Here is a 52345-nt window from a genome sequence, read left to right as displayed (position 1 = left end):
CCCTCCCTCTTCTTTTCTCGCCCTCCTTCCTTTTCTCTTTTCCCTCGTTTCCCTCCTCTCGGCTCTGGATTCTGCGCGGGGGGGGGGTTCCTCCTCCGCCCCGGGGCCGGTGGCCGCACGATGTCGGCACCGGGCGGCCGACCCGCGTCAGTTGCAGGTGGTAACGCTCAGGCTGCTGTCACCGCAGAGCAGCAGGCTCGCGCGGCTGCCCGTGGCGACGTCGCCCGTGGCCTCTTCCTTGGGGGTCTCCATCGACTGCAGGTCGAGAAGCGTCATGATCGTTTCCCTTCTGTGGGGACGGTGTGCTTCTTCACGGTCCCGGGTGGGACCGGTCCTTGGGGCCGCCGCAGCGGCGGGAGGAACGGCAGCTGCGCCACGCCGTCGGTGGCGGCGCTGCCGAGGGCGAGCAGGCAGCCGGCGGTCCCCGTGGAGAGGTCCATCGACAGCCGCATCATCTGCTCGCCGGGGAAGGCCAGATGCCCCTGGTACGGCACAGCGTGCCGGGTGAGGGCGTCGATCTGGCGGCGTACGTCGGCGGGCCGGACCCCGGGCGCGGTGGTGCGGCTGAGGTACAGCACCATGCCGGCCGCGCCGCGGAACAGCCCGGGCTGGGCGTAGAAGGTGGCCTGCGCGGCCCGTGCGATCTCGGTCCGGGCCTGTGCGAAGCGCTCGTCGTCGCGGTGGGCGGCGAAGTCGTCGAGCACCATGCCGATGCCGACACTCCCGGCACCGAGGTAGGGCATGGTCCGCCAGCCCTCGTCGACCTGGAGGGTGCCGCCCGCGCCGTGCACGCAGCGGTCGAGGTCGCGGCGGAGGGCGTCGGCGGCGAGGTCGAGGAGGCCGGTGTCGCCGGTGCGTTCGTACAGGCGCAGGTAGAGCAGGGCGGGCCCGGAGGAGCCGTGGAGGAGTCCGGCCCGGGTGGGCAGGGCGCGGGTGGTGAGGTCCGCGCAGCGCAGGGCGGCGTCGTGGAGGCCGAGCGCGTCGAGGGCGAGGCCGAGGCCCGCGAGACCGCTGTGCAGGTCGGGGGCGATGTCGTCCCAGGGGCGGGCGAGGGTGAGTTCGGCGAGTTCCAGGGCGCGTTCGGGGTGCCCGAGCCGGTGCAGGGCCCAGGCGATGCCGGAGAGGCCGTCGTAGAGGCCGAGCGGGCTGCCGGAGGGGGGCTGCTTGGTGTGTTCGAGGAGCCATTCCTCGGCGGCGGTGTGGCGGGGGGCGCCGGTCTCGGCGAGGGCGTACAGGACTCCGGCCGTGCCGTAGCCGAGGCTCATCCCGCCCGCCGCGGTGGCGAACTGGGCGATGTCGCCGGGGAAGAACCGGTCGTCCCGTTGGGGCGTCGCAGAGGCGGTGATGGCGCGGACCAGGGAGTCGCGGCTGCGGGGCCAGTCGGCCGGCTCGACGGGTAAGTACGGCGTGGGGCCCGGGCCCGGGGCGATCTCCGCGACCGCCTCGTCCAGGAAGGCACGCGGTACGGGGAAGTGGGCGGCGGCGATGTCGGCCAGGTGCCGTGCCTTGTGCGGGTCGAGCGGGAGGAGGCTGGTGAGCGGGACGAAGAGCGCCAGGCGCAGGCAGGCGAGGGCGTAGCGGTCGACGTCGAAGCCGCGCCGGTCGGCGGGGGCGACGAAGGCGGGGTTGGCGACGGTCTGCCGGCGGCCCTCGTCGATGTGCGCGGCGGCCTCGAAGTCGAGCAGGACGACGGACTGCTCGTCCTCGGCGACCATGATGTTGAACAGGTGCAGGTCGTTGAAGACGACACCGCGCGCGTGGACCGCCTCGACGGCCTCCTCCACGAGCCGGTGGATGCGCAGGGCCCACTCGGTGTAGTCGGCGAGGCTCTCAGGGGTGGGGTCGGCCTCGATGAGCGGGTGGCGGCGGGCGAAGAAGGTGTTGAGCGGCTTGCCCTCGACGTACTGCAGGGCGAGGAAGTGGTGGTCGCCGAGGGTGAAGTGGTCCCGCACCTCGGGGGTGCAGTCCAGGCCGGCCAGCCGCTGGAGCGCCTCGCGTTCGCGGTGCAGGCGGGTGACGGCGTCGGCGCCGTCGGCGGCGAGCCCGGCGTGCGGGCGGGCCTCCTTGAGGACGACCTTCTCGCCGGTGCGGGTGTCCTGGGCGACGTACACGCCCCCGCCGTTGGAGAAGTGCAGGGCGCGTTCGACGGTGTACGGCATGGAGGCGACGGTGACGTTCTGCCGCGCGTCCAGGTGCGGCCGGAGGAAGTCGGGCAGTGTGACCCAGGCGGGCGTCTGGAAGGCGGGGCCGCGCAGGTCGGGGACGAGCCGTCCGTCGGGGTCCTCGACGGCGGGACACAGCTCGCCCTTGTCGTCGTAGCAGTGGCGCTGGGTGAAGCTGCCGTAGCGCAGGTACACCGGGCCCTGGCCCCAGCGCAGGTCGCTGAGGATGTACGGGCCGGCCTCGCCGGCGAGCAGGGCGTCGAGGTCGCCGGCGATGCGGTGGCACTGCTCGTCGTCGGCGGGGTAGACGGTGAGGAACTTCCCGCTTGCGGCGCGGTCGGCGTACTTGGCGTTGCGGTTGTGGAGCAGGTAGCGGCTCGGGATGAACTTGAAGGCGATGCCGTGGGTGAGGCAGTAGTCGGCGGTGCGGGAGAGAATCGTTTCCGCGTTGTCGAGGCACGCCGACACGTGGATCTTCCACCCTTGCGCGGGCAGCGTGTGCCGGACGGGCCGCAGGGCCAGCCAGTCACCGCTGCGGTGCCGCTGCCAGCCCTCCGGTACGGGCGAGAGCGCCAGTGCGTACGGACCCTGGCCGTCCAGCGACAGCCGGTGCGGCGCGTCGTAGAAGTGGCGGTCCGCGTCGCAGAAGGTGGCGTACCCCTTGTTCACACCTGCTCCCTCGGTCGGCGACGAGGAAGACAGTGCCATCGGATCGGGGGCGGCCAACAGTCACAACTGTCAGCAAAGAGCCGTGCGGAACGCACGAGTAACGTGCGTCACGTGACGGACGAGCGGCCCTCCCGGGCGGCGAGGACGAAGGAGTGCCCGGCCGGGTCGGAGTACGTCCGCACGTCGCGCGGCCCGGAGTTGTCCCTGGTCTCGACGGGACGCGCGCCCAGGCTGACGGCCTCGCGCTCGGCCTCGTCCATGTCCTCCTGGGCGACCAGGATGTGCAGGTGCGCCTGCTGGGCGTCGTCGGGGCGCGGCCAGCTCGGGGGCGCGTACCCGTGGTCGCGGCGTACGGCCAGGCGTACGCCGTCGTGGTCGAGGACCTCGATGAAGTCGGGGTCGGTCCCCCGCTGGGCGTGGCCGCCCAGTAAGGACGCGTAGAACTCCGCCAGGGCCTCGGGTTCGGCACTGTCCAGGACCAGGACACTTGTCTTCGAAACGGTCATGGAGCCCTTGTGCCCCGCTCCCCCGGACCGACACCCAGGACCGACACCCCTGGCCGACACCCCGGGAGGCCCCCCGGACGGCCCAGTGAGCGGCGCGGGGACGGCCGCGTGCCGCACATCATGGAGGACCGGAGGACGGCGAGAGGAGCACCCGGTGGGCGAGGGCACGGAGCGCGCGGACGGGAGCGGTGGACCGCGGGCGTACATCGGCTCGTACACCTCGGGCGGCGGGCGCGGCATCACGGTCGCGGCCGTGGACCCGGCGACGGGGGCGCTGACCCCGGTCACGGCCGTCGACACCGTCGTGAACCCCTCGTGGCTGGCGCTCGCGCCGGACACCGGGGTGCTGTACGCCGTGAGCGAGACGGAACCGGGCCGGGCAGCGGCCTTCCGGCCGGCCACCGGGGGCCTCACCCCGCTCGGGGCCGCGGTCGAGGTGGGGGGCGCGGGCCCCACCCATCTCAGTGTGGCCGGGCGGCGGCTGCTGACCGCCAACTACGTCTCCGGGAGCGTGAGCAGCCTGCCGCTGTCGGCCGACGGCGGCCTGGGCGGGCCTCCGGCCGTGCTCGCGCACCGGGGCTCGGGTCCGGACCCCGACCGGCAGGAAGGGCCGCACGCCCACCAGGTGCTGCCCGACCCGAGCGGCCGGTGGGTGCTCACCGTGGACCTGGGGACGGACGCGGTACGCGTCTGCGCGCTCGACGCGGACACCGGGAAGCCACGCGTGCGGGCCGAGACGGTGCTGCGCGCCGGGTCGGGGCCGCGGCACCTCGCCTTCCACCCGGACGGCGAGGTCGTCTACGTACTGCACGAGCTGGAGCCGCTGCTCACCGTCTGCCAGTGGGACCCGGCGTCCGGGCGCCTGGAGCCGCTCACGGAGGTCGACGTCGACCCCGATCCCGGTCCGGACGGCGTAAGGGCCCACCCCTCGGTCGTCGCGGCCTCCTCCGACGGCCGGTTCGTACGGGCGGCGGTGCGCGGGCGGAACACGATCGTCACCTTCTCGCTCGCCGACGGGGCGGAGAAACCGCGGTTCACGGAGGCCGTGGAGTGCGGTGGCGTCTGGCCGCGCGACCTCGTGCCCGACCCGTCCGGGCGCAGGCTGTACGTGGCCAACGAGTGGTCCGGCGACGTCACCTGGTTCGACGTCGACCCGAAGAGCGGACGGCTGTCCCGCGCGGGCGCCCTGGAGGTACCGGCCGCCGCGTGCGTGGTCTTCGCCTGACGGGCGGTGACGGTCGCGGGTCAGGCAAGAGCGGGAGACGGGCCGTACCAGTCGAGGCACACCACGAGGGCGTCGTCGTCCAGCGGGCTTTCCCCGTGGTGCGCCACGAGGTCACGCAGGACGGCGGCCGGCACCTGGCTCGGGGGCAGCAGCCGGGTGGCGCCGAGCGAACGGGCCAGGGCCCGCTCTCCGTAGGGCTCGCTCGTGGAGGACGGGGCGGTGTAGACCCCGTCGCTGGCGAAGAGCAGTCTGTCGCCGGGCTCCACGGTGAAGGACTGCGTGTGGTAGGGGGTGTCCTCGAACATGCCCAGCGGCAGCTGGGCCTCGAACCTCAGCGGCTCCACGACGCCCGCGCGCATCCGCCAGGCCCGCGGTGACCCCGCGTCGACCACTTCGACCTCCCCGGTGGCCAGCGTGAAGCGCAGCAGGAGCACGGACACGTAGGTACGTCCGCTGTACTGCGCGTACACCGCTTGATCGGCCAGGGCCGCCTGTCCGGCCAGATCCAGGCCGGCCCGCCGGGCGTTGCGCAGGGCGTTGACCGCCAGATTGGTCAGGAGGGCGGCGTCGATACCCTGCCCCATGCCGTTGGTGACGGTGAGGATCAGATCGTCCGCGGAGATGGACCAGTCGTAGTTGTCGCCGAGGATGGCGTACGCGGGCTCCAGGTGCGCCCCCAGCGAGAACTCCGTGCGGGAGCAGGCCCGCCCGGGCAGGAGCTGCCACTGCATCTCCGCCGCCAGGGTGAGGCGCGCCGCGCGGCGGGCGAGGACGTAGAGGTCGGTGTCCCGTTCGGCGACGAGGATCTCGTGGCCGAGCGCCTCGCAGATGTGCCGCATCTCCGGGAGGACGGTGTCGAGGGGGGAGTCGCCGGGAAGCCGGACGGAGAGCACCCCCATCCGGTCGCCACGGATGGTGACGGGCAGGTGCACGTCGGACGCGCCGGTGGCGGTGTCCGCGATCACCACCGGTTCCTGGGATCCGAAGGCCCGCCCCTGGGGGCTGTCGTGGATGCCCACCGGTTCGGTCGTCCGGGGGCCGCGCTCGACCGCCTGGAGCGAGCGGACCGCGTAGTCGGCGAGCCGGAGCTCCACCCGCTCCGCGCCGTATTCCGTCATGAGGGCGGTCGTCACGATCTCCAGGAGCGTGTGGGGCGCGCCGGCCCTCAGGGCCCTGTCGACGGCAATGAGTCTGTCCACGTCGCGCCGTTTTTTCCCTCAGCTCGAAAGGATCCGGTGTTCATTCAGTGTAGATCGCCGGGGTGCGGGTGCCCATGGGAGTGAGTAGATCACCACCATCCGGGCATGCGGACAATTCGCATCAGACGGACAGACGGGAGGCCAAGAATGGTATCGGGGCCACTCAAGGACGACTGGGACGGAACGCGCGACGAAGTCGGCGAGGGTATGCGCACGCGATTCGAAGGAAACCTCGGAGACGTCACGGGCGCGCGGGTCGCGGCCGGCCTGTTCCTGGACACGCTCGCATACGCCGATCCCCCGGCGGAGCCCGACAGCCGGGACGACATCCTGCTGGTGGTCACGGAACTGGCCGCCAACGCCGTTCAGTACGCCCCCGGGCCGTTCACGCTGCGGGTCCGGCGCACCTTCGACGGGGTCCACGTCATGGTGGGCGACACCAATCCGCACCCGCCGAAGCCCGTGCCCCGTCGGTCCGCCCGGGTCCCCGGGGGCCTGGGCTGGCACATCGTGCGGGCGCTCGGGGAGGTCGAGGTCGTACGGGACGGGCCGGGGAAGGAGATCCACGTCTTCCTGCCGTGGTAGACCGGAGGCCCGGCCCCGGCGGTTACGGGCGGCCGTGCCAGTCCAGGCAGACGACCATGGCGTCGTCCTCCGCGTCGATGGGGCCGCGGTGACCGGCGAGTTCCTGCAGCACCGCGCGGGGCACCTGGGAGGGCGGAAGCAGGCGGGTCGCGGCCATCGCACGGGCGAGCGCCTTGTCGCTGTAGCGCTCCCCGGCCGGTGAGGCGACGTCGTAGACGCCGTCGCTGACGAAGAAGAGACGGTCGCCGCGGAGGACCCGGAACGGCTGGGCCGTGTAGAGCGTGTCCTCGAACATGCCGAGCGGCAGCTGCGCCTCCAGTTCGATCGGTTCCGGTTTGCCGTTCCTCAGCCGCCACATCTTCGGCGATCCGGCGTCCACGATCTCGGCCTCCCCGGTCGCGAGGTCGAAGCGCAGGAGAAGGACGGAGAGGTGCGCGGCTCCGTGGTAGTGGCCGTAGATGGCCTGGTCGGCGAGGCAGGCCTGGTCGGAGAGGGAGAGTCCGGCCCGGCGGGCGTTGCGGAGCGCGTTGATGGCCAGGTTCGTCAGGAGCGCGGCCTCGATGCCCTCCCCCATGCCGTTGGTGACGGTGAGGGTGAGGTGGTCGGCGGAGGCGGACCAGTCGAAGTTGTCGCCGTGGATGGCGTAGGCGGGCTCGAGCTGCGCCCCGATCTCGTACTCCGGGCGCGAACAGGCCCGGCCGGGCAGCAGCTGCCACTGCATCTCGGCCGCGAGGGTGAGGCGACTGGCCCGGCGGGCCTGGAGGTACAGGTCGGTGTCGCGTTCGGCCACGACGATCTCGTGCCCGAGGACCTCGGCGATGTTCTGCAGTTCCCGCTCGGTCTCGCGGGTGTAGCCGTCGCCGGGGAAGCGGACGGTGAGGACGCCGATGCGGTCTCCGCGCACGCTGACGGGAAAATGAGCGACCACATCGGTGCCCTGCGGCTGCCTTTCCGCATACGGTTGCTGGGACCCGAAAGCGCGTCCCGGCGCGCTGGTGTGCACCGGGACGGGCTCGGCGGTGTACGGGAGGGCGTTGACCGGTTGCAGTATGGTCATCGCGTAGTCGGCCATGAGCAGGTCGACGGAGACGGCCGCGTAGTGGGCAGTGAGCGCGTCCCGCACTGCTTCGAGAAGAGCGTGGGGCGGTGCCCCGCGCAGCGCGCGTTCCACAGCCGAGAATCTGTCCACCGTTCGAGTACCACCTGTTCGAGAGAATTGCGTAAAAGGAGTGGATGGCCTCTTATGTCGCGGAGACTGACAAGGCCGTTGCGAAGTGTCACAGTTGAGGGCATGCATTCCGAGACTTCTCCAGGCGCCGACCGGGATGCTGCCGCACACGCCGCCCGCGAGGTCATCGAGCTGCTCGAGGTGCTGTGGAACAAGGGCCGGGACATGACCTCACCCGCCCCCGTCTCCTCCTCGCAGCTGCGGGTGCTGTACATCCTCGACCGCGACCAGCCCATCAACCTGCGCACCCTCGGAGAGGTCCTGGGCTCCGCACCCTCCTCGGTCAGCAGGATGTGCGACCGCCTCGACGCCCTCGGCTTCATCGAACGCACCCCCAGCGCCGCCAGCCGCCGCGAGCTGGAACTCCGCCTCTCCAGCCGCGGCGAGAACTACCTCAAAGACCTCCGCGCCCGTCGCGAAGCGGCACTGGTGGAGGTCATCGCCGCCATGCCGGCCGCCCAGCGCGCGGCCCTCGCCTCCGGCCTGAGCGGCTTCCGCCTCGCCCTCGAGGACACCCAGGACACCGAGGAGCCCGACAAGGCCGGTGGCGCAGAGGTGACCGCATGACTTGCCGAGGGTGCCCGGCACGCCGTCCGCTTCACAGTGACCTGCCTTGTTCTTGAGCGTGCGCGCCAGGGTCGCGGCACGCGGAGGGACTTGCACAAGGCAAGAGTGTTTCCTCGGCCATACAGTTGTCAAACGGCAACTGTTTCTTCGGGGTAACCACTGGAGTACGCCCCTTCCTCTAGCTCTCCTCCCCCTTCGACATGGCGCCCCGCAGCCGGTCCCGGGCGAGGTCACAGGCCGCCTTGACCGCGAGGAGCCGGGCAGCGGAGCGTGGGAGCGCCGTCGCGAGGGCGTCCGCCCGGCGCGCCCGCCACTCCTCCACCACCTCGGCGCCGGCCGGCGTCAGCGCCAGCACCGTCTTGCGCCGGTCGTCGGCGTGGGGCCGGCGGGCCAGCAGACCCGCACCCTCCAGCCGCACGCACAGTCGACTGGCCGATGCCGTCGTGATGTCCAGCACCTTCCCCAGGTCGCTCAGCCCCAGGGGGGCGGACTCCTCGACCGCCGCCAGGGCCCGCGAGGCGAGGGAGGACAGCGGACTGGGGGCATGCAGATCCGCGAATTCCGAGAGAGCCACCAGGGCGGCGGCCGCCTCTCGGGCGTGGACCTCGCCCCGGCCCGCACCTGCGGGCGTCCGTGCTTGCGCCCCGCTCGCCCGTGTGTCGCTGTCGTTCATAGCCGCTCATGTGGAATGTGTGCCGGTTTGCCTTTCTCCTGATGCCCGGCATCGGCCGACGCATACCTCTCGAAAGCGCCTTCCGACACCCTCGCGAGGGGGCTACCTTTGCCATACGACAACTGTTGTGGAGGTGGGAAGCTCATGGATCACCCCCCTCGGCGTCCAGGGCGTGCACGCCCTGGACCGGTACCGGGCTGAAGTGCCCCAGGAAGGGGCTGCGCATGCTCCCCCACGATGACGACCTCAGCGACGCACCGCGCCTGACGGCTGCCGCTGCCGCCGCGGCGGAGGGCGAGCTGAGCATCGCCGCCGCCACCCATCCCCTGCGGAGCGAGGAGGACCTCCTCGCCCTGCGGCACGCGGTACGCACCGCGACCGTGCGGGCCGGCTTCAAGCTGGTGGACCAGACCCGCATCGTCACCGCGGCCAGCGAACTCGCCCGTAACGCCTACGTCCACGGCGGGGGCGGCGCCTGCGAGGTGAGAGTCGTCCAGCAGTCGGGCCGGCGCGGGCTGCGGGTGTCGGTGACCGACAAGGGGCCGGGCATCGCCGACCTCGACAGCTCCTTCGTCGACGGGTACTCGACCGACGCCCGCCCGGGCCACGGCCTGGGCGGCGCACGCCGGCTGATGGACGAGTTCCACGTGCAGACCGCACCGGGACAGGGCACGACCGTCGTCGCCGTACGCTGGACGTCACACCCGTGACGCGGCGGCGACGCCGACCAGCTCGGCCCCGTCCGTTACACCCGTTGCGTCCATTACGCCCGTGCGTACATCCGTGCGCCTGTCACACGCGTCACCCGTTGCCCCCTCAGTCGCTCAGATCGCGGCCGAAGTCGTCGGCGCACTCCTGCCGGGCCGACTCGGTCTGCGCCTTGTCCACGCACGCCTGGAAGTCCCGCCCGCTGTCGGAGTTGAGGATGGACACCCCCACCGCGATCAGGATCGCCGTCCCCACGACCGCGAGCGACCCGAGCACGAGACCCGTGATCGCCATACCCTTGCCGGTGGCGCGCCCCTGCCGGGCACGACGCATCGCGATGACGCCGAGCACGATGGCCGCGATGGCCAGCGGGACGCCCACGAACCAGAGCCAGAACAGCAGGAGGGACAGGACACCGGTGACGAGCGCGGCGATCGCCATCCCCCGCCCGGGTCGCTCACCACTGACCCCGGCGGAGCCGTGGGCCGGCCCGTACTCCGTGTGGGGGTACTCCGCCTGGGGTCGGGATGCGTCGGACATGACAAGCTCCTTTGCTGCCGAAGTTCTGTTCGTGACACCGGAGTTGCCGACTCGTGGAGTCACCGGGCACTGCCGCACTCCGCGTGTGCCCCGCATCCCGCCGCGCAAGCGCCGGGTCGCGCACGTGCGCCCTTAGGGCTGGATTGCCCTCACTGCGCCACTCGGGTTAGGCTGCTACGTATTTGCCGTACGGCAATGGTTAGACAGCCAAAACAATTGAGGCCCGCCCTGCCAGTGGGGCGTGCGTCTGTTCGGTCTTTTCGTCGTGGCATCTGAGGAACGAGGTTGGTCATGGCTGAGACGGTGGTCGAAGGGGCGCGTGCCGTACCGCGCACGCGGCCCGCTCGTGGAGGCGGCAAAGTGGGCGAGCCGGAGCTTCGGCAGTTGCTGGCCGGCCTGACGGCGGTCCGCGACGGAGACTTCGGCACCCGCCTGCCCGATGAGGCGGAAGGGCTGATCGGGGAGATCGCCACCGTCTTCAACGGCATGGTCGATCAGCTGTCGCTGTTCACCTCCGAGGTGACCCGGGTGGCCCGCGAGGTCGGCACCGAGGGCACCCTGGGCGGGCAGGCCGTGGTGCCCGGCGTATCGGGTACCTGGGCCGACCTGACCGACTCGGTGAACGCCATGGCGGGCAATCTGACGACCCAGGTGAGGGACATCGCCCAGGTGGCCACGGCGGTGGCCAAGGGCGACCTGTCCCAGAAGATCGACGTGGACGCGCGCGGCGAGATCCTGGAGCTGAAGGAGACCGTCAACACGATGGTCGACCAGCTCTCGGCCTTCGCCGACGAGGTCACCCGCGTCGCCCGCGAGGTCGGCAGCGAAGGCCAGCTGGGCGGACAGGCCGAGGTGCCGGGTGTCGGTGGCGTGTGGCGCGACCTGACCGACTCGGTGAACTTCATGGCCGGCAACCTGACCGACCAGGTCCGCAACATCGCGCAGGTCACCACCGCGGTGGCCAAGGGCGACCTGTCCCAGAAGATCACCGTCAACGCCCGCGGCGAGATCCTGGAGCTGAAGAACACCATCAACACGATGGTCGACCAGCTCTCCTCGTTCGCGGACGAGGTCACCCGCATGGCGCGCGAGGTCGGCACCGAAGGGATCCTCGGCGGTCAGGCCGACGTCAAGGGCGTCTCGGGTACCTGGCGGGACCTGACGGACTCGGTGAACTTCATGGCCGGGAACCTGACGGCCCAGGTGCGTTCGATCGCCCAGGTGGCCACCGCGGTGGCCAAGGGCGACCTGTCCCAGAAGATCACGGTCACCGCTCGGGGCGAGATCCTGGAGCTGAAGAACACCATCAACACGATGGTCGACCAGCTCTCCGCCTTCGCCGACGAGGTCACCCGCGTCGCCCGGGAAGTCGGCACCGAGGGCCGCCTCGGCGGCCAGGCCGACGTCAAGGGCGTCTCCGGCACGTGGAAGGACCTGACCGAGTCCGTCAACGTGATGGCCGACAACCTGACCGCCCAGGTGCGTTCCATCGCCGAGGTCACCACCGCGGTCGCCCAGGGGGACCTGTCCCAGAAGATCCGGGTCGACGCCCGCGGCGAGATCCTGGAGCTGAAGGAGACCATCAACACGATGGTCGACCAGCTCTCCGCCTTCGCCGACGAGGTCACCCGCGTCGCCCGCGAGGTCGGCACCGAGGGCAACCTCGGTGGTCAGGCGACCGTCCGGGGGGTCTCCGGCACGTGGAAGGACCTGACCGACAACGTCAACGTGATGGCCTCCAACCTGACGGGCCAGGTGCGTTCCATCGCCCAGGTGGCCACCGCGGTGGCCAAGGGCGATCTCTCACAGAAGATCACCGTCGAGGCGAAGGGCGAGGTGGCCGCGCTCGCCGGCGTGATCAACACGATGGTCGACACGCTCTCCGCGTTCGCCGACGAGGTCACCCGCGTCGCCCGCGAGGTGGGCACCGAGGGCATGCTCGGCGGTCAGGCCAGGGTCCCCAATGTGGCCGGCACCTGGAAGGACCTGACCGACAACGTCAACTCCATGGCGAACAACCTGACCAACCAGGTCCGCAACATCGCCCTCGTCACCACCGCCGTCGCCAACGGAGACCTCTCGAAGAAGATCGACGTCGACGCCCGCGGCGAGATCCTGGAACTCAAGACGACCATCAACACCATGGTCGACCAGCTGTCCGCGTTCGCCGCCGAGGTGACGCGCGTGGCGCGTGAGGTCGGCAGTGAGGGAAGGCTGGGTGGCCAGGCCGAGGTCGAGGGCGTGTCCGGCACGTGGAAGCGGCTGACCGAGAACGTCAACGAGCTCGCCGGCAACCTCACCCGCCAGGTACGGGCCATCGCCGAGGTCGCGAGCGCGGTGGCCGAGGGTGACCTGACCCGTTCCATCACGGTCGACGCCTCCGGCGAGGTCGCCGAGCTCAAGGACAACATCAACACCATGGTGGAGTCACTGCGCGAGACGACCCTGGCCAACCAGGAGCAGGACTGGCTCAAGTCCAACCTCGCCCGGATCTCCAGCCTCATGCAGGGCCACCGGGACCTGGCCGTGGTCGCGGAGCTGGTGATGGACGAGCTGACACCGCTGGTGTCGGCGCAGTACGGCGCCTTCTACCTGGCCGAGGAGACCCAGGAGGGCACGGAGCTGAGGCTCGTCGGCTCCTACGGGCGCCCGGTCGGCTTCGGTGGGCACTCCCGCTTCAAGCTCGGCGAGTCGCTGGTGGGGCAGGCCGCGCGCAGCCGGCGGACGATCGCCGTCGACAAGTTGCCCGGCGACTACCTCAGCATCTCCTCCGGACTGGGGCAGTCCACTCCGGTCAGCCTGATCGTGTTGCCGATCGTGGTCGAGGACCAGGTACTGGGTGTCATCGAGCTGGCGTCGTTCGGGCCTTTCACCCCGGTCCACCGGGACTTCCTCGAGCAGTTGATGGAGACGCTGGGCGTCAACGTCAACACCATCGTCGCCAACGCCCGCACCGACGAGCTGCTGGATGAGTCGCAGCGGCTGACCGCCGAACTGCGCGCGCGCTCCGCCGAACTGCAGGTGCAGCAGGAGGAGCTCCAGCGGTCCAACGCCGAGCTGGAGGAGAAGGCGGCGCTGCTGGTCGCCCAGAACCGCGACATCGAGACCAAGAACCTGGAGATCGAACAGGCCCGGCAGGAACTGGAAACGCGGGCCCAGCAGCTGTCCCTCGCCTCCAAGTACAAGTCGGAGTTCCTGGCCAACATGAGCCATGAGCTGCGCACCCCGCTGAACAGCCTGCTCATCCTCGCCCAGCTGCTGGCCCAGAACCCCACCCGCAATCTGACCCCCAAGCAGGTCGAGTACGCGGGCATCATCCACTCGGCCGGATCGGACCTGCTCCAGCTCATCAACGACATCCTGGACCTGTCCAAGGTCGAGGCCGGCAAGATGGACATCAACCCGGAAGTGGTGGCGCTGCGGCAGCTCCTCGACTACGTCGAGGCCACCTTCCGCCCCATGACCACGCAGAAGAACCTCGAGTTCACCATCAGCACCGCTCCGGGCGCCGCGACCGACCTGCTGACCGACGACTCGCGACTGCGCCAGGTGCTGCGCAACCTGCTCTCCAACGCGGTGAAGTTCACCGAGCGCGGCAGTGTCGAACTGCGCATCGAGATGGCCGCGGAGAGCGAGCTGCCGGGCTCGGTGCAGCGTGGTGTGCCGGTGGTGGCCTTCCGGGTCAAGGACACCGGAATCGGCATCCCCGAGCAGCACCTGGAGACGATCTTCGGTGCCTTCCAGCAGGCGGACGGCACCACCAGTCGCAAGTACGGCGGCACCGGCCTGGGGCTGTCCATCAGCCGGGAGATCGCGCACCTGCTGGGTGGCGCGCTGACCGCCGACAGTGTTCTGGGCAAGGGCAGTACGTTCACCCTGTACCTGCCGATCGCGCGGGCCGGCTGGGAGTCCAGCGCCCTCCCGGGATCCGCGCCGGCCACCGAGCAGGCGACCGCCGACCGCGCGGTCGGCGGCGTGACGGCCCGCCCCGCGTCGGTGCCGCGCCAGAAGCGGCGGCTGCTGGTGGTCGAGGAGCGCAGCCGGGGTCTGCTCTCCCTGGTCGCCGAGAGCGCGGTGGCCGACCTGTCCGGCAGCGGGGACCTTCCCAAGCACACGGCGGAGATCGAGGTCATCACCGCGGTGGGTGCCCAGGAAGCGGCCGAGAGCCTGGCCGCCGGGCCCTTCCACTGCGTCGTCCTGGAGCTCGACATGCCCAAGGGCGCGGCCATGCAGTTCCTGGACGCCATGGACGGTGACGCGGCCGCGATGACCGTGCCCGTCCTGGCGCACAACAGCCGTCGCCTGGAGCGGGCTCAGGAGGACGAGCTGCAGGCCCGTGCCGACGCACGGCCGCTGGAGCTGATCTCCAGCCTCGACGAGCTGCGTGAGCGGATCGCGCTGCACCTGTCGGCGGAGGAGCCGGGGGACGTGCTGCCGCTGGTCCGTACGGAGGAGGCACTCCCCCAGGCGTCCCAGTCCGTCGACGGCGCTCTCGCGGGCCGCAAGGTGCTGGTCGTGGACGACGACGCCCGCAACCTGTACGCCATCAGCGGCATCCTGGAGATGCACGGCATCGAGGTGCTGCACGCCGAGAACGGCCGCAAGGGGATCGAGGCGCTGCGCGAGCATCCGGAGATCGATCTCATCCTGATGGACGTGATGATGCCCGAGATGGACGGCTATGCCGCGACGTCCGCCATCAGACGGGATCCGGCCCACGCCCATCTGCCCATCATCGCGGTGACGGCGAAGGCCATGCCCGGTGACCGGGAGAAGAGCCTGGCTTCGGGAGCGAGCGACTACGTCACCAAGCCGGTGGACGCCAACGATCTCATCGCCTGCATCGGGCGCTGGATCCCCGCCTGAGCACCGGCACGGGCTCCCGGGCCCGCAGCCGCCGGTCCTCGCCCCCATACCCCCCACCGTCCGTACCGATCGAGGAGTCATCAGCGCAGTGAGCACTCCTGAGCATCCCGGACTTCAGGCCGAGGCCGAAGTGCCACAGGATCCCTCCGACGGTGAGCGGGCCACGGGGGTGGGCAGACTGGCCGCGACGGTGGAACGCCTGCGCGGCGAGATCCGCGCCGCTCAGGCGGCCGCCGACGGCCGGGCCCTGCTCGAACTGGCCAAGGGCGTGCTGATCGAGCGGCTCGGGTGCGGCCCCGCGGTGGCCGCCCAGCAGCTGGCCGCGCTGGCCGAAGAGGCGGGTGTCTCCCAGCTGGAGCTGGCGGCGGAGATCATCAACCAGGCGGCCCGGGACCACGTCACCGACATCGCCACCGAGTTCGCCAGGCGAGCGACCAGTGAGGCGATGACCGCCACCGAGGAGCGCGCCTCCATCGGTGTCCGGCTGCGCACGGCCGAAAGCGCCGCGCTGGCGGCGGGAGACACCCAGGCGGTCGCGGAGTCGCTGCTGGACCACGCGTTGACGCCGCTGGGCGCCAGCGCCGTCGCGGTGTGGACGGCGGGCTCCGACGCGTCGCTGACGCTGGCCGGTCACGCCGGGTTCCCGGCGGACGAGGCCGGCCGCTGGCGCTACGTACCTCCGGGCGTGTCCACGCTGGCACGCCAGGCGCTGAGCCGGCGGCAGGCGATCCGGGCCGCCTCCCTGCGCGCCGCTGGTCTGCCGTCCATCGGGTGGGCCCACAACCCGGGCGGCGGGCGCGTCGCCGTCCCCGCGGGAACCGGTGGCCGCATCCACGGGATTCTGGAGATCTGCTGGCCAGGTCCCCTGGAGCCCCACCCGCCGCAGATCGAGCGGCAGATCGAGGCACTGGCGGAGCTGTGCGCCCACACGCTCGAGGGCCGCCCGGGCACCACGGTCGCACCCCCGGCGGACACCTGGATCACCACGCCCGCCCTGTCCGAGCTCGCGCACCTGGCGGAAGGCCTCTACGACCCGGCGCTGGTCCTGACTCCCTTCCTCGGGCCCGACGGTGAGCTCGTCGACTTCCGTATCCACCACGTCAACAGCCACTTCGTCGACCCCGCCGGGCGCCCCCGCAACGCCGTGGACGGAGCGCTGCTGCTGGAGGCGTACCCCATGGCGGTCGGCGGCAGCGAGCTGTTCGAGAGCATCGAGCGCGTCTATGCCACCGGTGAGCCGTTCCGAGCCCGGCGCATGACCCTGACCGCCCTGGTCGATCAGGTGCCTCTCGCCTCCGTGGCCGACATCAGCGTCAGCCGCCATGGCAGCAGCGTGCTGCTGATCTGGCGCGTGGAGGACGAGGCGGCGCGTCTGGCGAATCTTCTGCAGCACGCCCAGCGCCTGGGCAGGATCGGCGGGTTCGAGGAGAACGTCGCCACCGGCGAGATCACGTGGAACGACCAGCTGTTCGACCTCTACGGCCGTCCCCACAAGACCCGGCCCGTGCCCCTGGAGGAGCTGGCCGCCCACGCCCACCCGGATGACGCCGAGGCCATCGACCATTTCCTGCGCGCCGTGCTGCACCACCGGCGGCCCGCGTCTGCGGACTTCCGCCTGCTCCGCCCCGACCGGGTCACCCGGCACATCCGGGTCATCGCCGAGCCGGTCCTCGACGCCGACCACAGGCTGCTGGCGGTACGCGGCGCCTACCAGGACATCTCCGCACAGCACTGGACCGAGGTCGCTCTGGCGGCCACCCGCGACCAACTCGCCCACACCGAGCAGCAGGCCGCCGAGCGCAACCGCCTGACGCTGCAGTTGCAGCACGCCATCATGCCGCCCACGCAGGCGCCGCTGGACAGCCCGGGACTGCAGATCGCCGTCCGCTACCGGCCGGCGGAGTCGGAGTCCATGGTGGGAGGGGACTGGTACGACGCCGTCGTGCTGCCCTCCAAGCAGGTCATGCTGTGTGTGGGCGACGTGGCCGGGCACGGCATAGAGGCCGCCACCAGCATGGTGGTGCTGCGCAACGCCATGCGCGGTCTGGCGGTCACCGGCGCCGGCCCGGGGCAGCTCCTGTCGTGGCTGAACATCGTGGCCCACCACCTGACCGAGCACGTCACCGCCACAGCGGTGTGCGGACTGTACGACCCGCACAAGGGCACGCTGCGCTGGGCCCGTGCGGGCCACCTCCCGCCCGTGCTGATCCGCGGGGAGAAGGCGACCACCCTGCGAACGGTCAGCGGGGTCCTCCTCGGCGCACTGTCGGAGGCCTCCTACGAGGAGGAGGAGCTGCCGATGTCCCCCGGCGACACCCTGCTGATGTACACCGACGGGTTGGTCGAGCGCCGGGACGAGTCCGTCCAGGACTCCCTGGCCAAGCTGCTGAGCAACGCCCGTATACCGAGCACCTCCCTTGAGCACCGTCTTGACGGTCTGCTCAAGCACAGCAAGTCGGATACCGACGACGACACCTGCCTCATCGGTATCCAGGTGGTGTGACGCGTACCTGATGTACTGAACCGCCGGCCGGGCCTGTGGTGAGGTTGTGGCTCAGGAGTACTGAGGAGGGGTCATGTCGCGGAGACTGACAAGGCCGATGCGCGATGCCGCAGTTGAGGGCATGCATTCCGAGACTCCCCCGGGCGGCGACCGGGATGCTGCCGCGCTCGCCGCCCGCGAGGTCATCGAGCTGCTCGAGGTGCTGTGGAACAAGGGCCGGGACATGGCCTCACCCGCCCCCGTCTCCTCCTCGCAGCTGCGGGTGCTGTACATCCTCGACCGCGATCAGCCCATCAACCTGCGCACCCTCGGAGAGGTCCTGGGTTCCGCGCCGTCTTCGGTGAGCAGGATGTGCGACCGCCTCGGCGCCCTCGGCTTCATCGAACGCACCCCCAGCGCCGCCAGCCGCCGCGAGCTGGAACTCCGCCTCTCCAGCCGCGGCGAGAGCTACCTCAAGAACCTCCGCGCCCGCCGCCAAGCAGCCCTGGCCGCAGTCCTCTCGGCCATGCCGGCCTCCCAGCGTGCAGCCCTCGCCACCGGCCTGAGCGGCTTCCGCCTCGCCCTCGAGTACGACGGGGCGCTGGAAGGTGAAACCGGCGGGGGCCATGAGGCCCCCGCCGAAACCGCCTGAGTCGGCGTGGGGCCCATGGCCCCGTGAAGCACCCCGTGCTCAGTGCGAGGTGAGCATCCCCGTACGCAGACGCACGAGGATACGTGTGAGCAGTCGGGAGACCTGCATCTGGGAGACGCCCAGCTGTTCACCGATCTGGGCCTGGGTGAGTTCCTCGACGAACCGCAGGTGGATGATGCGGCGTTCGCGTTCGTCGAGCTGGTGGATCAGGGGTGCCAGGGACTGGAAGTTCTCCACCAGTTCCATGCCCGGGTCTTCCGCGCCGATGAAGTCGGCGAGGGCCGTGTCGTCGTCGTCGCCGCTGTTGATCGCCCCGTCGAGGGACGTCGAGTTGTACCCGTTCGAGGCCAGCTGGGCCTCGATGACCTCGTCTTCGGAGAGGTCCATCAGGGCGGCCAGTTCGCTGACCTTGGGGGAACGGCCGAGCCGGGTGCCGAGTTCTTCGGTGGCCTTGGCCAGTTCGACGCGTGCTTCCTGCAAGCGGCGCGGCACGTGGACGGCCCACGAGGTGTCGCGGAAGAACCGCTTGATCTCGCCGACGATGTACGGCACGGCGAAGGTGGCGAACTCGACCTCCCTGGAGAGTTCGAAGCGGTCGATCGCCTTGATCAGGCCGATCATGCCGACCTGAACGATGTCTTCCATCTGGTCGCCGCGGCTGCGGAATCTGCCGGCGGCGTATCGGACGAGCGACATGTTCATCTCGATGAGGGTGTTGCGGGCGTACTGGTACTCCGGCGTGCCCTCTTCGAGAACCGTCAGCTTGTCGAAGAACATCTTCGACAGGGCTCGGGCGTCCTTCGGGGCGAGGCTGCCGGGGTCGGTGATCTCGGGCAGCGCCTCGACCCCGGCCGGCGTTTCCGTTCCCCTCGCCACAACAGTCGTCATCGCCCTGTCCCCTCCCACATCACATCAGCACACGTTGTTCGAGCTCTGGCAAGCCAGTAAGCCGCGCCTACCCCCTCCTCGGCTTCCCATGCCACCCGGAGTGGGCCGCGTTCTCGGCTCAGCTTTCCAGCGCTTCCTCCACGGTGCCGTACAGCGGGATCGCCTGGCCGAGACCGACGAGCTCGATGACTCTGAGCACGGACGGCTGGGCGCTGGCGAGCCGGAGCCAGCCGCCGGTGGAGGTGGTGGCGCGCTGTGCCCGGAGGAAGGCGTTGACCCCCGAGGAGTCCATGAACGTCAGAGGGGACAAGTCCAGGAGCAGATTGCGCAGACCTTGCGCCTGGGCGGACGTGACCGCTTGCTCCAGGACGGCGACTCCGTCGTAGTCGAGCTGGCCGCTGATGGTGACGACACCGACGCCGGCCGGCCGGGGCTCCACTCGTACCTGCACCCCAGAGGGCTCCATTCCCGCTTTCCTCCTCCGAACCGCGCTCTCGGTCACGTCACTCTCAGGCGCGCCCGCACGCGCTTCCCCGAAGGGATCGGCTCCACGTCCACGCTCTCACACAGCGCGAGGACGATCTCCAGTCCATGCTGTCCCACCCTTCCCGGGTCGGGCGCGTGGGCGATCGGGGCCACCGCGTAGGCGTCCGATACGGCGATCTCCAGCATGCCGCGGGCGAGGGCCAGCTCCACGCGGCAGGGCCCCGCCGCGTGGCGTACGACATTGGTGACCAGCTCGCTCACCACCAGCCGGGCGTCCTCCACGGTGCGCTGCCCCATCGGCACCCCCGCGTCCGCCTGCGCCACAAGGAACGACGCGGTGAAGTCCCTCGCCGCCGCGATGGCGCCGCGCGCATCGGGGAAGGTCCGTGAGGCGGAGGCGGTTTTCACCCGGACCGGTCTCGTGGCCTCGAGGGAGGCCGTGCTGTCCCTACGCATAAGCGCTGCCCCCCATGTGCTCCTGGTCCCCTCGCCGGCCTTCTTCCTCCGGCGTCTTCCCGCAGATGCGCATCCCTAACCAAGTCGTTGCCATCACCTCCTGGGCACGGCGTGCGACGCCGTCTAAGCGTGCCGGGCGTGCCGCGCCGAGTGGGCGGCCGTGGTGGCGCCACGCAGCCGCCGGGCCGCGGCCAGCACCAGTGCGCCGGAGATCAGCGCGTAGACCCCGGTGACCTGGGCGAGGGTGATCGCCCCCGCGCCGGGCCAGGCCCAGAGGAGAACCCCGGCGATCACGGAGGCCACACCGGCGACGTACAGGACCCACTCGTGGTGCAGTTCACGACGGAAGCGCGCGGCTGCCCAGATCTCCGCGACGCCGGTGACCACCGCCCACGCGCCGACCAGGACGACCAGTGCCAGCGCGGTGACGCCCGGCCAGATGATGGTGATCACACCCGCGGTGACGCCGAGCGCTCCGCCCACCGCGTGCGCCACGCGGTGTCCCCGGTCGCCCTCCCGGCGGAAGGCACCGACCAGCAGGACGACGCCGTCGACGAGCGCGTAGACGCCGAACAGCAGAGCGAGCGCCAGCACCGTCACCCCCGGCCACATCAGCGCCACCAGCCCGAACAGCAGGGCCGCCACCCCTCGCATGACCAGCGTCCACAGCAGCTGCCTTCGCACGTCCTCACCCTTCGTCGCCCGGACAGGTCCGTCCCCATGTACCCCGCTTGGCGGGTCCCACCGCCCGGACGGGCGCGGGCGCGGCCCGAACACGTCGGCGTCGACACGGGTACACGGCAGCACGGGCGAGGATCGGGTATAGGACAAGATGACTTTCCGATCCGTCATCAGGCACAGCTCCGAAGCCGTCCGGCAGAGTAGGGAGCCAACCCACGATGTTCTACTACGTGCTCAAGTACGTGTTGCTCGGGCCGGTGCTCCGGTTGCTGTTCAGGCCGAGGACCGAGGGGCTGGAGCACATTCCGCAGCACGGCCCGGCGATCGTCGCGGGGAACCACCTGTCGTTCTCGGACCACTTCCTCATGCCGGCCGTGCTGAAGCGGCGCATCACCTTCCTGGCGAAGCGGGAGTACTTCACCGGTCCCGGGCTCAAGGGCCGGCTGACCGCGGCCTTCTTCCGCAGCGCGGGGCAGATCCCGGTGGACCGCTCCGGCAAGGAGGCCGGGCGGGCGGCGATCCGCGAGGGGCTGGGCGTGCTGGCCAAGGGCGAGCTGCTCGGGATCTACCCGGAGGGCACGCGCTCGCACGACGGCCGGCTCTACAAGGGCAAGGTCGGGGTCGCGGTGATGGCCCTCAAGGCCGGGGTGCCGGTGATCCCCTGCGCGATGGTCGGGACGTTCGAGATCCAGCCGCCGGGACAGGTCGTCCCCAGGATCAAGCGCGTCACGATCCGTTTCGGCGAGCCGCTGGACTTCTCGCGGTTCGCGGGGATGGAGGACGAGAAGGCGGTGCTCCGCGCCGTCACCGACGAGATCATGTACAGCATCCTCGCCCTGTCGGGACAGGAGTACGTGGACGAGTACGCGGCCACGGTGAAGGCGCGTGAGACCGGCCAACAGGGCCGCAGGCTCCCGAGGTTGCGGCGGTGAGGAACAGCTAGGCCGGCTCCTCCGTGAGCCGGTACAGCTCGGGTACGGAGACCTTGATCGGTTCCTGTGTGGTCCGGGCGATCACGACGACCGCGGGCTCGTGCGGGTCGGGGTTCTCCTCACGGTGCGGGACGAACGGCGGGACGAGGAAGAAGTCGCCCGGGCCTCCGGCGATCCGCACCTCCCGGGTGCCGTCGTGGTAGACGAAGACCGGGTGGCCGCTGACGACGTAGATCCCGGCCTCCGAGTCCCCGTGGTGGTGGTTGTCCGTGGCGCTCAGCGGCGGGTTCACCACCATGCCCATCCAGAGCTTCTTCGACCCGACCGTGGAACCGCTGATGGCGGCGTGGCCGTCCAGCTCGCCGGCGCGGACGTGGTGGACGCGGTTGTTGGGCGTGGGCATGGTGCGGCCTCCTGGTTCTCGACGGCTTCGATGGCCCGGGCGGGCCTCGACGAGGACGAGGCTGCCGCTCAGGCCCCGGACGCGCCAACTGTTGTTGCCGTTACGGCAACACGCCCGGGCCCGCCAGGTGGGCCTGCGCCTCGTCCAGGACGCGCCGCAGGCGCAGCGCGTCCGCGGCGACGGCCGTCACCAGGGCCGCGGGCCCGGCGAGCGGGGTGAGAACGGCGGTCCCGCCCAGCGGGCACGGCTCGACCGGCCGGTCGGCGAAGGCGGGGTCCACGACGAGGAGCTGCCCGACGGCGCGGTGCCCGGCGAGGACGGCCGGCCCGTCCCAGCCGCCGGGCGCGCCGGGGCCGTACGCCAGCTCCTGGTCCAGCAGGGCGCGCCCGGCGCGGCGCACGGTGAGGCGGGTGGCGAGGGTGCCGGGGGCCTCGCCGTGGCGGCCGAGGACCTGTTCCTCGCGCAGCACCAGCCGTGCGGTGTCGGCGAGTTCGACGGTCGTGCGCATGCGGAGGACCGAGCCGTGCGCGGAGATCAGCTGCTCCGGCAGCCAGCGCAGCTCCGCGTCCCGGCCGACCGCCAGGCGGACGTCGTAGTGCGCCTCGTCGGCGACCCGGCCGGGCAGGGCCACCGTCGCGGCCGCCGAGTCCACGGTGAGCCGCGCCCCGTCCCGTACGTCCGCCTCGAGGGCGAGCCGGTCGCCGCCCAGCGGGGCGGTCATCGCGCCGACGACGGTCACCCGGTGGTACGGGCCGGCGGCCCGGGTGCGGCGCAGGGCGAGCGGCCCGTCGCTCTGGAGGACCGGCAGCCCGGCGGGGGTGGCGACGATCCGGGCGGTGGCGACGACGCGAGGGGTGGCGACGGCCCGAGGGGTGGCGTGGAGGCTCATGCGGTCCAGGCCGCGAGCCGCTCGCGCACCCAGGCGGCGACGGGCGCGACGCCCTGCTCGCCGGTGAGCGAGGTGAAGGCGACGGGGAGGTCGCCGCGTTGCTCCTTGGCGTCGCGGGCCATCCGCTCCAGGTCGGAGCCGACGTACGGGGCGAGGTCGGTCTTGTTGATGACGAGCAGGTCGGCGGTGGAGACGCCGGGGCCGCCCTTGCGGGGGATGTCGTCGCCGCCGGCGACGTCGATGACGAAGATCTGGGCGTCGACGAGGCCTTTGGAGAAGGTGGCGGTGAGGTTGTCGCCGCCGGACTCGACGAGGATCAGGTCGAGCGGGCCGACCGTGTCTTCGAGGTCCTCGACGGCTTCGAGGTTGGCGGAGATGTCGTCGCGGATCGCGGTGTGCGGGCAGGCGCCGGTCTCCACGGCCTGGATGCGCTCGGGCGGCAGGACGGCGTTGCGCAGCAGGAACTCGGCGTCCTCGCGGGTGTAGATGTCGTTGGTGACGACCGCGATGGACAGCTGGTCGCGCAGTTCGCGGCAGAGTGCGGCGACGGTGGCGGTCTTGCCGGAGCCGACGGGGCCGCCGAGGCCGATGCGCAGGGCGCGGCGGGTGCCGTCGGGGCGGTGGGCGTCGGCGCTGACGGCGGCGGGGCCGTCGTGGGTGTGGTCGAGGTGCACGGGGAGCTCCTTGTGTTTACGAGGCGAAGAGGCGTACGGGCCAGGCGGCGTGCTGTTCGGCGGTGATGTCGAGCAGCGGTGCGGAGGCGGCGGGCAGCGCGTCGATGCCCTGCCGGGCGGCGTCCGCGGCCCGGGCGGCCACCTCGTCCATGGCGGGGGCGAGGCGGGCCAGCACGGCGGTGGCGTGGAAGGGGTCGAGGCTCAGCAGGCGGACGGCGGCCGTGGCGGGGCCGCTGACCGTCTCGTACGCGACGCAGTGCGCCGCGTCCTCGGGCCCGAGCCCGGCCGCCCGCGCGGCGAGCCCCAGCACGACCGGCTGGTGCACGCCGCGCGGGAACGCACGGGCGAGCGCGTCGAGTTCGGGTCCCGGCCAGGTGGCGCGGGCGGCCCGCAGCATCTGGCGGCCGAGCTTGCGGGCGGTGGCGCGCAGCGCGGGCGAGGGGGTGCGGGCGTCGGCGGCCTCGTCCAGGGCGGCGGGGTCGAGGCCGAGGGCGGCCGCGGCGGCCACACCGGCGGAGGTGAGGCCCGTGGTGTGCAGGCGGCCGCGGCAGAAGGCCTCCAGGTCGCGGGCGTCGCGGAGGCGCCCCGCCTTGACGGCCGGTTCGGCGCCGCCGGAGTGGGCGTGGCCACCGGCGGGGAACCGGCCGTCGGCGAGGACGAGCAGAGCAGCGCGGGACATCGGCGGCGACCTCAGAAGAGGAAGTAACGCTGGGCCATGGGCAGTTCGGCGGCGGGCGCCGGGTCGACCGGGTCGCCGTCGATCGTCACCGTGAAGGTGTCGGCGTCGACCTCGACGCGCGGCAGGGCGTCGTTCTCCCGCATGTCGGCCTTGGTGACGCCCCGGGTGCTCTCGATCGCCGTGAACCCCTTGTGCAGTCCGAGCCGTTCGGGCAGGCCGTCGTCGAGGGCGCTCTGCGTGACGAAGTTGTACGAGCCCGCCGCCGCGGCCCGGCCCAGTGCGCCGAACATGGGGCGGGGCATGACCGGCTGGGGCGTGGGGATGGACGCGTTGGCGTCGCCCATCTGCGCGTACGCGATCTGCCCGCCCTTGATGACGGTCTGCGGCTTCACGCCGAAGAACGCCGGGTCCCAGAGCACCAGGTCGGCCAGCTTGCCGGTCTCGACGGAGCCGATCTGGTGGTCGAGGCCCTGCGCGACGGCCGGGTTGATCGTGTACTTGGCGACGTAGCGGCGTACGCGGTGGTTGTCGGCGCGGCCGTCGCCGGGCAGGGCGCCGCGGCGGCGCTTCATCACGTGCGCGGTCTGCCAGGTCCGCAGGATCACCTCGCCGACGCGGCCCATCGCCTGGGAGTCGGAGGAGATGATCGAGATGGCGCCCATGTCGTGCAGGATGTCCTCGGCCGCGATGGTCGAGGGCCGGATGCGGGACTCGGCGAACGCCAGGTCCTCGGGGACGGCCGGGTTGAGGTGGTGGCAGACCATCAGCATGTCGAGGTGTTCGTCGAGCGTGTTGACGGTGTGGGGGCGGGTCGGGTTGGTGGAGCTGGGCAGGACGTACGGCTCGGAGACCACGGTGATGATGTCGGGGGCGTGACCGCCGCCCGCGCCCTCGGTGTGGTACGCGTGGATGGTGCGGCCCGCGATGGCGGCGAGGGTGTCGCCGACGAATCCGGCTTCGTTGAGCGTGTCGGTGTGGATGGCCAGTTGGGCGCCGGTCTCGTCGCAGACGCGGAGGCAGGCGTCGATGACGGCCGGGGTCGCCCCCCAGTCCTCGTGGATCTTGAACCCGAGGGCGCCGCCGCGCAGCTGGGAGTGCATCGCCTCGCGCGACATCGTGTTGCCCTTGCCGAGCAGGCCGATGTTGACGGGGTACGTCTCCAGCGCCTCGAACATCCGGGCGAGGTGCCAGGGACCGGGGGTGACGGTGGTGGCCTTGCTGCCCTCGGCGGGGCCGGTGCCGCCGCCGACGAGGGTGGTGATGCCGGAGGTGAGCGCCTGTTCGACGACGGTCGGCGAGATGAAGTGGATGTGCGCGTCGACGGCGCCCGCGGTGAGGATCTTGCCGTTGCCGGCGATGATCTCGGTCTCGGGGCCGATGACGAGGTCCGGGTGGACGCCGTCCATGGTGTCGGGGTTGCCGGCCTTGCCGATGCCGGTGATGCGGCCGTCGCGGATGCCGACGTCCGCCTTGACGACGCCCCAGTGGTCGAGGACGACGGCGCCGGTGATGACGGTGTCCGGGGCGCCTTCGGCGCGGGTGGTGCGGGCCTGGCCCATGGACTCGCGGATGACCTTGCCGCCGCCGAAGACCGCCTCGTCGCCGGAGCGGCCGGGGCCGCCGGAGCGGTCCTCCTCGATCTCGACGAGCAGGTCGGTGTCGGCGAGTCGGATCCGGTCGCCGGTCGTGGGGCCGAAGAGGTCGGCGTACTGGGGGCGGGCGAGCTCAGCCATCGAGGGCACCTCCGGTCTGTCCGCGCAGGCCGGGGACGACGCGCAGGCCGGCGAGCGGGACGAGTTCCACGTCGACGGGGATGCCGGGCTCGAAGCGCACGGCGGTGCCGGCGGCGATGTTGAGCCGCAGGCCGCGGGCGGCGGGGCGGTCGAACGCGAGGCCCGGGTTGACCTCGGCGAAGTGGTAGTGGGAGCCGACCTGCACGGGGCGGTCGGCGGCGTTGAGCACGGTGAGGCGGGTGACGGGGCGGCCTTCGTTGAGGGGCACGGGCTCGTCGGCGTAGAGGATCTCTCCGGGGATCATCGGTGGCGGGCCCCGTCAGACGATCGGCTCGTGGACGGTGACGAGCTTGGTGCCGTCGGGGAAGGTCGCCTCGACCTGGACGTCGTGGATCATCTCGGGGATGCCCTCCATGACGTCGTCCCGGCTGAGCACCTTGCGCCCGGACGCCATGAGCTCGGCGACGGTCCGGCCGTCCCTGGCCCCCTCCAGGATGTGCGCGGTGATGAGGGCGACGGCCTCGGGGTGGTTGAGCCTCACCCCGCGTGCCCTGCGCTTCTCCGCCACGTCGGCAGCGACATGGATGAGCAGGCGCTCCTGCTCGTGCGGGCTCAGTTGCACGTTTCACCTCACATGTTCCCGCCCGGCACGACCCCGGGCGGCAGCGGGACCCTATCCGGCTTCAACACTCTGTTGACCTGCGGAAACATTGTGAGGGAGAGATATTTCAATCTCGGGCAGAAGTTTTTCCGGCACGTTAACTACGGCTTTGCCTGGCCATGGGACATGAGCGGCCGCCCACCGGGCCCGCAGCACGGGTCGTATACGAGGCGCGGCCGCTCGCCGGGCGGTACGGGTGCGCCCGTGCCGCCCGGCAAGCCGCGGTGCCCGCCTCAGACGGCCAGGCAGCTCGCGCCCGGGACCTCCGAGGGCAGGGCGAGCGAGGCGGGGTCGACGACGGTGGTCAGGTCGGTCGCGCTGGTGGTGACGCAGTCGACGACGGCGGTGGGGTCCGGCACCGCCACCGCCGAGGCGGTGGTGACGGTGGATCCGAGGAGTGCGATGGTTCCGAGGACGACGGCCGCGATGCGACGCATACGGATTCCCTCCCTGTGGCGGGGTGACGGGGTCTGACTCGCCGGTTGGCTCGAGTCGGCCCCTGGCTACCCACCCCCACACCCCGGGTACGCGCCCGGTCACCCGCACGAGGACGACGAAACGATCCGGCACGCTTCCCCACCCCCGGAGCGGATCAACCGGGCGCTCGCCGGGCGCACGGCCGCACCGCGGGAGGCACCGATCCCGACGCATGAGCACGAGAGGGCGAGGTGCACACCCGGACGCTGGCGCGTGCGCCGCGTGTTCTCGATGGCGAATGTCGGGCTGCGCGGGTGACGACCCCTCAGGAGCCCGCCTGATGAGGGATTTCCGCGTAGCACGGATGGGCGCAGAAGGGCCGACGAGCCACCCTCGTTCGGCGTACGCAAACGAGGGAATTACGCACTGTACGAGTTGCGCCCATGGTGTACGCATCTGGCGGAACATCACCTTCCGCCGCTGGTCCACGGATCATCAATCGGCCGTCGCGTCGCGCCAAAACGCCTCTGTCCACTCGAATGGATCAGTCGTGAGGAGCCTCACATAACTCCGTTTCGGCTCGGAATTTCGCCCTGTCATGGGTCAAGATCCCTTCGACGACAAGCCCCCGCCACCGCGGCGGGGCGGTCCGGGCGGACGCCGAGTCCTGCCGCCGTCCGGACGACTGGTCGACAGGAGTGGATCGGCAGGAGTGGAGGACCCAAGCAGTCCGGGGCGAGCGCACCATGGCCGCCCCTTGGGGTGAAGCCGCGTCAGCGGCCGGGCAACTTCGCCAGCCCGAACCCGACAGGTCATCCTTCACAGGCGGCTGACGAAGGGTTGCGCTATGACCGCGCAGATTCATGTCCCGTCTCTGCTGTCCCGAGCCGGTGCCGTCTCGGCACTGACGCTCGCCGCCGTCGGCGGCACCATGCTGGCGCCGGGCGCCGTCCCCCAGGCCGAGGCCGCCGCCGCGACGCACGCCTCGAAGGCGCTGAACGTCGCCGCGTCGAAGAAGGGCTCCCCGTACGCATACGGGGCAGCGGGCCCGTCCCGGTTCGACTGCTCCGGCCTCACGCTCTACTCGTACAAGAAGGCCGGCAAGACACTGCCGCGCACCGCGCAGCAGCAGTACAACAAGACCCGCCACATCTCCACGTCGCAGCGGCAGAAGGGTGACCTGGTCTTCTTCCACTCCGGTGGACGCGTCTACCACGTGGGCCTGTACGCCGGTGACAACAAGATCTGGCACTCACCGAAGTCGGGTTCGGTGGTCAAGCTCGACCGCATCTGGTCGAAGTCGGTCTACTACGGGCGCGTGCGCTGACACGAGGGCTCGTACGCCCCGTACCGCACGACCGGGCGGTACGGGGCCGCCGCCGTACCGGGCGTGCGCTCAGCCCCGGACGGGGACGGGCCAGGGCAGGACGATCCACACCGTCTTGCCGCCCTCGCCGGTCGGAGTGACCGTCAGGCGGCCACCGCGTTCGGCGGTGAGCCAGCGGATGATGACCATGCCGCGGCCGTTGTCCTGCTGGACGGCCGCGGGCAGGCGCTGCGGCCAGCGCGGGTGGCTGTCGGTGACACCGATGCGCAGCTGCTCGTCCCGTTCCAGCCGGATGTCCACCGTGAAGGTCGGCGACTGCCCGAAGGTGTGCTGAACGGCGTTGGTGGTGAGCTCGGAGACGATCAGCCGTACCGCGTCCGCCGTGTCGGACTCGGCCGGCAGGCCCCATTCGGTAAGAACGTCCGCCACGTATCTGCGGGCTGCGGAGACCGAGGCTGGATCGCTCGGCAGAGTGACGGATGCTTCCTGGTGGTCTGCCATGGCGACGCTGTCCCTTTCCCACCGGGGCCGGACTCCGACAGGGAGCGGATGTTGTGCGAGGACGGCCTCGGATTGCGCTTCGCGCCAGAGTGCCACTTATGTCGCCCCGGGTGGGGCCGATCCCCCAAGATATGCATATATCTGTCGCTCGAAGCGGTGAACCCTGCTACGCGAGAGCGGTTCCCGCGGGCAGACTGGCGGGTTGGTCCAGCGTTCCGGAGGGCGGGAGGTGGGGCTGTCGTGCGGGGCACGCGGCACGGTCCGGCGGTGCGGCGCCGCAAGCTCGGCGAGGAGTTGCGGCGGCTGCGCCTGAGAGCCGGGCTCACCAGCCGGGACGCGGCCCGGCTCGTCGGCTGGCACCAGTCGAAGGTGAGCCGGATCGAGACGGGTGCCAGCGGGGTGACCGGCGAGGACGTGTCACGGCTGCTCGACGCCTACGGCGTACGCGAACCGCGCCAGCGCGCGCTGCTGGAGGCCCTCTCCGGCGCGGCCGCGGACGGCGGCGGCACGGGGTGGTGGCACGCGTACCGGGGCGTGCTGCCGCCGCAGTACCAGGACTTCATCAGCCTGGAGTCGCAGGCGTGCGCGGCGCGCACACTCGAGACCTCGGTGGTGCCAGGCCTGCTGCAGACGGCCGACTACGCGCGGGCGGTGACGCGCGCGGCGCTGGACGGGCTGCCGGTGACGGCGGTCGACTCGCTGGTGGAGGTGCGGCTCGCCCGCCAGGAGGTGCTGTTCGGCGATCCGCCGCTGCGCCTGGAGGCGGTACTGGACGAGGCGGTGCTGCGGCGGGAGGTGGGCGGCCCGGGGGTGATGCGGGCGCAGCTGCGGCGTTTGCGGGAGCTGGCGGACCTTCCCCATGTGCGGCTCCAGGTGCTGCCGTTCGCGGTCGGCGGTTACGTCGGCCTCTCCGGACCTTTCATTATTTTCTCCTTCGCGAACATGTCTGATCTGGATGTGGTGGTTCTCGACCACTTGACGAGTAGCCTCTATCTCGAACGCACGGAAGACCTCGAGGCGTACAGCGCCGCGTTCCGCACCATGCAGGCGCACGCCCTGACGCCCGAGGAGTCGGAGGAACTCATCGCCGGGATCGGTGACGGCGCGTAGGGGTTCTCGCTGATCCCGCCTGATCGGCGAGAGACCCCCCAGGGAGAGGCACCCCACATGTCTGCTTACCTCGCACACCACGATGGCCCGCAGTGGCGGCGCAGCAGCCGCAGCGTGGGCATGAACAACTGCGTCGAGGCGGCCCGCCTCGACGCCGCGCGGCTGGCCGTGCGCGATTCGAAGGACACCGCCAGGCCGCCGCTGCGGTTCTCCCCGACGGCCTGGACGTCCTTCGTCAGCTCCCTGAAGCAGGCGGGCTGACCGGGGCCGGGGCCGGGGCCGTACGGAGGATCGTGGCCACGGCCGTCTCGATCTGAGCATCCGTCAGATCGGCGCGGGCGGTGAGCCGCAGGCGCGAGATCCCGTCGGGCACCGACGGCGGCCGGAAGCAGCCCACCGCCAGCCCCTCGGCGCGGCAGTCCGCGGCCCACCGCACGGCCTGCTCCGGCGACGGGGCGCGTACGGAGACGACGGCGGCGTCCGGCCGCACGGCGGTCAGGCCCGCTGCCGTCAGCCGCCCGTGCAAGGTGGCCGCGACCGTACGCGCCCGCCCGGCCAGGCCCGGCTCGGTGCGCAGCAGACGCAGGCTGGCGAGCGCGGCGCCCGCCGCGGCCGGGGCCAGGCCCGTGTCGAAGATGAAGGTCCGCGCGGCGTTGACCAGGTGGTCGATCACGCGCGCCGGGCCGAGGACCGCTCCGCCCTGGCTGCCCAGGGACTTGGAGAGCGTGAGCGTGGCGACGACGTCCGCGTCGCCCGCGAGCCCCGCCGCGTGCAGCGCCCCGCGCCCGCCGTCGCCCAGCACGCCGAGGCCGTGCGCGTCGTCGACGACCAGTGCGGCGCCGTGCGCGCGGCAGGCGGCGGCGAGTTCCGCCAGCGGCGCCGCGTCGCCGTCGACCGAGAAGACCGAGTCGGTCACGGCGAGGGCGCGGCGGCCGGGGTGGGCGCCGAGGGTCTTGTCGACGGCGTCGGGGTCGGCGTGCGGGACGACGGCGGTCTCGGCGCGCGAGAGGCGGCAGCCGTCGACGATCGAGGCGTGGTTGCCCGCGTCCGAGACGATGAGGGAGCCACGGGCGCTGAGCGCGGTGAGGGCGGCCAGGTTGGCCGCGTACCCGGAGGAGAAGACCAGGGCCGCCTCGAAGCCGCAGAAGTGCGCCAGTTCGCGCTCCAGCTCGGTGTGGAGCTCGGTGGTGCCGGTGACCAGGCGCGAGCCGGTGGCGCCGGCGCCCCAGCGGCGGGCGGCCTCGGCGGCCGCCGCCGTGATGGCGGGGTGACGGGTGAGGCCGAGGTAGTCGTTGCTCGCCAGGTCGAGCAGCTCCGGCTCGGCGGGCCGGGGGCGGAGCACGCGCACCAGACCGGCGTCCGTGCGGCGGCGCGCCTCGGCGTCGGTCCAGTCGAAGGGGTCTTCCTGCGGCATGGGTCGGGTCCCTTTTGTAGGCAGCGCACAGACCCTAGCCCGGGACAGCGGGGGGCACAGTGTGGTCATACACACACCGCTCAGCCGCTCTCTTGTCCGGTTCCTCCTTGGCCAGGGGGTGTGCCGTAGGACAGGATCGGCGCCATGGACCTGTTGAACACGCTGGTGGACAAGGGGCTTCGGCGCGAGCTGCCGACCCGCGAAGAAGCGCTCGCCGTGCTGGCGACCTCCGACGACGAGCTGCTCGATGTGGTGGCGGCGGCCGGCAAGGTGCGGCGCGCGTGGTTCGGGCGCCGGGTGAAGCTCAACTACCTGGTCAATCTGAAGTCCGGCCTGTGCCCGGAGGACTGCTCGTACTGTTCCCAGCGGCTCGGGTCCAAGGCCGAGATCCTCAAGTACACCTGGCTGAAGCCGGAGGAGGCCTCGAAGGCGGCCGCCGCGGGTGTCGCGGGCGGGGCCAAGCGGGTGTGCCTGGTCGCCAGCGGCCGCGGCCCGACGGACCGGGACGTGGACCGCGTCTCGCAGACCATCGCGGCGATCAAGGAGGAGAACGAGGGCGTCGAGGTCTGCGCCTGCCTGGGCCTGCTCTCGGACGGCCAGGCGGAGCGGCTGCGCTCGGCGGGTGCCGACGCGTACAACCACAACCTGAACACGTCCGAGGGGACGTACGGGGACATCACGACCACCCACACCTACGCGGACCGCGTCGACACGGTGCAAAAGGCGCACGCCGCGGGCCTGTCCGCCTGCTCCGGGCTCATCGCGGGCATGGGCGAGAGCGACGAGGACCTGGTGGACGTGGTCTTCGCGCTGCGCGAACTGGACCCGGACTCGGTGCCGGTGAACTTCCTCATCCCCTTCGAGGGCACGCCGCTCGCCAAGGAGTGGAACCTCACCCCGCAGCGGGCGCTGCGCATCCTGGCGATGGTCCGGTTCGTCTGCCCGGACGTCGAGGTCCGCCTCGCGGGCGGGCGCGAGGTGCACCTGCGCACGCTCCAGCCGCTGGCGCTGCACCTCGCGAACTCGATCTTCCTGGGCGACTACCTCACCAGTGAGGGCCAGGCCGGCAAGGCGGACCTGGAGATGATCGCGGACGCCGGTTTCGAGGTGGAGGGCACGGACACGACGACGCTGCCGGAGCACCGCTCGGACGCCGCGTCCTGTGGCTCCTCGGGCGGCGGCTGCGGCTCCGGCTCGGTCTGCGGCTCGGACGCGGAGGCTCCGGCGGCGGTTCCGGCGACGGCACCGGCCGCGGCACCCGCGGCGGCCGAGCCCCAGACGGCCCGCCCCGACCTGGTCGCGGTGCGCCGCCGTGGCGCCGGTACGGATCTCGCGCCCAATGCCTGAGCCGCTCCCCCACCGCGAACTGGTCGCGCTGGACCGGGCGCACGTGTGGCACCCGTACGGCCCGATGCCGGGCCGTACCGACCCGCTGGTCGTCGAGTCCGCCTCCGGGGTACGGCTGCGGCTCGCGGAGCCGGCGCACGGGCACCGCGAGTTGGTCGACGGCATGTCGTCCTGGTGGTCGGCGATCCACGGCTACAACCACCCGGTGCTCAACGAGGCCGCGAGCGGGCAGCTCGGCCGGATGAGCCACGTCATGTTCGGCGGGCTCACCCACGAGCCCGCCGTGCGGCTGGCCACCCGGCTGGTCGAGATCACGCCCGAGCCTCTGCGCCACGTGTTCCTGTGCGACTCGGGCTCGGTGGCGGTCGAGGTCGCCGTCAAGATGTGCCTGCAGTACTGGCGCTCCATCGGCCGCCCGGCCAAGCAGCGGCTGCTGACCTGGCGCGGCGGCTACCACGGCGACACCTGGCAGCCGATGTCGGTGTGCGACCCCGAGGGCGGCATGCACGAGCTGTGGTCCGGGGTGCTCCCCCGCCAGCTCTTCGCGGGGCCGCCGCCGTCCGCGTACGACGAGACGTACGCGGACGGGCTCAGGGAGCTGATCGCGCGCCACGCCGACGAGCTGGCCGCGGTGATCGTGGAGCCGGTGGTGCAGGGCGCGGGCGGGATGCGCTTCCACGACCCGGCGTATCTGCGGGTGCTGCGGGAGGCGTGCGACGCGCACGACGTGCTGCTCGTCTTCGACGAGATCGCGACCGGCTTCGGGCGGACGGGCACCCTGTTCGCGGCCGAGCAGGCGGGCGTGGCGCCGGACGTCATGTGTCTGGGCAAGGCGCTGACCGGCGGCTATCTGTCGCTCGCGGCGACGCTGTGCACCCCGCGCGTGGCAGACGGCATCTCGCAGGGCGAGGTGCCGGTGCTGGCGCACGGGCCGACGTTCATGGGCAACCCCCTCGCCACCGCCGTCGCCTCCGCCTCGATCGACCTGCTCCTGGAGCAGGACTGGGCACGGGAGGTCAAGCGCATCGAGGCGGGCCTGCTGGACGGGCTGGCGGAGGCGCGCGAACTGCCGGGCGTGCACGAGGTGCGGGTGCTCGGCGCCATCGGCGTCGTACAGCTGGACCATCCGGTGGACATGGCGGCCGCGACGGCGGCGGCGGTGCGCGAGGGCGTGTGGCTGCGTCCGTTCCGGGACCTGGTGTACGTGATGCCGCCGTACGTCACCGGGGCGGAGGACCTGGCACGGATCTGCCGCGGGGTGTGCGCGGCGGCACGGGAGGGCTGAGATGACGGTACTGGTGGTCAGCGGGACGGGCACGGAGATCGGCAAGACCGTCGTCACGGCGGCCGTCGCCGCGGTGGCGCGGGCGGCGGGCCGGTCGGTGGCCGTGCTGAAGCCCGCGCAGACGGGCGTCGGCCCCGGCGAGCTCGGCGACGCGGACGAGGTCGTACGCCTCGCCGGCGACGGCGTCACGCCCGTCGAACTGGTCCGCTTCCCCGAGCCCCTGGCCCCGGCGACGGCCGCGCGGCGCGCCGGGATGGCGCCGGTGGCGCCGGAGGAAGTGGCGCGGGCCGCGCGGAAGCTGGATGAGGAGTACGACCTGGTCCTGGTCGAGGGCGCCGGCGGGCTGCTCGTACGGTACGACGCCGAGGGCGGCACCCTCGCGGACGCGGCGCGCCTGCTGGACGCGCCGGTCCTGGTCGTGGCACCCGCCGGGCTCGGCACGCTCAACATGGCGACGCTGACGGGCGAGGCGCTGCGGGCGCGCGGCCTGGCCCAGCTGGGCGTGGTCGTCGGCAGCTGGCCGGACGAGCCCGGCCTGGCCGAGCGCTGCAACGTCACGGACCTGCCGGAATGCGCCGGGGCGCCGCTGCTGGGCGCGGTGCCCGCGGGCGCGGGGGCACTGCCGGTGGACGCCTTCCGGGAGCGGGCGGCGACGTGGCTGGCCCCGGCGCTCGGGGGTGTCTGGGACGCGGATGCGTTCGCCGCGGCCGTGGGCGGCTGAGCGGCCGTACGCTCCTAGGTCCCTACGCTTCCGAGCCCGTAGGCTCCTGCGCATGCCCGCTCGAGTGAACGAAATCGTGTTCGACTGCGCCGACCCGGCCGCGCTGGTCCGCTTCTGGGCCGCGCTGCTGGGCGGCGAGCCGGTGGACCGCAGTCCCGGCTGGTCGTACGTGGAGCCGCCGGGGTTCGTACGCATCGCCTTCCAGCGCGTACCGGAGGGCAAGGCGGCGAAGAACCGGCTCCACCTCGACCTGGCGGGCGGAGACGTGGGGGCGGCGGCCGACGAGGCGGTACGGCTCGGCGCGGTGCGGGTCGACGAGATCGTGACGGACGACCACGGCCGCTTCCAGGTGCTGCGGGACCCCGAGGGCAACGAGTTCTGCTTCGTCGGCGGCTGACGGGGGGACACTGACGGTGTCCGCCCACCCCCTCTCGCCGGGAGGTCCGCGATGCGGGACACCGTGCACCACCCCCTCTTCGCCCGCTTCTACGCGCGCATGAGCGTCGCGATGGACACGAAGGGCGGGGTGGCCGCGTACCGCGACGAGCTGCTGGCCGGGCTCTCCGGCCGCGTCATCGAGATCGGCGCCGGGAACGGCCTGAACTTCGCCCACTACCCGGGAGCCGTCTCCGAGGTCGTCGCCATCGAACCGGAACGGCGGCTGCGGCAGTTGGCGGTCAGCGCGGCGCTGCGCTCCGACGTACCGGTGGACGTGGTGCCGGGCGTGGCGGAGGCGCTGCCGGTCAAGAGCGAGGCCTTCGACGCGGCGGTGGCGTCGCTGGTGCTGTGTACGGTACGGGACCTGCCGCGCGCCCTCGCGGAGCTGCGGCGGGTCCTGCGGCCGGGCGGTGAGCTGCGGTTCTTCGAACACGGGCGGGCGGAGGGCCGGGCCCTGGCGACGGCGCAGCGGGCCCTGGACCGCACGGTGTGGCCGGCGCTCTTCGGCGGGTGCCACACGGCGCGCGACCCGCTGGCGGCGCTCGGGGCGGCGGGGTTCGAGGTCGTCTCGTACCGCCGGTTCCGCCTCCCGGAGAAGGGGCCGCAGCTGCCGTCGTCACCGTGCGTGCTGGGGGTGGCCCGGTGCCCGGGCGGCTGACGTTAGGGTGACCGTGTGTCTGATGAGCAGGAGCAGCTGTTCGCAGCGGTCGACGCGCTGCTGGAGCAGGTGGCGGCCCTCCCCGCCCCGGCCGAGCGCCGCCGCCTGCGCGAGGCGGCGGGGCTGAGCCGGGACCAGATCGCCCAGGCGCTGTCCGTCCGCCGCGAGACCATCACGTCCTGGGAAACCGGCCGCTCGGACCCGCGCCCGCCGAAGCGGGCGGCGTACGCACGGCTGCTGTCGGGGCTGGCGGAACGGCACCCGGACCCCGCGGCGCCGGACCCGGCGGCGGAGGCTCCGGCACCGGCGGAGGATCACGCTCCGGCAGAAGGTCCGGCCGCGGCTCCGGCGGAGGAGGTTCCGGCGCGGGCGGAGGTTCCCGCTCCGGCGGAGGCTCCGGCTCCCATTCCCGCTCCTGGTCCGGCCGCGGCGCCGTACGGTGCCGACGGCAGCGGCAGCGGCAGCGGCAACAGCCCCGCCGGGCGGGTGCCCGCGCCGCAGGGGCGGCGCGCGGCGGGGACGGTGACCGGTCGCGTCCGTACACCGGCGGCGCGGAGCGAGGGCCCCGCGCCGGAGGCGGTCGACGAGCGCTTCGCGCACGGCCCGGTGGCCGTGCTGGACGGGGACGGCAGCGCGTACTGCGCCGCGGGGCTCGTCCTCGACTGCCCGGCCACCGACATCCCCTCGCTCGTCGAGTGGGCCTTGGGCGAGGCGCGGCTGGGCGCGCCCCGGCTGCACCGCAACGGGCAGGACGCCGACCCGCTCGTGGTGCTGACGGAGTCGGCGGCCGTACGGTTCGGGCTGCCGGCCGAGCTGGCGGACCGGCGCGGGCTGCGGCTCCCCGACGACCACGAGGTCGTACGGCGGCTCAGGAAGGCCGACTGGCTGCTGACGCGCCGCGGGTTCGGGCCCTGGGCCTGGGTGTACCGCCCGGCGCAGGGCAGTCGCCGCCGGTGCGTGCAGTTCGCCGTCCTGCCGTGGGGGGCGCTGGACGGCCGTACGTGGGGCGGGGCCGCCGGGCTGCCCCCGGCCGAGCTGGCCGACACGCTCGCGACGTACGCCGCCCGGGTCATCACGCCGCGCGGGACCACCGCCGTCTGCGGTCTGCAGCTGATGACCGCGCTGCGCCCGCCGACGCGCGCGGTGAAGGACGAGGCCACCGGCTCATGGGTGTCCGCGCCCAGCCCCGGCACCCTCACCGAGGCCGTCGACCCGGCGCCGCCGGAGGCCCCGGACGAGCACCCGGTCGTCGCGGCCCTGTACCCGCGCGGGCACCAGCGCACGCCCGACCAGGTGCTCGACGAGGAGGCGTACGACTGGATCCGCGATCCGGAGCTGCTTACCGACGCGGAGTGCGCCCGGCAATACGCCGTCGGCATCGACGTGAACATGGCGTTCGCGGCGGCCGCGAACCGCCTCACGGTGGGGCTGGGCGCCCCGGTCCACGTCACGTCGCCGGTCTTCGACAAGAAGGTGCCCGGCTCCTGGCTGGTGGACCTGTCCTCGGTCGAGGTGGACCCGCGGCTGCCGAACCCGTTCACGCCGCACGGCGCACGGCCGGAGGGGCCGGCGTGGTACGCCACCCCGACCGTCGCGTACGCCGCCGAGCTCGGCCACGAGGTCGCGCCCGTCGAGGCGTACGTACGCCCTTCGAGCGGCGCCTACCTGGACGCCTGGTACACGCGGCTGCGCGACGCATACCTGGCGACGATGGAGGAGTTCGGCGTGCGCGCGGGGATGCCGGAGGCGGAGTTCCTCGCGGCGATGGAGGCGGCCGAGGGATACAAGGCGAAGGAACCGGGCCGGGCCGCGCTCCTGTCGGCCGTCAAAGCGACGGTCAAGGGCGGCATCGGCAAGCTCCGGGAGCGTCCGCAGGGCGCCGGCTACCGCCCCGGCGAGCGGTGGCCCGCGCTGGAACGCCCCACCTGGCGCCCGGACATCCGGGCGGCCGTGATCGCGGCCGCCCGGGTCAACATGCACCGCAAGATGCTGCGGCTCGCGGAGGGGGCGGGGCTGTTCCCGATCGCGGTGCTGTCCGACTGCGCCGTGTACCTGTCCGACGGCCCCAGCCCGCTGGACTTCCTGCCGCGCACCCCGGACGGCAAGCCGCTGCCGGGCGGCTTCCGGCTCGGCGTATCGCCGGGCATGGTCAAGCACGAGGGCACACAGTCCCTGATGTGGGCGGTGCGCCTGCTGGACGAGGGCCACAATCCGGCCCGGCACATCAAGGGCACGGACGCCGTGGCGGACGGGGAGTAGGACCGAGCGATGGGCATCCTGGGCGACAGCCTCGAACGGGCGGCGGAGCACACCTTCACGCGGCCCCTCCCCAAGTCCGCTCCGGCGCAGGTGCGGTTCCTCGTCCGGAGCGAGAAGGGCTCCACGCGCGCGGTGGCGCGGCGCCTGGGCGTCTCGCAGCGCACGGTGGAGCGGTACGTCAAGGGTCAGATCAAGCACCCGCGGCCGGAGCTGGCGGCGCGGCTGCTCGCCGAGGTCCGCACGTCCTGGCAGCCGCGCGTCCGGCAGCGGGCCCGCGAGGCGGCCGCGACGACCGGCGGCATCGTGATCGAGACGCGCGCCCGCTTCGGCTTCACGGCCGCCCCCGGCTCGACCGACGACAGCCGCCTGCGCCTGATCACCCAGCACCTTCCCCCCGCCTACGCGGCCCGCCTCTTCGACGCCCAGGCGGCGGGCGCGGCCGAACAGGAACTGCGCGCCATCGCCGCCGAGGCCCTTCAGGAGCAGTACTTCAAGGACCGTGGACGGCGGGCGTCAGGCCTCCAGGTGGAGTTCACGGACATCGACTACGTGGAGCTCGACTACTGAGACACGGCCTCCGCGATCTGCCGGGCGGCCTGGGCGGGGGTGAGGTGCGTGGTGTCGACGACCTCGGCCTCGGCGTGCAGCCACGCGCGGGCCGCCTCGGCGTAGGGCTCGAGGTACTGGAGACGGAACGGGGAGTCGGGGCCGAGAACGGTGTCGCCCGCGATGCGCGCGCGGAGGGTGTCCTGGTCGGCATGGAGGACGAAGTGCCGGACCGGAATGCCATGCTGGGCAAGGCCCGAGCTGATCTCGCGCCAGTACTGCTCGACCAGGACGGTCATGGGCATCACCAGAGTTCCGCCGGTGTAGTCGAGGACGCGCCGGGCGGTGTCGACCACGAGGGGCCGCCATGGTGGCCAGTGCTGGAAGTTGTCCGTCGCGGGTAGCCCTGGCGTGATGTCCATGAGTGTCTCGCCGACCTTCTCGGCGTCGAACACCCGCGAGTCCGGGATCAGCTGCTGCACGAGCGCGCTGGTCGTCGTCTTGCCTGCGCCGTGGGTGCCGTTGAGCCATACGATCACGAAGTTGACGCTAGCGTCGTGCGGGCCACGTGGACAGGCGGAGGAGAAGATCCGGTGCGGTCGATCGCCGTGGCTGGTGGGTGAGCCTGGGATGATCGACGTATGTCCCGCTTTCCCATTGAGCCCCGTCCGCTGAGCGCCTCCGAGCGAGCCGTGCTGGAGCACATCCTCTCCGTCGGCTTCGCCGGTGCTCGCGAGCTGCGCGGCCAACTGGACCTGGCGGAGGTCGTCGCTCTCTGGGCACCTGGGTCCGTCAGCGTCGACCTCCAGGTCCGGGAACCGGTGCAGCGCGCGACCATGACCTCCGAACTGGTGCCCGTCGACGCTCACGTCTACGACCACTCGGGCGAGTACACCGGCGAACTGCTCGTGTGGACCGACAAGGGCGCCACCCTGGCGGCCCTGGAGTACGCCTGGATCACCGACGAGATGCCCGGCTCCCTGCCGACCGTCGACCAGGTGAGGGCCGCCGTCGCTCGCTGATCACGTGTACGCCGGGCAGGTGTCGTCCCGGGTGCTGATCCCGAGGAACGGGGCGGCGGCTTCGTCCAGGCCCCGCCGCGTGCGCGCCGGACCAGGCAGGCCGAGGGGTAAACACGCGGGGACGTGTTCGGGCCGCAGGCCGACACCGGTGGTGGGGAGGCGGAGTCCGCCTTCGCCACCGCTGGGCAGTAGCCACTTTTTTGTGGGTACTTGGCGGCGCACGGCGGCCGGGCGAACCTGGTGGAGCGCGGCCGGAGGGCCGTCTGATCCAGGTGGGACGGGGAGGTGCGATGCGTTAGGAGGCCGGCCGCTCCTGTGCGGACTGCTCCGCGGTGAGCATGTCCAGGCGGCGGTGGCCCCAGTCGGAGAGGGGAGCCAGGGCCTCGGAAAGCTCCCGGCCGAACTCCGTCAGGGAGTACTCCGTCTTCAGCGGCAGGACGTCGTGCACCTCGCGGTGCACGAGGCCGTCGGCCGCCATCTCGCGGAGCGCCTGAGTCAGCACCTTCTCGCTCAGCCCCGGCAGCAGCCGGCGCAGCTCGCCCGGCCGGTGGGGACCGGATTCGAGTACCCAGAGCAGAGCCGTCTTCCACTTGCCGTCGATCACCGCGATCGCGGCGGTCACCCCACAGACATTCGGGTCCTGCGCCCGCTTGCGCCCCATCTCCACCGCCCCATTCATCCAGAATTTCCGATTCATACGGGAGTCGAGCCATGCCCCCATACGCTGAGCACACCCCCCAGTCTGCCGTCACCGTGATCGGTCTCGGCCCGATGGGCCGGGCCCTGGCGAGCGCCTTCCTGGACGCCGGGCTGCCCACCACGGTCTGGAACCGCACACCGGGTCGGGACCACGACCTCGTGGCACGCGGCGCGGTCAGCGTCAGCTCGGCCGAAGAGGCCGTCGCGGCCGGCGGTTTGACCGTCGTGTGCGTGGTCAACTACGACGCCGCGGATTCCATACTGCGGCGCCCCGAGGTCACCACCGCGCTCAAGGGCCGCACGGTCGTCAACCTGTCCGCCGACACCCCCGGGCGCGCCCGGGAGGCCGGGGCGTGGGCGGCCGAGCACGGCATCCGCTACCTGGACGGCGCGATCATGACGCCGACCACGACCATCGGCACGCCGCACGGCGTCTTCATCCACAGTGGCCCGCGGGAGCTCTACCTCGAGCACAAGCCGGTGCTCGACGTGCTCGGCGGCACCCACACCCACTTGGGCGAGGACATCGGCCGGGCGGCCGCGTACGACATCGCGCTGCTCGACATCTGGTGGACCGCGATGACCGGCTACCTGCACGCCCTGGCCGTCGCCCGGGCGGAGGGCATCAGCGCACGGGAGCTGGTCCCGTTCGCCAAGGGCATCGGCGAGATCCTGCCGGACGCCTTCGAGGAGGCCGCGGTCGAGGTGGACAACGGCACGTACGCCGCCACGGTCAACCCGATCACCTCGGCGGCGTCGACGATGACCCACATCGTCCACACCTCGGAGGCGCACGGCATCGACGCGAGCCTGATCCGCGCGGCGGAGGGCCTGGCCCGCCGCGCCATCGGACTCGGCCACGGCTCCGACGAGCTGACCCGGCTCGCGGAGCTCATGGGGCGCCGCAGCTGAGAAGCACCGCGTCTCGGGTGGCACGTTCCGCGGGGGCAGTGGGAATCATCGCGAGTACCGGGGGGCGCGCAGGCCGCCTCGGCGGGGCGTCTTCCGGGGCCCGGGGGACACTGGACGCGTGATTGTCGAACGCGCGTATGCCCCTCTCTCCTCGTACGACGAGGGCACCTGGCCCTGGTCGGTGCCCTGCGTCCGCCAGCTGGTCGACGAAGGACTGAGCTTCACCGCACCGGTGACCTTCCTGGTCGGTGAGAACGGCTCGGGGAAGTCGACCCTGGTCGAGGCGCTGGCCGAGGGCTTCGGTCTGGACTCCTACGGCGGCTCCCACGACTGGCGTTACTCCTCCCCGCGCGGCAAGTCGACACTCGGCGAGCGGATGAGGTTCGACGCGGCATCGGGGCGCGGGCGCCGTATGGCCACCAGCTGGTCGGCCCGCAAGGGTTTCTTCCTGCGGGCCGAGACCGCGCTGGACGCCCTGGACAGGGAGGGTTTCTCGCCCGACTCCGTCAGCCACGGCGAGGGCTTTCTCGCGGCGTTCCGCGGGAAGTTCCTCCACGCCGGGCTCTACATTCTGGACGAGCCGGAGGCGGCGCTCTCCTTCTCCTCCTGCCTGGAGCTGATCGGGCACATCGACCGGTTGGCCAAGGAGGGCGGCCAGGTCATCTGTGCCACGCACTCGCCGTTGCTCACCGCCCTGCCGGGCGCGGACATCCTGGAGGTCGGCGAGCACGGCATACGGCGGGTCGCGTGGCGCGAGCTCGGCGTCGTGGACCACTGGCGCCGCTACCTCGCCGACCCACACGCCTATCTCCGGCACGTTCTCGAACCGTAAAGCCGCGCGCAAAAAGCAAAGGCAAGGAGGTTACCCACTCCTTGCCACTCTCAACATATAGCGCACCGGGGGCCTTGCGGCAAGGCCCCCGTGATGCTGCAGAATCCCCCACCTGAGCCGGAACCTGCGGAAATCAGGGATTCGCGAAGTACGGGTGCTTTGCCGGTCCGCGCAGGTACCAGCTCGTCTCGCTGAATGGGGGATTCATTTCATGATCGACGTGATCATCGCCGGGGGCGGACCGACCGGTCTCATGCTGGCCGGCGAACTGCGGTTGCACGGTGTCCACGTGGTGGTGCTGGACAAGCTGGCGGAGCCGAGCAGGCAGGCCCGCGCGCTCGGCCTCCACGTGCGCAGCATCGAGGTGCTGGACCAGCGCGGCCTGCTGGAGCGGTTCCTCCCGCTCGGCCGGAAGTACGAGACCGGCGGGTTCTTCGCGGGCATCGGCACCTCGTGGCCCGCCGGGCTGGACACAGCACATTCGTACGTCCTCGGCATCCCGCAGAGCACCACCGAGCGGTTGCTGGCCGAGCGCGCCACCGAGCTCGGCGCCGACGTCCGGCGCGGCTGCGAGCTGGTGGGGCTGACCCAGGACGCAGACGGGGTGACCGCCGAGCTGGCCAGTGGGGGCGCCCCCGGCAAGGAGGGCGTAGCCGCCGGGGGAGGCACGCGGCTGCGGGCGCGGTACCTCGTCGGCTGCGACGGCGGCCGCAGCACCGTGCGCAAGCTGCTCGGCGTGGGCTTCCCCGGAGAGCCCGCCAGGGTCGAGACGCTGCTCGGGGAGATGGAAGTGGCCGTGGCGCCGGAGGAGATGGCGGCCGTGGTGGCGGAGGTCCGCAAGACAGAGTGGCGGTTCGGCACCATGCCCCTCGAAGGCGGGACGTACCGCGTGATCGTGCCCGCCGAGGGGGTGGCGGAGGACCGCACGGTCCCGCCGGCCTTCGAGGAGTTCAAGCGGCGGCTGCGGGACGTCGCCGGCACCGACTTCGGGGTGCACTCGCCCCGCTGGCTGTCCCGGTTCGGCGACGCCACCCGGCTGGCCGAGCGTTACCGCGTCGGCCGGGTGCTGCTGGCCGGTGACGCGGCGCACGTCCACCCGCCGACCGGCGGGCAGGGGCTCAACCTCGGTATCCAGGACGCGTTCAACCTCGGCTGGAAGCTGGCCGCCGAGGTGCGCGGCTGGGCGCCGGAGGGGCTGCTGGACAGTTACCAGACGGAGCGGCGCCCGGTGGCCGCCGACGTCCTCGACAACACCCGCGCGCAGACCGAGCTGCTGTCCTCCGAGCCGGGCGCCCGGGCCGTGCGCCGGCTGATGGGGGAACTGATGGAGTTCGAGGAGGTGAACCGCTACCTGATCGAGAAGATCACCGCGATCGCGGTCCGCTACGACCTCGGCGAGGGGCACGCACTCGTCGGCCGGCGGCTGCGGGACCTGAAGCTGAAGCGGGGGCGCCTCTACGACCGGATGCGCGGCGGCCGCGGGCTGCTGCTGGACCAGACCGGCCGCCTGTCCGCCGCGGGCTGGGCGGACCGGGTCGACCACGTCGTGGAGGTCAGCGAGGAACTGGACGTCCCCGCGGTGCTGCTGCGTCCGGACGGCCACGTGGCCTGGGTCGGGGACGATCAGCAGAGCCTGCTCGGCCATCTGCCCAGGTGGTTCGGCGACGCCGCCGGCTGAGCGGCGACGCCGGGGGCGTGACCGGGCACGGTCCTCCCGTCGCGCTCGTCCCGCCCGTCAGGCCGCGAGGAGGATGGCCGCCGCGCCGAGGAGGTCCACCACGCAGCACCACTCCGACCAGGCGCGGGGGGCCACCCGGTCGGCGCGGTGGTGGGCGAAGTCCCAGACCGCGTGGGCGAACCAGCCGGCCGCCAGGAGGTAGTGCGCGGTCGTCCGGTCGGCCGTCAGCGCCACCAGCGCGACCGCGGCGAAGAGCAGCAGCCCGGCGATCTGGAGGGCGAGGACACGGGGGCCGCGCAGGTGGCCGCGCAACGCGCCGAAGGCCAGGTAGAAGAGGGGCATCAGGGCGAGCAGGGCCGCCAGGCGTGCCACGGGCGGGGCCCCGTCGAGGAACGTCGCGGCCACCACGGCGAGTGCGAGCCAGGTGGGCCAGCGGTGCCCGAGGAGGCGCAGGACTCCGGAGAGCCGGGAAGACGGGGAAGACGTGGAAGAGGTGGAAGGCCGGGAGAGCCGGGGAGGCTGGACGGGCTGATCGGGGCGTACGGGCGCGGGCGCGGGCGCGTTCGGTGTCGGATCGGCCCCGGTTCCGGTTCCGCGGGTGGCGTCAGTGGTCATGAGGTTTCTCCCGGAGCGGCGAGGCGGCGGTCGTGGACGAGTCCACTCTCCGGCCCGCCGGCCCCCGTCCACGTACGGTCCGCGCGGTCATGTCCCGAACCTTGGGGTACCGGTCCTTCCGGCATAGGGTCCTCGCATGACGGATCGGCGAGTGGCCGTGGTCGGCTTCGACACGGCCGAGCTGCTGGACATCGCGTGCGTGACCACCACCCTCGTCATGGCGAACCACCTCGGCTCCCTGGCCCGCCCGTACGACGTGGTCCTGGTGGCGCCGGGCGGCGGGCCGATCGTCTGCGGCTCGGGGTTCACGCTGCTCAGCCAGCAGTCCCTGGAGCGGCTCATCGGCCCGCTCGACACGCTCGTCGTCTCGGGCGGCCTGGACGTCGAGCGGGCGGCCGCCGACCCGCGGCTCGTGGGGCATGTCCGCCGCCTGGCCAAGGAGAGCCGGCGCGTGGCCTCCGTGTGCACCGGGGCCGCGATCCTGGCCGCCACCGGGCTGCTGGACGGCCACCGCGCCACCACGCACTGGCAGTTCGCGGCCCGGCTGGCCGCCCGCCACCCCGAGGTCACCGTGGACCCGAGCCCCCTCTACATCCGCGAGGGCAACATCTCCACGGCGGCGGGCATCACGAGCGCGCTCGACCTCACGCTCGCCTTCATCGAGGAGGACCACGGCGCCGAGCTGGCCCGCCAGGTCGCCCGCCACCTGGTCACGTACCTGCAACGCCCGGGCAACCAGGCCCAGATGAGCCTCTTCATGGCCGCTCCCCCGCCCCGCGACGACCTGGTGCGGCGGCTCGTCGACCACATCACCGGCCGCCCGGACGGCGACCTGAGCACGGTGGCGCTGGCCGCGCTCGCGGGCGTGACCCCGCGCCACCTCACCCGGCTGTTCCTGGAGCACCTCGGTCAGACGCCGGGCCGGTTCGTACGCCAGGCCCGTACGGAAGCCGCCGCGCACCTCCTCGCGTCCACCGCGCTACCGCTGGCGAGCGTGGCCGCCCGGTGCGGCTTCGGGTCGGCCGAGACCCTGCGCCAGGCCTTCACCAGCCGCTACGGCATCCCGCCCTCGCGCTACCGGGAGGCGCATGCGACGCGGCGCCCCCTCCCGTAGCGGGTTCACAGGCTCCACTGCCGCAGCTCCGCCGCGATGGCGCGGACGTCCGCCTCGCCCGCCTTGACCAGGCGCGCGAGGTCCCGCACCTGCTCGGGCGAGGTGACCACCTTGAGGCCGCAGGCGACGAGGTAGCCGTACGCGACGGCGGACGCGAACATCGCGTTGGAGTGCTCCAGGGCCGGGACGTGCAGCAGCAGTTGGAGCAGCGCGGCGGCCCGCGCGGGCGGGTCCGCGTAGACGGCCGTACCGAAGATCTCGGCGTCGTGCCGCGCGACGGCCGCGACGAGCGCGCCCCAGTCGATGACCTGGGGGTCGCCGGGGGTCTTGTGCTCGGCGACCATGAGGAGCCAGGCGAGGTCGATGGAGAGGCTCATCCGGGGACGGCGCCCGCCCTCGGCACCGCCGGACGCCCCCGGCCGTGCGCCGCTCGACGCGGATCACTCACCGCTTGCCCTTGGCGCGCTTGCCGCCGCCCTTCGCCGGACGGTCCTCCGGCGGCCGGTGCTCCGCGGCGCCGAACTCCTCCGCGAAGACGGCTTCGTACTGCTTCATGAAGTCGGCCGCCGCCTCGACGAAGGTGCGTCCCACTTCCCCGGCGTCCTGCTGGACGAGTTCCTCGATGTAGCGGTTCACGCTGACACCCCGCTGCTGCGCCCGGCGGCGGGCGGCTTCGGCGGTGGATTCGTCCACGCGAACGTTCAGCTGGGTCTTGGCCACACTTCACGCTAGCGCGGCCGCGCTAGCAGCGACAAGGGACGTGTACCGGCCGCGGGGCATCGTGGAGGATGGAGCGCATGAACGATCTTCGGATACGGGCCGCCCGACCGGCCGACCTCGACGCCGTCCTCGCCTTCTGGAAGATCGCCGCCGAGGGCACCAGCATCAGCGACGACCGCGACGGCGTCGAGCGCCTGGTCGCCCGCGACCCGGACGCACTCCTCCTCGCCGAGCGGAACGGCGAGCTCGCGGGCACGGTGATCGCCGGCTTCGACGGCTGGCGCTGCCACCTGTACCGGCTCGCCGTCCATCCGGACCATCGCCGCCAGGGCGTCGGCGGGGCGCTGCTCGCGGCCGCCGAGGAGCGTTTCGTACGCCTCGGGGGGCGGCGCGGTGACGCCATGGTCCTCGACCGGAACACGCCGGCGCACCACGCGTGGCGGGCCGCCGGCTACACCCGGGAGCCGCACTGGAGCCGCTGGGTGAAGCCGCTGGGCGGCGAGTCGCCGACGAGTGACCCCCTGGAAGCCTGAGCGCTTTACCATTCCTTTACCATTGGTGGGCACCCGCCGGAGAAGACTCCGACCCGACCGACGACCCGACCGACCGAAAGGTGTGAGCGTCCGCCCATGGGCGAGCCCCCCGGTACGCGACATCGCGCATTCCTCCGCTCCCTGTCCGACCATGGGACGGAGGTGAAGCGATGACCGAAGTCCTTCTGCTCGTCGTGGCACTGCTGCTCTGCGTGGCCTGCGGCGGGTTCGTCGCGGCCGAGTTCTCCCTCACCACCATCGAGCGGAGCGAGCTCGAACGGGCGGTCGAGCGGGGTGAGCGCGGCGCGCCCGGCGCCCTCAAGGCCGTACGCTCCCTCACCTTCCAGCTCTCCGGGGCGCAGCTCGGCATCACCGTCACCAATCTGATCGTGGGCATGCTCTCCGAGCCGTCGATCGCCAAGCTGATCCGGGGACCGATCCAGGGCATGGGGCTGTCGGCGTCGGCCGCGTCGTCGATCGCGCTCGTCATCGGCACGGGTCTGTCGACGGTGGTCCTGATGGTCGTCGGCGAGCTGGTCCCCAAGAACTGGGCGATCTCCTCCCCGCTGGGCGTCGCCAAGGTCGTCGCCACTCCGCAGCGGATCTTCAGCGCCGCCTTCAGGCCGCTGATCGGCCACCTCAACAACACCGCGAACCGGCTGGTGCGCCGGCTCGGCCTGGAGCCGGCCGAGGAGCTGGCCTCCGCGCGCAGCCCGCAGGAGCTGGTGGCCCTGGCCCGCCACTCCGCGAAGCAGGGCGCCCTGGAGGCGGACACGGCCGAGCTGTTCGTCCGCACCCTGAACCTCTCCGAGCTGACCGCCGAGAACGTCATGACCCCGCGCGTGCAGGTGACCGCTCTGGAAGCGCAGGCCACCGCGGAGGACGTCGCCAACGCCACGCGCGCCACCGGCCTGTCGCGGTTCCCGGTCTACCGGGGCGGTCTCGACACGGTGATCGGCACCGCGCACATCAAGGACGTCCTGGCCATCCCGGCCGAGCGGCGGCCGCGTACGCCGGTCACCGAGATCCTGCGGGAGCCGCTGCTCGTACCGGAGTCACTCACGGTGGACCGGCTGCTCGACCGGCTCTCCGGCAAGCGGACGATGGCGGTCATCATCGACGAGTACGGCGGCACGGCCGGTGTCGTGACGCTGGAGGACATCGTCGAGGAGGTCGTCGGGGAGGTGCGCGACGAGCACGACCCGCACGAGACGTCGGACCTCGCGCGGGTGGGCGAGGGCGCCGACGGCCGGCTGCTGTGGTCGGCGGACGGCGCCGCCCGGACCGACCAGCTGGAGACGATCGGGCTGCGCGTGCCGGAGGGGCCGTACGAGACGCTCGCCGGGCTCATCGCGACGGAGCTGGGCCGCATACCGGTCGTCGGCGACCGGATCGAGCTCGCGGGGTGGCGGCTCGACGTGGTGGACGCCTCCGGGCGCCGGGCTGCGCGGGTGCTGCTGCACGCGCCCACGGATCCCCTGGGCGGGGCGCATGACCGCCACGGGTCACCTGACCACGAGGACGGCGGCCGCCGCGCCGGTGGCTCCGGGGAGGCCGGCCGATGACCGCGATCCAGCTCCTGATCGGTTTCCTGACGCTCGTCGTCAACGCCTTCTTCGTCGGCGCCGAGTTCGCCCTGATCTCGGTGCGCCGCAGCCAGATCGAGCCGTACGCCGAGGCCGGGGACCGGCGGGCGCGCAGCGTCATCTGGGGCCTGGAGCACGTCTCCGCGGTGCTCGCGGCGGCTCAGCTGGGCATCACGCTCTCCACGCTGGTGCTCGGTGTGGTCGCCGAGCCGGCGATCGCCCACCTGCTGGAGCCGGTCTTCGACGCGGTGGGCGTGCCGCACGGGCTGGTGCACCCGATCTCGTTCGTGATCGCGCTGTCGGTGGCCACGTACCTGCACATGCTGCTGGGCGAGATGGTGCCGAAGAACGTCGCGCTGGCCGAGCCGACGCGGCTCGCGCTGCTCCTCGGGCCGCCGCTGGTGGCGCTGACCCGGGCGCTGCGTCCGGTGATCTTCACGATCAACGCGTTCGCCAACGCGCTGCTGAAGCTGCTCCGCGTGGAGGTGCGGGACGAGGTCTCGGCGACGTTCTCGGACGACGAGCTGGCGCGGATGGTGACGGACGCGGCGCATGCGGGTCTGCTGGACGACCGGGCGACGGAGCGGCTGCACGACGCGCTGGAGCTGGGCCGCCGGCCGGTGCGCGACGTCGTGATGCCGGTGGAGCGGGTGGTGTACGCGCGGGTCGGCACGACGCCCGCCGAGCTGGAGGAGCTGTCGGCGCGGTCCGGGTTCTCGCGCTTCCCGGTGGTGGACGCCACCCGGGGCATCCTCGGATACCTCCATGTGAAGGACGCGCTGGACGTGTTCCCGCGCGACCTGCCGTTCCCGGTGTCGGCGATGCGGCCGATCGCCCGGGTGCGGGCGGCCACGCCGCTGGACGACGTCCTGACGGCGATGCGCCGAAGCCGTACCCACCTGGCGGCGGTCCTGGACGACAACGGCAAACTGGCCGGGCTCGTCACGATGGAGGACGTGCTGCGGGAGCTGGTGGGCCGCCCTCGGACGGGTTAGAGCCTGGCGATACGATCACCCCGCCATGGAGATGAATGCCACCTACACCAGTTTCGTCGCGGTGGGCGACAGTTTCACCGAGGGCATGTCGGACCTCCTCCCCGACGGCTCCTACCGGGGCTGGGCCGACGTCCTGGCGGGCCGCCTCGCCGCCCGTACGCCCGGGTTCCGGTACGCGAACCTCGCCGTGCGCGGCAAGCTGATCGGCCAGATCGTCGAGGAGCAGGTGGGCCTCGCGGCGGCCATGAAGGCGGACGTCGTCACGTTGGTCGGCGGGCTCAACGACACGCTGCGCCCGAAGTGCGACATGGGGCGGGTGCGCGGCCTGCTGGAGGAGGCGGTGGAGCGCCTCGCCCCGTCGTGCGGCCGGCTGGTGCTCATGCGCAGCCCCGGCCGCAACGGCCCGGTGATGCAGCGCTTCCGGCCCCGCATGGAGGAGCTCTTCGCGTACGTCGACGAGCTCGCGGCCCGGCACGGCGCGCTGGTGGTCGACCTGTACGGCGCCGAGGTGCTGGGCGACCAGCGGCTGTGGGACGTGGACCGGCTGCACCTGACGGCGGAGGGGCACCGGCGGGTGGCGGAGGCCGTGTGGCAGGCGCTGGGGCTGGAGGCCGAGGAGGACTGGCGGGCGCCGCTGCCCCCTGCCGTGCGGCCGGGCTGGGCGGCCCGGCGGCTGAGCGACGCCCGGTTCGCGCGGCAGCACCTCGGGCCGTGGATCGGGCGGCGGCTGACGGGCCGCTCGTCGGGCGACGGCCGCCCGGCGAAGCGGCCGGAGCTGCTGCCGTACGAGGTGCTGACCGGTGTGCGGCGCGAGCCGCCGACCGAGGCACCGTCCGAGGCACCGTCCGAGGTGCGGTCACCGGCGTCGCGCGGGGCGCGGTCCGGGGTACGGTCCGAGGCGTCGGGCACCAGGCACTCGCCGGAGCTCCCGGCTCCGGGGGGCGACGCCGTTCCGCGGGGCGAGGCCGTTCCGCGGGGCGACGCCGTCTCGTAGCATCCGACGAACCGGACCGTGGCGCTGGCCTGCACAAACCGCCAGCTAGAATCTGGTCACGTGACTGCTGCGTCTGCGAAGCCTCGCATCCCCAATGTCCTCGCCGGCCGCTACGCCTCCGCGGAGCTCGCCGTCCTCTGGTCCCCCGAACAGAAGGTGAAGCTGGAGCGCCGGCTGTGGCTCGCCGTGCTGCGCGCCCAGAAGGACCTCGGGATCGAGGTGCCGGACGCCGCCCTCGCCGACTACGAGCGGGTGCTCGACCAGGTCGACCTGGCGTCGATCGCCGAGCGCGAGAAGATCACGCGCCACGACGTGAAGGCGCGGATCGAGGAGTTCAACGCGCTGGCGGGCCACGAGCAGGTCCACAAGGGCATGACCTCCCGCGACCTCACCGAGAACGTCGAGCAGCTGCAGATCCGGCTCTCGCTGGAACTGATGCGCGACCGCACGGTGGCGGTGCTCGCCCGGCTGGGCAAGCTGGCGGGCGAGTACGGCGAGCTGGTCATGGCGGGTCGCTCGCACAACGTCGCCGCGCAGGCCACGACCCTCGGCAAGCGCTTCGCGACCGCGGCCGACGAGCTGCTGGTGGCGTACGCCCGGGTGGAGGAGCTGCTGGGCCGTTACCCGCTGCGCGGCATCAAGGGCCCGGTGGGGACCGCGCAGGACATGCTGGACCTGCTGGGCGGCGACGCCGAGAAGCTGGCGGAGCTGGAGCGGCGGATCGCCCACCACCTGGGCTTCGGGCACGCCTTCACCTCGGTCGGCCAGGTCTACCCGCGCTCGCTCGACTACGAGGTCGTCACGGCGCTCGTCCAGCTGGCCGCCGCGCCGTCGTCGCTGGCGAAGACGATCCGGCTGATGGCCGGGCACGAGCTGGTCACCGAGGGCTTCAAGCCCGGCCAGGTCGGCTCGTCGGCGATGCCGCACAAGATGAACACCCGCTCCTGCGAGCGTGTCAACGGCCTGATGGTCATCCTGCGCGGCTACGCCTCGATGACCGGCGAGCTCGCCGGGGACCAGTGGAACGAAGGCGACGTCTCCTGCTCGGTGGTGCGCCGCGTGGCGCTGCCCGACGCGTTCTTCGCGCTGGACGGCCTGCTGGAGACCTTCCTGACGGTGCTCGACGAGTTCGGCGCCTTCCCGGCGGTCGTCGCCCGCGAGCTGGACCGCTACCTGCCGTTCCTGGCGACCACCAAGGTGCTGATGGCGTCGGTGCGCGCCGGGGTGGGCCGCGAGGTCGCGCACGAGGCCATCAAGGAGAACGCCGTCGCCTCCGCGCTGGCCATGCGGGAGCAGGGCGCCGAGCGCAACGAGCTGCTGGACAAGCTCGCGGCCGACGACCGCATCCCGCTGGACCGGGCGCAGCTGGACGCGGCGATGGCGGACAAGCTGTCGTTCACGGGCGCGGCGGCCGACCAGGTCGGTGCCGTGGTGGCCCGGATCGAGGAGATCGCCAAGCAGCACCCGGACGCCGCCGGGTACGCGCCCGGTGCGATCCTCTGACCTCGGGGCACACGACCCGTATGACACCTGAGGAACTGGAAGCCGCTCGCGACCGCATCGTGCCCGATGTGATCGCGGGCGGCTTGTCCGTGCTGTTCTGCGGCATCAACCCCGGGCTGATGTCGGCCGCCACGGGCCACCACTTCGCCCGGCCCGGCAACCGCTTCTGGCCCGTGCTTCACCGGTCGGGCTTCACGCCCCGCCGCTTGAAGCCGGCGGAGCAGCACGAACTCCTCTCGTACGGCCTCGGCATCACCAACGTGGTCGCCCGGGCGAGCGCGCGCGCCGACGAGCTGAGCGAGGAGGAGTTCCGCGAGGGCGGCCGGCTGCTGGCGCTGAAGGTGGCGCGGCTGCGCCCGCGCTGGCTCGCGGTGGCCGGTGTCACCGCGTACCGCACGGCCTTCCACGACCGCAAGGCCCGGATAGGCCCGCAGGAGCGGACGATCGGCGACACCCGGATCTGGGTGCTGCCCAACCCCAGCGGCCTCAACGCCCACTGGACGCTGGAGACGATGGCGGAGGAGTTCGCCCGGCTGCGGGAAGCGGCGCAGGAGAGCCCCGGCCAGGACGGCTAG

General features: G+C 72.3%; 54 protein-coding genes, 1 pseudogene and 1 riboswitch. Of the genes and pseudogenes, 29 read left to right on the top strand and 26 right to left on the bottom strand.

The genetic code is table 11. The features are described from left to right. Nucleotides 1-147: 147 nt before the first annotated feature. From ramS to ACZ42X_RS19925, 3 genes are all read right to left on the bottom strand, one after another. Nucleotides 148-276, bottom strand: coding sequence for a mycelium formation morphogenetic lantipeptide SapB (gene ramS, locus ACZ42X_RS19935; RefSeq protein WP_058940762.1), 129 nt, complete (start codon nt 274-276; stop codon nt 148-150). Continuing rightward, a complete protein-coding gene (lanKC, locus tag ACZ42X_RS19930) occupies nt 273-2831 on the bottom strand; it encodes a class III lanthionine synthetase LanKC (protein WP_468291523.1) in 2559 nt (852 codons plus the stop codon). Before lanKC ends, ramS begins: the two co-directional genes overlap by 4 nt. Before the next feature lie 107 nt (nt 2832-2938). Next, nucleotides 2939-3337 carry a VOC family protein gene (locus ACZ42X_RS19925; RefSeq protein ID WP_468291521.1) on the bottom strand — a complete coding sequence of 133 codons (399 nt, stop codon included), beginning with the start codon at nt 3335-3337 and terminating at the stop codon, nt 2939-2941. 154 nt (nt 3338-3491) lie between these two features. Here ACZ42X_RS19925 and ACZ42X_RS19920 point away from each other — a divergent pair, with 154 nt between their 5' ends. Next, nucleotides 3492-4562: a lactonase family protein gene (locus tag ACZ42X_RS19920; protein ID WP_468291518.1), complete on the top strand. Its 1071-nt coding sequence runs from the start codon at nt 3492-3494 to the stop codon at nt 4560-4562. 20 nt (nt 4563-4582) lie between these two features. On the opposite strand, the gene ACZ42X_RS19915 is transcribed toward ACZ42X_RS19920, so the two are convergent. Continuing rightward, a complete protein-coding gene (locus tag ACZ42X_RS19915; protein WP_468291515.1) occupies nt 4583-5761 on the bottom strand; it encodes a PP2C family protein-serine/threonine phosphatase in 1179 nt (392 codons plus the stop codon). A gap of 207 nt (nt 5762-5968) precedes the next feature. Here ACZ42X_RS19915 and ACZ42X_RS19910 point away from each other — a divergent pair, with 207 nt between their 5' ends. Continuing rightward, complete coding sequence (locus ACZ42X_RS19910) at nt 5969-6346, top strand: ATP-binding protein (protein ID WP_468291512.1); 378 nt, start codon at nt 5969-5971, stop codon at nt 6344-6346. Between the two features lie 22 nt (nt 6347-6368). On the opposite strand, the gene ACZ42X_RS19905 is transcribed toward ACZ42X_RS19910, so the two are convergent. Further along, entirely contained in the window at nt 6369-7535 is a 1167-nt protein-coding gene (locus ACZ42X_RS19905) for a PP2C family protein-serine/threonine phosphatase (protein WP_468291509.1), read from the bottom strand. Nucleotides 7536-7637: 102 nt separating this feature from the next. On the opposite strand from ACZ42X_RS19905, the gene ACZ42X_RS19900 reads away from it, so the two are divergent. Continuing rightward, nucleotides 7638-8141: a MarR family transcriptional regulator gene (locus tag ACZ42X_RS19900; RefSeq protein WP_468291507.1), complete on the top strand. Its 504-nt coding sequence runs from the start codon at nt 7638-7640 to the stop codon at nt 8139-8141. 178 nt (nt 8142-8319) lie between these two features. On the opposite strand, the gene ACZ42X_RS19895 is transcribed toward ACZ42X_RS19900, so the two are convergent. Further along, nucleotides 8320-8814, bottom strand: coding sequence for a MarR family winged helix-turn-helix transcriptional regulator (locus tag ACZ42X_RS19895; protein WP_468291504.1), 495 nt, complete (start codon nt 8812-8814; stop codon nt 8320-8322). A 224-nt stretch (nt 8815-9038) separates the two neighbouring features. Between ACZ42X_RS19895 and ACZ42X_RS19890 the strand changes: the two genes are divergently transcribed. After that, nucleotides 9039-9524, top strand: a complete 486-nt coding sequence (locus ACZ42X_RS19890) for an anti-sigma regulatory factor (RefSeq protein ID WP_468291502.1) — start codon at nt 9039-9041, stop codon at nt 9522-9524. 106 nt (nt 9525-9630) lie between these two features. On the opposite strand, the gene ACZ42X_RS19885 is transcribed toward ACZ42X_RS19890, so the two are convergent. After that, nucleotides 9631-10062 (bottom strand): DUF4190 domain-containing protein, encoded by a 432-nt coding sequence (locus ACZ42X_RS19885; RefSeq protein ID WP_468291500.1) that lies wholly within the window; start codon nt 10060-10062, stop codon nt 9631-9633. Nucleotides 10063-10353: 291 nt separating this feature from the next. Between ACZ42X_RS19885 and ACZ42X_RS19880 the strand changes: the two genes are divergently transcribed. From ACZ42X_RS19880 to ACZ42X_RS19870, 3 genes are all read left to right on the top strand, one after another. Continuing rightward, nucleotides 10354-14928, top strand: coding sequence for a HAMP domain-containing protein (locus ACZ42X_RS19880; protein ID WP_468291497.1), 4575 nt, complete (start codon nt 10354-10356; stop codon nt 14926-14928). 130 nt (nt 14929-15058) lie between these two features. Next, on the top strand, nt 15059-17431 hold the full coding sequence (locus tag ACZ42X_RS19875; RefSeq protein WP_468292403.1) for a GAF domain-containing SpoIIE family protein phosphatase: 2373 nt from the start codon (nt 15059-15061) through the stop codon (nt 17429-17431). Between the two features lie 121 nt (nt 17432-17552). Continuing rightward, the gene (locus ACZ42X_RS19870; RefSeq protein ID WP_468291494.1) at nt 17553-18062 is read left to right on the top strand and encodes a MarR family winged helix-turn-helix transcriptional regulator; all 510 of its coding nucleotides are present in this window, start codon (nt 17553-17555) and stop codon (nt 18060-18062) included. A gap of 39 nt (nt 18063-18101) precedes the next feature. On the opposite strand, the gene ACZ42X_RS19865 is transcribed toward ACZ42X_RS19870, so the two are convergent. From ACZ42X_RS19865 to ACZ42X_RS19850, 4 genes are all read right to left on the bottom strand, one after another. Next, nucleotides 18102-18950, bottom strand: coding sequence for an RNA polymerase sigma factor SigF (locus tag ACZ42X_RS19865; RefSeq protein ID WP_468291491.1), 849 nt, complete (start codon nt 18948-18950; stop codon nt 18102-18104). A 118-nt stretch (nt 18951-19068) separates the two neighbouring features. Then, nucleotides 19069-19401, bottom strand: coding sequence for an STAS domain-containing protein (locus ACZ42X_RS19860; protein WP_361420414.1), 333 nt, complete (start codon nt 19399-19401; stop codon nt 19069-19071). Nucleotides 19402-19448: 47 nt separating this feature from the next. Further along, nucleotides 19449-19844: an ATP-binding protein gene (locus tag ACZ42X_RS19855; protein ID WP_468291487.1), complete on the bottom strand. Its 396-nt coding sequence runs from the start codon at nt 19842-19844 to the stop codon at nt 19449-19451. Nucleotides 19845-20015: 171 nt separating this feature from the next. Beyond that, entirely contained in the window at nt 20016-20576 is a 561-nt protein-coding gene (locus ACZ42X_RS19850) for an HdeD family acid-resistance protein (protein ID WP_468291484.1), read from the bottom strand. A gap of 215 nt (nt 20577-20791) precedes the next feature. On the opposite strand from ACZ42X_RS19850, the gene ACZ42X_RS19845 reads away from it, so the two are divergent. Then, a complete protein-coding gene (locus ACZ42X_RS19845; protein WP_468291481.1) occupies nt 20792-21505 on the top strand; it encodes a lysophospholipid acyltransferase family protein in 714 nt (237 codons plus the stop codon). A gap of 7 nt (nt 21506-21512) precedes the next feature. Here the strand turns inward: ACZ42X_RS19845 and ACZ42X_RS19840 are convergent, their stop codons facing one another. The 8 genes from ACZ42X_RS19840 to ACZ42X_RS19805 all read right to left on the bottom strand — a co-directional run bounded on the left by ACZ42X_RS19840 (nt 21513) and on the right by ACZ42X_RS19805 (nt 26981). Then, nucleotides 21513-21908: a cupin domain-containing protein gene (locus tag ACZ42X_RS19840; RefSeq protein WP_468291478.1), complete on the bottom strand. Its 396-nt coding sequence runs from the start codon at nt 21906-21908 to the stop codon at nt 21513-21515. Nucleotides 21909-22008: 100 nt separating this feature from the next. After that, nucleotides 22009-22797, bottom strand: coding sequence for an urease accessory protein UreD (locus tag ACZ42X_RS19835; RefSeq protein ID WP_468291475.1), 789 nt, complete (start codon nt 22795-22797; stop codon nt 22009-22011). Further along, nucleotides 22794-23471, bottom strand: a complete 678-nt coding sequence (ureG, locus tag ACZ42X_RS19830; protein WP_468291472.1) for an urease accessory protein UreG — start codon at nt 23469-23471, stop codon at nt 22794-22796. The genes ACZ42X_RS19835 and ureG overlap by 4 nt, the downstream gene beginning before the upstream one ends. A gap of 16 nt (nt 23472-23487) precedes the next feature. Continuing rightward, entirely contained in the window at nt 23488-24150 is a 663-nt protein-coding gene (locus ACZ42X_RS19825) for an urease accessory protein UreF (RefSeq protein WP_468291469.1), read from the bottom strand. An 11-nt stretch (nt 24151-24161) separates the two neighbouring features. Beyond that, nucleotides 24162-25883, bottom strand: a complete 1722-nt coding sequence (locus ACZ42X_RS19820; protein ID WP_468291466.1) for an urease subunit alpha — start codon at nt 25881-25883, stop codon at nt 24162-24164. Then, nucleotides 25876-26187: an urease subunit beta gene (locus ACZ42X_RS19815; RefSeq protein ID WP_361420440.1), complete on the bottom strand. Its 312-nt coding sequence runs from the start codon at nt 26185-26187 to the stop codon at nt 25876-25878. Before ACZ42X_RS19815 ends, ACZ42X_RS19820 begins: the two co-directional genes overlap by 8 nt. Nucleotides 26188-26202: 15 nt before the next feature. Further along, on the bottom strand, nt 26203-26505 hold the full coding sequence (locus ACZ42X_RS19810) for an urease subunit gamma (RefSeq protein ID WP_355368514.1): 303 nt from the start codon (nt 26503-26505) through the stop codon (nt 26203-26205). 272 nt (nt 26506-26777) lie between these two features. Continuing rightward, nucleotides 26778-26981 (bottom strand): hypothetical protein, encoded by a 204-nt coding sequence (locus ACZ42X_RS19805; RefSeq protein ID WP_468291462.1) that lies wholly within the window; start codon nt 26979-26981, stop codon nt 26778-26780. Nucleotides 26982-27641: 660 nt separating this feature from the next. Next, nucleotides 27642-27804, top strand: a riboswitch (cyclic di-AMP (ydaO/yuaA leader). A gap of 4 nt (nt 27805-27808) precedes the next feature. On the opposite strand from ACZ42X_RS19805, the gene ACZ42X_RS19800 reads away from it, so the two are divergent. Further along, nucleotides 27809-28288, top strand: coding sequence for a C40 family peptidase (locus ACZ42X_RS19800; RefSeq protein WP_468291459.1), 480 nt, complete (start codon nt 27809-27811; stop codon nt 28286-28288). 69 nt (nt 28289-28357) lie between these two features. On the opposite strand, the gene ACZ42X_RS19795 is transcribed toward ACZ42X_RS19800, so the two are convergent. After that, nucleotides 28358-28789, bottom strand: coding sequence for an ATP-binding protein (locus ACZ42X_RS19795; RefSeq protein ID WP_468291456.1), 432 nt, complete (start codon nt 28787-28789; stop codon nt 28358-28360). A gap of 240 nt (nt 28790-29029) precedes the next feature. On the opposite strand from ACZ42X_RS19795, the gene ACZ42X_RS19790 reads away from it, so the two are divergent. Next, nucleotides 29030-29899: a helix-turn-helix domain-containing protein gene (locus tag ACZ42X_RS19790; protein ID WP_468291453.1), complete on the top strand. Its 870-nt coding sequence runs from the start codon at nt 29030-29032 to the stop codon at nt 29897-29899. Nucleotides 29900-29956: 57 nt separating this feature from the next. Beyond that, nucleotides 29957-30160, top strand: coding sequence for a DUF397 domain-containing protein (locus ACZ42X_RS19785; RefSeq protein WP_468291450.1), 204 nt, complete (start codon nt 29957-29959; stop codon nt 30158-30160). On the opposite strand, the gene ACZ42X_RS19780 is transcribed toward ACZ42X_RS19785, so the two are convergent. Continuing rightward, nucleotides 30135-31313 (bottom strand): 8-amino-7-oxononanoate synthase, encoded by a 1179-nt coding sequence (locus ACZ42X_RS19780; protein ID WP_468291447.1) that lies wholly within the window; start codon nt 31311-31313, stop codon nt 30135-30137. The two genes, ACZ42X_RS19785 and ACZ42X_RS19780, sit on opposite strands and share 26 nt — an antisense overlap. A 144-nt stretch (nt 31314-31457) precedes the next feature. Here ACZ42X_RS19780 and bioB point away from each other — a divergent pair, with 144 nt between their 5' ends. Genes bioB through tpg form a run of 7 tightly spaced genes read left to right on the top strand, consistent with a single transcriptional unit; the run spans nt 31458 to nt 38588 of the window. After that, nucleotides 31458-32660 carry a biotin synthase BioB gene (gene bioB / locus ACZ42X_RS19775; RefSeq protein WP_468291444.1) on the top strand — a complete coding sequence of 401 codons (1203 nt, stop codon included), beginning with the start codon at nt 31458-31460 and terminating at the stop codon, nt 32658-32660. Next, nucleotides 32653-33945, top strand: coding sequence for an adenosylmethionine--8-amino-7-oxononanoate transaminase (locus ACZ42X_RS19770; RefSeq protein ID WP_468291441.1), 1293 nt, complete (start codon nt 32653-32655; stop codon nt 33943-33945). Before bioB ends, ACZ42X_RS19770 begins: the two co-directional genes overlap by 8 nt. Before the next feature lies 1 nt (nt 33946). Next, a complete protein-coding gene (bioD, locus tag ACZ42X_RS19765) occupies nt 33947-34666 on the top strand; it encodes a dethiobiotin synthase (protein WP_468291438.1) in 720 nt (239 codons plus the stop codon). A 52-nt stretch (nt 34667-34718) separates the two neighbouring features. Further along, nucleotides 34719-35063 (top strand): VOC family protein, encoded by a 345-nt coding sequence (locus tag ACZ42X_RS19760; protein ID WP_468291435.1) that lies wholly within the window; start codon nt 34719-34721, stop codon nt 35061-35063. Nucleotides 35064-35114: 51 nt separating this feature from the next. Then, on the top strand, nt 35115-35762 hold the full coding sequence (locus ACZ42X_RS19755; protein WP_468291432.1) for a class I SAM-dependent methyltransferase: 648 nt from the start codon (nt 35115-35117) through the stop codon (nt 35760-35762). 15 nt (nt 35763-35777) lie between these two features. Then, the gene (gene tap / locus ACZ42X_RS19750) at nt 35778-38021 is read left to right on the top strand and encodes a telomere-associated protein Tap (protein ID WP_468291429.1); all 2244 of its coding nucleotides are present in this window, start codon (nt 35778-35780) and stop codon (nt 38019-38021) included. A 9-nt stretch (nt 38022-38030) separates the two neighbouring features. Then, on the top strand, nt 38031-38588 hold the full coding sequence (gene tpg / locus ACZ42X_RS19745) for a telomere-protecting terminal protein Tpg (protein WP_468291427.1): 558 nt from the start codon (nt 38031-38033) through the stop codon (nt 38586-38588). Here the strand turns inward: tpg and ACZ42X_RS19740 are convergent. After that, nucleotides 38582-39106 (bottom strand): AAA family ATPase, encoded by a 525-nt coding sequence (locus ACZ42X_RS19740; protein ID WP_468291424.1) that lies wholly within the window; start codon nt 39104-39106, stop codon nt 38582-38584. The genes tpg and ACZ42X_RS19740 overlap by 7 nt on opposite strands. A 102-nt stretch (nt 39107-39208) precedes the next feature. Here ACZ42X_RS19740 and ACZ42X_RS19735 point away from each other — a divergent pair, with 102 nt between their 5' ends. Then, the gene (locus ACZ42X_RS19735; protein WP_468291421.1) at nt 39209-39589 is read left to right on the top strand and encodes a hypothetical protein; all 381 of its coding nucleotides are present in this window, start codon (nt 39209-39211) and stop codon (nt 39587-39589) included. A gap of 295 nt (nt 39590-39884) precedes the next feature. On the opposite strand, the gene ACZ42X_RS19730 is transcribed toward ACZ42X_RS19735, so the two are convergent. After that, entirely contained in the window at nt 39885-40250 is a 366-nt protein-coding gene (locus ACZ42X_RS19730; RefSeq protein WP_468291418.1) for a winged helix-turn-helix transcriptional regulator, read from the bottom strand. 50 nt (nt 40251-40300) lie between these two features. Here ACZ42X_RS19730 and ACZ42X_RS19725 point away from each other — a divergent pair, with 50 nt between their 5' ends. The 3 genes from ACZ42X_RS19725 to rox all read left to right on the top strand — a co-directional run bounded on the left by ACZ42X_RS19725 (nt 40301) and on the right by rox (nt 43710). Next, nucleotides 40301-41200 carry an NAD(P)-dependent oxidoreductase gene (locus ACZ42X_RS19725; RefSeq protein WP_468291415.1) on the top strand — a complete coding sequence of 300 codons (900 nt, stop codon included), beginning with the start codon at nt 40301-40303 and terminating at the stop codon, nt 41198-41200. A 118-nt stretch (nt 41201-41318) separates the two neighbouring features. Further along, entirely contained in the window at nt 41319-42032 is a 714-nt protein-coding gene (locus ACZ42X_RS19720) for an AAA family ATPase (protein ID WP_468291412.1), read from the top strand. 211 nt (nt 42033-42243) lie between these two features. Beyond that, nucleotides 42244-43710, top strand: a complete 1467-nt coding sequence (gene rox / locus ACZ42X_RS19715; protein ID WP_468291410.1) for a rifampin monooxygenase — start codon at nt 42244-42246, stop codon at nt 43708-43710. A gap of 57 nt (nt 43711-43767) precedes the next feature. Here the strand turns inward: rox and ACZ42X_RS19710 are convergent, their stop codons facing one another. Further along, nucleotides 43768-44325, bottom strand: a complete 558-nt coding sequence (locus tag ACZ42X_RS19710) for a hypothetical protein (RefSeq protein WP_468291407.1) — start codon at nt 44323-44325, stop codon at nt 43768-43770. 136 nt (nt 44326-44461) lie between these two features. Between ACZ42X_RS19710 and ACZ42X_RS19705 the strand changes: the two genes are divergently transcribed. After that, nucleotides 44462-45439, top strand: a complete 978-nt coding sequence (locus ACZ42X_RS19705) for a GlxA family transcriptional regulator (RefSeq protein ID WP_468291405.1) — start codon at nt 44462-44464, stop codon at nt 45437-45439. Between the two features lie 5 nt (nt 45440-45444). Here ACZ42X_RS19705 and ACZ42X_RS19700 read toward each other — a convergent pair whose 3' ends face one another. Together ACZ42X_RS19700 and ACZ42X_RS19695 are read right to left on the bottom strand one after the other, a co-directional pair. Beyond that, a complete protein-coding gene (locus ACZ42X_RS19700; RefSeq protein ID WP_361420496.1) occupies nt 45445-45816 on the bottom strand; it encodes a fic family toxin-antitoxin system, toxin component in 372 nt (123 codons plus the stop codon). Between the two features lie 67 nt (nt 45817-45883). Then, a complete protein-coding gene (locus ACZ42X_RS19695; RefSeq protein WP_468291402.1) occupies nt 45884-46159 on the bottom strand; it encodes a toxin-antitoxin system HicB family antitoxin in 276 nt (91 codons plus the stop codon). Nucleotides 46160-46236: 77 nt separating this feature from the next. On the opposite strand from ACZ42X_RS19695, the gene ACZ42X_RS19690 reads away from it, so the two are divergent. From ACZ42X_RS19690 to mug, 6 genes and pseudogenes are all read left to right on the top strand, one after another. Beyond that, entirely contained in the window at nt 46237-46692 is a 456-nt protein-coding gene (locus ACZ42X_RS19690) for a GNAT family N-acetyltransferase (protein WP_468291399.1), read from the top strand. 170 nt (nt 46693-46862) lie between these two features. Beyond that, nucleotides 46863-48257, top strand: a complete 1395-nt coding sequence (locus tag ACZ42X_RS19685; RefSeq protein ID WP_468291396.1) for a hemolysin family protein — start codon at nt 46863-46865, stop codon at nt 48255-48257. Next, nucleotides 48254-49273 carry a hemolysin family protein gene (locus tag ACZ42X_RS19680; protein ID WP_468291393.1) on the top strand — a complete coding sequence of 340 codons (1020 nt, stop codon included), beginning with the start codon at nt 48254-48256 and terminating at the stop codon, nt 49271-49273. The genes ACZ42X_RS19685 and ACZ42X_RS19680 overlap by 4 nt, the downstream gene beginning before the upstream one ends. 25 nt (nt 49274-49298) lie before the next feature. Further along, nucleotides 49299-50063, top strand: a pseudogene (locus ACZ42X_RS19675) (SGNH/GDSL hydrolase family protein); the annotation flags it as partial. A 264-nt stretch (nt 50064-50327) separates the two neighbouring features. Further along, on the top strand, nt 50328-51770 hold the full coding sequence (purB, locus tag ACZ42X_RS19670; RefSeq protein ID WP_468291391.1) for an adenylosuccinate lyase: 1443 nt from the start codon (nt 50328-50330) through the stop codon (nt 51768-51770). A gap of 20 nt (nt 51771-51790) precedes the next feature. Next, entirely contained in the window at nt 51791-52345 is a 555-nt protein-coding gene (gene mug / locus ACZ42X_RS19665; protein ID WP_361420513.1) for a G/U mismatch-specific DNA glycosylase, read from the top strand.

Source organism: Streptomyces sp. NPDC030862 (assembly GCF_055571835.1).
The sequence above is the reverse complement of the archived record's forward strand: the minus strand, read 5'-3'. Positions and strand labels throughout refer to the sequence as shown.

Excerpts from the sequence above, each read along its gene's own strand:
- ramS (WP_058940762.1), bottom strand. The coding sequence starts at position 276 with ATGACGCTTCTCGACCTGCAGTCGATGGAGACCCCCAAGGAAGAGGCC.
- ACZ42X_RS19925 (WP_468291521.1), bottom strand. The coding sequence starts at position 3,337 with ATGACCGTTTCGAAGACAAGTGTCCTGGTCCTGGACAGTGCCGAACCC.
- ACZ42X_RS19910 (WP_468291512.1), top strand. The coding sequence starts at position 5,969 with ATGCGCACGCGATTCGAAGGAAACCTCGGAGACGTCACGGGCGCGCGG.
- ACZ42X_RS19900 (WP_468291507.1), top strand. The coding sequence starts at position 7,638 with ATGCATTCCGAGACTTCTCCAGGCGCCGACCGGGATGCTGCCGCACAC.
- ACZ42X_RS19895 (WP_468291504.1), bottom strand. The coding sequence starts at position 8,814 with ATGAACGACAGCGACACACGGGCGAGCGGGGCGCAAGCACGGACGCCC.
- ACZ42X_RS19890 (WP_468291502.1), top strand. The coding sequence starts at position 9,039 with ATGCTCCCCCACGATGACGACCTCAGCGACGCACCGCGCCTGACGGCT.
- ACZ42X_RS19885 (WP_468291500.1), bottom strand. The coding sequence starts at position 10,062 with ATGTCCGACGCATCCCGACCCCAGGCGGAGTACCCCCACACGGAGTAC.
- ACZ42X_RS19880 (WP_468291497.1), top strand. The coding sequence starts at position 10,354 with ATGGCTGAGACGGTGGTCGAAGGGGCGCGTGCCGTACCGCGCACGCGG.
- ACZ42X_RS19870 (WP_468291494.1), top strand. The coding sequence starts at position 17,553 with ATGCATTCCGAGACTCCCCCGGGCGGCGACCGGGATGCTGCCGCGCTC.
- ACZ42X_RS19865 (WP_468291491.1), bottom strand. The coding sequence starts at position 18,950 with ATGACGACTGTTGTGGCGAGGGGAACGGAAACGCCGGCCGGGGTCGAG.
- ACZ42X_RS19845 (WP_468291481.1), top strand. The coding sequence starts at position 20,792 with ATGTTCTACTACGTGCTCAAGTACGTGTTGCTCGGGCCGGTGCTCCGG.
- ACZ42X_RS19840 (WP_468291478.1), bottom strand. The coding sequence starts at position 21,908 with ATGCCCACGCCCAACAACCGCGTCCACCACGTCCGCGCCGGCGAGCTG.
- ACZ42X_RS19835 (WP_468291475.1), bottom strand. The coding sequence starts at position 22,797 with ATGAGCCTCCACGCCACCCCTCGGGCCGTCGCCACCCCTCGCGTCGTC.
- ACZ42X_RS19825 (WP_468291469.1), bottom strand. The coding sequence starts at position 24,150 with ATGTCCCGCGCTGCTCTGCTCGTCCTCGCCGACGGCCGGTTCCCCGCC.
- ACZ42X_RS19820 (WP_468291466.1), bottom strand. The coding sequence starts at position 25,883 with ATGGCTGAGCTCGCCCGCCCCCAGTACGCCGACCTCTTCGGCCCCACG.
- ACZ42X_RS19815 (WP_361420440.1), bottom strand. The coding sequence starts at position 26,187 with ATGATCCCCGGAGAGATCCTCTACGCCGACGAGCCCGTGCCCCTCAAC.
- ACZ42X_RS19805 (WP_468291462.1), bottom strand. The coding sequence starts at position 26,981 with ATGCGTCGCATCGCGGCCGTCGTCCTCGGAACCATCGCACTCCTCGGA.
- ACZ42X_RS19800 (WP_468291459.1), top strand. The coding sequence starts at position 27,809 with ATGACCGCGCAGATTCATGTCCCGTCTCTGCTGTCCCGAGCCGGTGCC.
- ACZ42X_RS19795 (WP_468291456.1), bottom strand. The coding sequence starts at position 28,789 with ATGGCAGACCACCAGGAAGCATCCGTCACTCTGCCGAGCGATCCAGCC.
- ACZ42X_RS19785 (WP_468291450.1), top strand. The coding sequence starts at position 29,957 with ATGTCTGCTTACCTCGCACACCACGATGGCCCGCAGTGGCGGCGCAGC.
- ACZ42X_RS19780 (WP_468291447.1), bottom strand. The coding sequence starts at position 31,313 with ATGCCGCAGGAAGACCCCTTCGACTGGACCGACGCCGAGGCGCGCCGC.
- bioB (WP_468291444.1), top strand. The coding sequence starts at position 31,458 with ATGGACCTGTTGAACACGCTGGTGGACAAGGGGCTTCGGCGCGAGCTG.
- ACZ42X_RS19770 (WP_468291441.1), top strand. The coding sequence starts at position 32,653 with ATGCCTGAGCCGCTCCCCCACCGCGAACTGGTCGCGCTGGACCGGGCG.
- bioD (WP_468291438.1), top strand. The coding sequence starts at position 33,947 with ATGACGGTACTGGTGGTCAGCGGGACGGGCACGGAGATCGGCAAGACC.
- ACZ42X_RS19760 (WP_468291435.1), top strand. The coding sequence starts at position 34,719 with ATGCCCGCTCGAGTGAACGAAATCGTGTTCGACTGCGCCGACCCGGCC.
- ACZ42X_RS19755 (WP_468291432.1), top strand. The coding sequence starts at position 35,115 with ATGCGGGACACCGTGCACCACCCCCTCTTCGCCCGCTTCTACGCGCGC.
- tpg (WP_468291427.1), top strand. The coding sequence starts at position 38,031 with ATGGGCATCCTGGGCGACAGCCTCGAACGGGCGGCGGAGCACACCTTC.
- ACZ42X_RS19735 (WP_468291421.1), top strand. The coding sequence starts at position 39,209 with ATGTCCCGCTTTCCCATTGAGCCCCGTCCGCTGAGCGCCTCCGAGCGA.
- ACZ42X_RS19730 (WP_468291418.1), bottom strand. The coding sequence starts at position 40,250 with ATGGGGCGCAAGCGGGCGCAGGACCCGAATGTCTGTGGGGTGACCGCC.
- ACZ42X_RS19725 (WP_468291415.1), top strand. The coding sequence starts at position 40,301 with ATGCCCCCATACGCTGAGCACACCCCCCAGTCTGCCGTCACCGTGATC.
- rox (WP_468291410.1), top strand. The coding sequence starts at position 42,244 with ATGATCGACGTGATCATCGCCGGGGGCGGACCGACCGGTCTCATGCTG.
- ACZ42X_RS19710 (WP_468291407.1), bottom strand. The coding sequence starts at position 44,325 with ATGACCACTGACGCCACCCGCGGAACCGGAACCGGGGCCGATCCGACA.
- ACZ42X_RS19705 (WP_468291405.1), top strand. The coding sequence starts at position 44,462 with ATGACGGATCGGCGAGTGGCCGTGGTCGGCTTCGACACGGCCGAGCTG.
- ACZ42X_RS19700 (WP_361420496.1), bottom strand. The coding sequence starts at position 45,816 with ATGAGCCTCTCCATCGACCTCGCCTGGCTCCTCATGGTCGCCGAGCAC.
- ACZ42X_RS19690 (WP_468291399.1), top strand. The coding sequence starts at position 46,237 with ATGAACGATCTTCGGATACGGGCCGCCCGACCGGCCGACCTCGACGCC.
- ACZ42X_RS19685 (WP_468291396.1), top strand. The coding sequence starts at position 46,863 with ATGACCGAAGTCCTTCTGCTCGTCGTGGCACTGCTGCTCTGCGTGGCC.
- ACZ42X_RS19680 (WP_468291393.1), top strand. The coding sequence starts at position 48,254 with ATGACCGCGATCCAGCTCCTGATCGGTTTCCTGACGCTCGTCGTCAAC.
- mug (WP_361420513.1), top strand. The coding sequence starts at position 51,791 with ATGACACCTGAGGAACTGGAAGCCGCTCGCGACCGCATCGTGCCCGAT.